Origin of the sequence: Amycolatopsis sp., from assembly GCF_035546795.1 — a bacterium.
GTDB lineage: Bacteria > Actinomycetota > Actinomycetes > Mycobacteriales > Pseudonocardiaceae > Amycolatopsis_E.
In genome coordinates this window covers 1-56380 of the sequence record NZ_DASZWC010000022.1, presented here as the reverse complement: position 1 = coordinate 56380, position 56380 = coordinate 1, and the positions used below count along the sequence as shown (strand labels likewise).

General features: G+C 68.6%; 53 protein-coding genes, 1 tRNA gene and 1 pseudogene (1 of these 55 cut by a window edge). 22 read left to right on the top strand and 33 right to left on the bottom strand.

Going from position 1 to position 56380, the window contains the following annotated elements:
• On the bottom strand, window positions 1–673 hold the 5' portion of the coding sequence (locus tag VHD82_RS15100) for an oxygenase MpaB family protein (RefSeq protein WP_325703052.1). The gene continues 242 nt to the left of window position 1, outside the view; only the first 673 of its 915 coding nucleotides appear in the window; the start codon lies at window positions 671–673; the stop codon falls past the left edge of the window.
• Between the two features lie 54 nt (window positions 674–727).
• Here VHD82_RS15100 and VHD82_RS15095 point away from each other — a divergent pair, with 54 nt between their 5' ends.
• Complete coding sequence (locus tag VHD82_RS15095) at window positions 728–1318, top strand: TetR/AcrR family transcriptional regulator (protein WP_325703049.1); 591 nt, start codon at window positions 728–730, stop codon at window positions 1316–1318.
• On the opposite strand, the gene dmpG is transcribed toward VHD82_RS15095, so the two are convergent.
• On the bottom strand, window positions 1315–2427 hold the full coding sequence (dmpG, locus tag VHD82_RS15090) for a 4-hydroxy-2-oxovalerate aldolase (RefSeq protein WP_414637514.1): 1113 nt from the start codon (window positions 2425–2427) through the stop codon (window positions 1315–1317). The genes VHD82_RS15095 and dmpG overlap by 4 nt on opposite strands.
• Window positions 2424–3329: an acetaldehyde dehydrogenase (acetylating) gene (locus VHD82_RS15085; protein WP_325703046.1), complete on the bottom strand. Its 906-nt coding sequence runs from the start codon at window positions 3327–3329 to the stop codon at window positions 2424–2426. The genes dmpG and VHD82_RS15085 overlap by 4 nt, the downstream gene beginning before the upstream one ends.
• Before the next feature lie 39 nt (window positions 3330–3368).
• On the opposite strand from VHD82_RS15085, the gene VHD82_RS15080 reads away from it, so the two are divergent.
• Together VHD82_RS15080 and VHD82_RS15075 are read left to right on the top strand one after the other, a co-directional pair.
• Window positions 3369–4118 carry an IclR family transcriptional regulator gene (locus tag VHD82_RS15080; protein WP_325703043.1) on the top strand — a complete coding sequence of 250 codons (750 nt, stop codon included), beginning with the start codon at window positions 3369–3371 and terminating at the stop codon, window positions 4116–4118.
• Between the two features lie 84 nt (window positions 4119–4202).
• Window positions 4203–4706 (top strand): hypothetical protein, encoded by a 504-nt coding sequence (locus VHD82_RS15075; protein WP_325703040.1) that lies wholly within the window; start codon window positions 4203–4205, stop codon window positions 4704–4706.
• 75 nt (window positions 4707–4781) lie between these two features.
• Here the strand turns inward: VHD82_RS15075 and folP are convergent, their stop codons facing one another.
• Window positions 4782–5594: a dihydropteroate synthase gene (folP, locus tag VHD82_RS15070; protein ID WP_325703327.1), complete on the bottom strand. Its 813-nt coding sequence runs from the start codon at window positions 5592–5594 to the stop codon at window positions 4782–4784.
• Window positions 5595–5744: 150 nt separating this feature from the next.
• Here folP and VHD82_RS15065 point away from each other — a divergent pair, with 150 nt between their 5' ends.
• Entirely contained in the window at window positions 5745–6389 is a 645-nt protein-coding gene (locus VHD82_RS15065) for a TetR/AcrR family transcriptional regulator (protein ID WP_325703037.1), read from the top strand.
• 59 nt (window positions 6390–6448) lie between these two features.
• Here the strand turns inward: VHD82_RS15065 and rpsA are convergent, their stop codons facing one another.
• The gene (gene rpsA, locus VHD82_RS15060; protein WP_325703034.1) at window positions 6449–7948 is read right to left on the bottom strand and encodes a 30S ribosomal protein S1; all 1500 of its coding nucleotides are present in this window, start codon (window positions 7946–7948) and stop codon (window positions 6449–6451) included.
• Window positions 7949–8160: 212 nt separating this feature from the next.
• Between rpsA and VHD82_RS15055 the strand changes: the two genes are divergently transcribed.
• The 5 genes from VHD82_RS15055 to VHD82_RS15035 all read left to right on the top strand — a co-directional run bounded on the left by VHD82_RS15055 (window position 8161) and on the right by VHD82_RS15035 (window position 13205).
• On the top strand, window positions 8161–9060 hold the full coding sequence (locus tag VHD82_RS15055; protein WP_325703031.1) for a class I SAM-dependent methyltransferase: 900 nt from the start codon (window positions 8161–8163) through the stop codon (window positions 9058–9060).
• Window positions 9060–9980 (top strand): GNAT family N-acetyltransferase, encoded by a 921-nt coding sequence (locus VHD82_RS15050; RefSeq protein ID WP_325703028.1) that lies wholly within the window; start codon window positions 9060–9062, stop codon window positions 9978–9980. Before VHD82_RS15055 ends, VHD82_RS15050 begins: the two co-directional genes overlap by 1 nt.
• 83 nt (window positions 9981–10063) lie before the next feature.
• A complete protein-coding gene (locus tag VHD82_RS15045) occupies window positions 10064–10681 on the top strand; it encodes an ABC transporter ATP-binding protein (RefSeq protein ID WP_325703026.1) in 618 nt (205 codons plus the stop codon).
• Complete coding sequence (locus tag VHD82_RS15040; protein WP_325703023.1) at window positions 10678–12558, top strand: YhgE/Pip domain-containing protein; 1881 nt, start codon at window positions 10678–10680, stop codon at window positions 12556–12558. The genes VHD82_RS15045 and VHD82_RS15040 overlap by 4 nt, the downstream gene beginning before the upstream one ends.
• On the top strand, window positions 12555–13205 hold the full coding sequence (locus VHD82_RS15035) for a TetR/AcrR family transcriptional regulator (RefSeq protein ID WP_325703020.1): 651 nt from the start codon (window positions 12555–12557) through the stop codon (window positions 13203–13205). Before VHD82_RS15040 ends, VHD82_RS15035 begins: the two co-directional genes overlap by 4 nt.
• Here the strand turns inward: VHD82_RS15035 and VHD82_RS15030 are convergent.
• Together VHD82_RS15030 and polA are read right to left on the bottom strand one after the other, a co-directional pair.
• Window positions 13111–13719, bottom strand: coding sequence for a hypothetical protein (locus tag VHD82_RS15030; RefSeq protein WP_325703017.1), 609 nt, complete (start codon window positions 13717–13719; stop codon window positions 13111–13113). The two genes, VHD82_RS15035 and VHD82_RS15030, sit on opposite strands and share 95 nt — an antisense overlap.
• A gap of 556 nt (window positions 13720–14275) precedes the next feature.
• The gene (gene polA / locus VHD82_RS15025) at window positions 14276–17011 is read right to left on the bottom strand and encodes a DNA polymerase I (RefSeq protein ID WP_325703014.1); all 2736 of its coding nucleotides are present in this window, start codon (window positions 17009–17011) and stop codon (window positions 14276–14278) included.
• Window positions 17012–17073: 62 nt separating this feature from the next.
• On the opposite strand from polA, the gene VHD82_RS15020 reads away from it, so the two are divergent.
• A complete protein-coding gene (locus VHD82_RS15020; RefSeq protein WP_325703012.1) occupies window positions 17074–17511 on the top strand; it encodes a hotdog fold thioesterase in 438 nt (145 codons plus the stop codon).
• Between the two features lie 53 nt (window positions 17512–17564).
• Here the strand turns inward: VHD82_RS15020 and VHD82_RS15015 are convergent, their stop codons facing one another.
• The 6 genes from VHD82_RS15015 to VHD82_RS14990 all read right to left on the bottom strand — a co-directional run bounded on the left by VHD82_RS15015 (window position 17565) and on the right by VHD82_RS14990 (window position 23394).
• Entirely contained in the window at window positions 17565–18278 is a 714-nt protein-coding gene (locus VHD82_RS15015) for an ABC transporter ATP-binding protein (RefSeq protein ID WP_325703010.1), read from the bottom strand.
• Window positions 18265–19182: an ABC transporter ATP-binding protein gene (locus VHD82_RS15010; RefSeq protein ID WP_325703007.1), complete on the bottom strand. Its 918-nt coding sequence runs from the start codon at window positions 19180–19182 to the stop codon at window positions 18265–18267. Before VHD82_RS15010 ends, VHD82_RS15015 begins: the two co-directional genes overlap by 14 nt.
• A complete protein-coding gene (locus VHD82_RS15005; RefSeq protein WP_325703004.1) occupies window positions 19182–20255 on the bottom strand; it encodes a branched-chain amino acid ABC transporter permease in 1074 nt (357 codons plus the stop codon). Before VHD82_RS15005 ends, VHD82_RS15010 begins: the two co-directional genes overlap by 1 nt.
• Window positions 20252–21256 (bottom strand): branched-chain amino acid ABC transporter permease, encoded by a 1005-nt coding sequence (locus VHD82_RS15000; RefSeq protein ID WP_325703001.1) that lies wholly within the window; start codon window positions 21254–21256, stop codon window positions 20252–20254. Before VHD82_RS15000 ends, VHD82_RS15005 begins: the two co-directional genes overlap by 4 nt.
• A gap of 79 nt (window positions 21257–21335) precedes the next feature.
• Entirely contained in the window at window positions 21336–22508 is a 1173-nt protein-coding gene (locus VHD82_RS14995) for a branched-chain amino acid ABC transporter substrate-binding protein (RefSeq protein ID WP_325703324.1), read from the bottom strand.
• Window positions 22509–22776: 268 nt separating this feature from the next.
• Window positions 22777–23394, bottom strand: a complete 618-nt coding sequence (locus tag VHD82_RS14990; protein WP_325702998.1) for an ANTAR domain-containing response regulator — start codon at window positions 23392–23394, stop codon at window positions 22777–22779.
• 195 nt (window positions 23395–23589) lie between these two features.
• On the opposite strand from VHD82_RS14990, the gene VHD82_RS14985 reads away from it, so the two are divergent.
• Window positions 23590–23663: transfer RNA gene (locus VHD82_RS14985), tRNA-Leu, on the top strand.
• Window positions 23664–23727: 64 nt separating this feature from the next.
• Here the strand turns inward: VHD82_RS14985 and VHD82_RS14980 are convergent.
• The 14 genes and pseudogenes from VHD82_RS14980 to VHD82_RS14915 form a co-directional block, all read right to left on the bottom strand.
• Entirely contained in the window at window positions 23728–25203 is a 1476-nt protein-coding gene (locus VHD82_RS14980) for a tyrosine-type recombinase/integrase (protein ID WP_325702995.1), read from the bottom strand.
• Entirely contained in the window at window positions 25203–25394 is a 192-nt protein-coding gene (locus VHD82_RS14975) for a helix-turn-helix domain-containing protein (RefSeq protein ID WP_325702992.1), read from the bottom strand. The genes VHD82_RS14980 and VHD82_RS14975 overlap by 1 nt, the downstream gene beginning before the upstream one ends.
• A gap of 216 nt (window positions 25395–25610) precedes the next feature.
• Window positions 25611–26771: a DUF3631 domain-containing protein gene (locus tag VHD82_RS14970; RefSeq protein WP_325702990.1), complete on the bottom strand. Its 1161-nt coding sequence runs from the start codon at window positions 26769–26771 to the stop codon at window positions 25611–25613.
• 155 nt (window positions 26772–26926) lie between these two features.
• Window positions 26927–27205 (bottom strand): annotated as a pseudogene (locus VHD82_RS14965) (WhiB family transcriptional regulator); the annotation flags it as partial.
• A gap of 32 nt (window positions 27206–27237) precedes the next feature.
• Window positions 27238–27774 (bottom strand): hypothetical protein, encoded by a 537-nt coding sequence (locus tag VHD82_RS14960; RefSeq protein ID WP_325702987.1) that lies wholly within the window; start codon window positions 27772–27774, stop codon window positions 27238–27240.
• A gap of 233 nt (window positions 27775–28007) precedes the next feature.
• The gene (locus VHD82_RS14955) at window positions 28008–30263 is read right to left on the bottom strand and encodes an FtsK/SpoIIIE domain-containing protein (RefSeq protein ID WP_325702984.1); all 2256 of its coding nucleotides are present in this window, start codon (window positions 30261–30263) and stop codon (window positions 28008–28010) included.
• Between the two features lie 53 nt (window positions 30264–30316).
• Window positions 30317–31234, bottom strand: coding sequence for a hypothetical protein (locus VHD82_RS14950; protein WP_325702981.1), 918 nt, complete (start codon window positions 31232–31234; stop codon window positions 30317–30319).
• Complete coding sequence (locus VHD82_RS14945; protein WP_325702978.1) at window positions 31231–31521, bottom strand: hypothetical protein; 291 nt, start codon at window positions 31519–31521, stop codon at window positions 31231–31233. The genes VHD82_RS14950 and VHD82_RS14945 overlap by 4 nt, the downstream gene beginning before the upstream one ends.
• Complete coding sequence (locus VHD82_RS14940) at window positions 31521–31835, bottom strand: hypothetical protein (RefSeq protein ID WP_325702974.1); 315 nt, start codon at window positions 31833–31835, stop codon at window positions 31521–31523. The genes VHD82_RS14945 and VHD82_RS14940 overlap by 1 nt, the downstream gene beginning before the upstream one ends.
• Window positions 31835–32077, bottom strand: coding sequence for a hypothetical protein (locus VHD82_RS14935; protein WP_325702972.1), 243 nt, complete (start codon window positions 32075–32077; stop codon window positions 31835–31837). Before VHD82_RS14935 ends, VHD82_RS14940 begins: the two co-directional genes overlap by 1 nt.
• The gene (locus VHD82_RS14930) at window positions 32074–32493 is read right to left on the bottom strand and encodes an SsgA family sporulation/cell division regulator (RefSeq protein WP_325702969.1); all 420 of its coding nucleotides are present in this window, start codon (window positions 32491–32493) and stop codon (window positions 32074–32076) included. The genes VHD82_RS14935 and VHD82_RS14930 overlap by 4 nt, the downstream gene beginning before the upstream one ends.
• A complete protein-coding gene (locus tag VHD82_RS14925; protein WP_325702966.1) occupies window positions 32493–32879 on the bottom strand; it encodes a hypothetical protein in 387 nt (128 codons plus the stop codon). The genes VHD82_RS14930 and VHD82_RS14925 overlap by 1 nt, the downstream gene beginning before the upstream one ends.
• A gap of 127 nt (window positions 32880–33006) precedes the next feature.
• The gene (locus tag VHD82_RS14920; protein ID WP_325702963.1) at window positions 33007–33471 is read right to left on the bottom strand and encodes a Pycsar system effector family protein; all 465 of its coding nucleotides are present in this window, start codon (window positions 33469–33471) and stop codon (window positions 33007–33009) included.
• On the bottom strand, window positions 33471–33737 hold the full coding sequence (locus VHD82_RS14915) for a hypothetical protein (protein ID WP_325702960.1): 267 nt from the start codon (window positions 33735–33737) through the stop codon (window positions 33471–33473). Before VHD82_RS14915 ends, VHD82_RS14920 begins: the two co-directional genes overlap by 1 nt.
• 173 nt (window positions 33738–33910) lie before the next feature.
• On the opposite strand from VHD82_RS14915, the gene VHD82_RS14910 reads away from it, so the two are divergent.
• Together VHD82_RS14910 and VHD82_RS14905 are read left to right on the top strand one after the other, a co-directional pair.
• On the top strand, window positions 33911–34258 hold the full coding sequence (locus VHD82_RS14910; protein WP_325702957.1) for a winged helix-turn-helix domain-containing protein: 348 nt from the start codon (window positions 33911–33913) through the stop codon (window positions 34256–34258).
• 122 nt (window positions 34259–34380) lie between these two features.
• Window positions 34381–35796 carry an XRE family transcriptional regulator gene (locus VHD82_RS14905; protein ID WP_325702954.1) on the top strand — a complete coding sequence of 472 codons (1416 nt, stop codon included), beginning with the start codon at window positions 34381–34383 and terminating at the stop codon, window positions 35794–35796.
• Here the strand turns inward: VHD82_RS14905 and VHD82_RS14900 are convergent.
• On the bottom strand, window positions 35756–36652 hold the full coding sequence (locus VHD82_RS14900; protein ID WP_325702951.1) for an aminoglycoside phosphotransferase family protein: 897 nt from the start codon (window positions 36650–36652) through the stop codon (window positions 35756–35758). The genes VHD82_RS14905 and VHD82_RS14900 overlap by 41 nt on opposite strands.
• 430 nt (window positions 36653–37082) lie before the next feature.
• On the opposite strand from VHD82_RS14900, the gene VHD82_RS14895 reads away from it, so the two are divergent.
• On the top strand, window positions 37083–38507 hold the full coding sequence (locus tag VHD82_RS14895; RefSeq protein WP_325702948.1) for a DUF6119 family protein: 1425 nt from the start codon (window positions 37083–37085) through the stop codon (window positions 38505–38507).
• Between the two features lie 1968 nt (window positions 38508–40475).
• On the opposite strand, the gene VHD82_RS14890 is transcribed toward VHD82_RS14895, so the two are convergent.
• The 3 genes from VHD82_RS14890 to VHD82_RS14880 are packed head-to-tail and all read right to left on the bottom strand — an operon-like array spanning window position 40476 to window position 44069.
• Entirely contained in the window at window positions 40476–42647 is a 2172-nt protein-coding gene (locus tag VHD82_RS14890) for a xanthine dehydrogenase family protein molybdopterin-binding subunit (RefSeq protein WP_325702945.1), read from the bottom strand.
• Complete coding sequence (locus VHD82_RS14885; RefSeq protein WP_325702942.1) at window positions 42647–43606, bottom strand: xanthine dehydrogenase family protein subunit M; 960 nt, start codon at window positions 43604–43606, stop codon at window positions 42647–42649. The genes VHD82_RS14890 and VHD82_RS14885 overlap by 1 nt, the downstream gene beginning before the upstream one ends.
• Window positions 43593–44069, bottom strand: coding sequence for a (2Fe-2S)-binding protein (locus VHD82_RS14880; RefSeq protein WP_325702939.1), 477 nt, complete (start codon window positions 44067–44069; stop codon window positions 43593–43595). The genes VHD82_RS14885 and VHD82_RS14880 overlap by 14 nt, the downstream gene beginning before the upstream one ends.
• Before the next feature lie 162 nt (window positions 44070–44231).
• On the opposite strand from VHD82_RS14880, the gene VHD82_RS14875 reads away from it, so the two are divergent.
• Window positions 44232–44801: a TetR/AcrR family transcriptional regulator gene (locus tag VHD82_RS14875; RefSeq protein WP_325702936.1), complete on the top strand. Its 570-nt coding sequence runs from the start codon at window positions 44232–44234 to the stop codon at window positions 44799–44801.
• Window positions 44802–44879: 78 nt separating this feature from the next.
• Here the strand turns inward: VHD82_RS14875 and VHD82_RS14870 are convergent, their stop codons facing one another.
• Window positions 44880–45524, bottom strand: coding sequence for a DUF7019 family protein (locus tag VHD82_RS14870; RefSeq protein ID WP_325702933.1), 645 nt, complete (start codon window positions 45522–45524; stop codon window positions 44880–44882).
• Window positions 45525–45527: 3 nt separating this feature from the next.
• Here VHD82_RS14870 and VHD82_RS14865 point away from each other — a divergent pair, with 3 nt between their 5' ends.
• Window positions 45528–49085, top strand: a complete 3558-nt coding sequence (locus VHD82_RS14865) for a protein kinase domain-containing protein (RefSeq protein ID WP_325702930.1) — start codon at window positions 45528–45530, stop codon at window positions 49083–49085.
• On the opposite strand, the gene VHD82_RS14860 is transcribed toward VHD82_RS14865, so the two are convergent.
• A complete protein-coding gene (locus VHD82_RS14860) occupies window positions 49082–49873 on the bottom strand; it encodes an alpha/beta hydrolase (RefSeq protein ID WP_325702927.1) in 792 nt (263 codons plus the stop codon). The two genes, VHD82_RS14865 and VHD82_RS14860, sit on opposite strands and share 4 nt — an antisense overlap.
• Before the next feature lie 104 nt (window positions 49874–49977).
• Between VHD82_RS14860 and VHD82_RS14855 the strand changes: the two genes are divergently transcribed.
• The 6 genes from VHD82_RS14855 to VHD82_RS14830 all read left to right on the top strand — a co-directional run bounded on the left by VHD82_RS14855 (window position 49978) and on the right by VHD82_RS14830 (window position 56306).
• Window positions 49978–50604 carry a DUF1345 domain-containing protein gene (locus tag VHD82_RS14855; protein ID WP_325702924.1) on the top strand — a complete coding sequence of 209 codons (627 nt, stop codon included), beginning with the start codon at window positions 49978–49980 and terminating at the stop codon, window positions 50602–50604.
• Between the two features lie 461 nt (window positions 50605–51065).
• Window positions 51066–51926, top strand: a complete 861-nt coding sequence (locus VHD82_RS14850) for a geranyl diphosphate 2-C-methyltransferase (protein ID WP_325702921.1) — start codon at window positions 51066–51068, stop codon at window positions 51924–51926.
• A 23-nt stretch (window positions 51927–51949) separates the two neighbouring features.
• Window positions 51950–53050: a family 2 encapsulin nanocompartment cargo protein terpene cyclase gene (locus VHD82_RS14845; RefSeq protein ID WP_325702918.1), complete on the top strand. Its 1101-nt coding sequence runs from the start codon at window positions 51950–51952 to the stop codon at window positions 53048–53050.
• A gap of 443 nt (window positions 53051–53493) precedes the next feature.
• Window positions 53494–54450 (top strand): AraC family transcriptional regulator, encoded by a 957-nt coding sequence (locus VHD82_RS14840; RefSeq protein WP_325702915.1) that lies wholly within the window; start codon window positions 53494–53496, stop codon window positions 54448–54450.
• An 84-nt stretch (window positions 54451–54534) separates the two neighbouring features.
• Window positions 54535–55320, top strand: a complete 786-nt coding sequence (locus tag VHD82_RS14835; protein ID WP_325702912.1) for an enoyl-CoA hydratase/isomerase family protein — start codon at window positions 54535–54537, stop codon at window positions 55318–55320.
• The gene (locus VHD82_RS14830) at window positions 55317–56306 is read left to right on the top strand and encodes a beta-ketoacyl-ACP synthase III (RefSeq protein ID WP_325702909.1); all 990 of its coding nucleotides are present in this window, start codon (window positions 55317–55319) and stop codon (window positions 56304–56306) included. Before VHD82_RS14835 ends, VHD82_RS14830 begins: the two co-directional genes overlap by 4 nt.
• Window positions 56307–56380: the final 74 nt, after the last annotated feature.

The window sequence follows — 56380 nt, the reverse complement described above, 5'->3', positions numbered from 1 at the left end:
GCACGGCCGGATGGTAGAGCCCGACCGTCCACCACACGAAGCTTCGCGCGATCACGGCCCGCGCGGGACGCCACAAGGGATCCGGCAGCCAGCCGATCAGCGGCGGCTTGTCGATGTCGTCCAGCTTCAGCACGTCGCGGGTGGCCTTGTTGTCCTCCAGGCCGGCGACGCACATGCGCTCCCAGTAGTCCTGGAACTCCTCCCACGACGCGGGCACCGGGCGCATGCTCATGCCGTAGAGCCGGTACCAGTCCACGTGTTCGGCGTAGAGGCGCTGCTTCTCGTCCGCGCTCAGCCCGCCGCACATCCGCTCGGCGGCGATCAGGGTGAGCATGAAGAACGTGGAATGCGCCCAGTAGAACGTGTCCGGGTCGAGCGCGTGGTAACGACGGCCCTGGTTGTCGACGCCCTTGATCGTGTCGTGGTAGCCGCGGACGGCGCGGGCGGTCTCCGCCGCTCGCGGGCCGTCGTAGACCACGCCGCCGATCGGGTACAGCGACCGGAACAGCCGCTGCCAGCGTTCGGTGAAGAACTCCGAATGCTCCTCCACCCCGGCGCCGAGTCCGGGATGCATGTTCTGCATCGAGCCGGCCCACAGGGCCATCAGGAGTGTCCGCCAGTCGCCGAAGTATTTCCAGGTGAGGGAATCCGGGCCAAGGGGCTGCGCTGCCATACCCGGCACGCTACGATTGACAACAGCCGTAGTCAACTTCTCCGGGACGGATCCATGAACCGCAGCTGGGCCGGCACCACGCTGACCGACCGCAAGGCGGCGCGCCGTGCGCAGCTGCTCGCCGCCGGGCTGCAGCTGCTGGGCACCTCGGGCAGCGCCGCGGTCAGCGTGCGCGCCGTATGCCGCCAGTCGAAGCTGACCGAACGGTATTTCTACGAGAACTTCGCCGACCGCGAGGAACTCGTCCTCGCCGTGTACGAGCACGTGGCGGACCAGGCGCGGCAGGCGCTGGTGGATGCGGTGCCCGAGAAGTCGGCCGCCCCGGCCGAACGCGCGAAGGCGGCGGTCACGGCGTTCGTCGAGCTGATGGTCGACGATCCGCGCAAGGGCCGCGTACTGCTGCTGGCCCCGATCACCGACCCCGCCTTGTCCGCGCGCGGGGTCGCCCTGCTGCCCGCGTTCGCCGCGCTGGTCCGGGAACAGCTGCCGGAGAAGCTGGACGAGGCCGAACGCGAACTCACCGCGATCGGCCTCGTCGGCGCGCTGACCAACCTGTTCACCGCTTACCTCGGCGGCACGCTCGAGGTGTCGCGGGTGCGGCTGGTCGAGCACTGCGTGCGCCTCCTGGCCCAAGCCGGGTCCTAGGCCCGCTCGGCCACGAGCTGCAGCGCGATGTCGATGATCATGTCCTCCTGACCGCCGACGTAGCGCTTTTCCCCCACCCGGTACAGGATTTCGTGCGCCGGCACGCCGTACCGCTCCGCCGCGCGCTCGGCGTGCAGCAGGAAGCTCGAGTACACCCCGGCGAAGCCCTGCACGATCGACGAACGGTCCATCACCGGCAGCCGCGTGATGTAGGGCTTGACGACGTCCTCCGCGGCGGCCATCAGGATGTCCTTGTCCACGCCCGTCCTGACGCCCAGCCGCTCGAACACCGCGGCCAGCACCTCGGTCGGCGAGTTGCCCGCGCCCGCGCCGAGCGCCACCAGCGAGCCGTCGATCTGCCGCGCGCCCGCGCGGTAGGCCAGCACCGAGTTCGCGACACCGAAGCTCAGGTTCTGGTGCCCGTGATAGCCGACCTGCGCCTGCCCGCCGAACTCCGAAACCAGTGCCTCGACCCGTTCCGCGGCGTCCTCCAGGATCAGCGCGCCCGCCGAGTCCACGACGTACACGCACTGACAGCCCGCATCGACCATGATCCGGCCCTGCTTCGCCAGCGCGTCCGGAGTGGACATATGCGAGAGCATCAGGAAACCGACGGTCTCCAGGCCGAGCTTGCGCGCCTCGGTGAAATGCTGGATCGACACGTCGGCCTCGGTGCAGTGCGTCGCGATCCGCACCGCGCCCGCGCCGAGATCGGCGGCGGCCTTCAGGTCGGTGACCGTGCCAAGGCCGGGCAGCAGCAGCACCGCGATCTTCGCCCGGCGCGCCTCCGCCACCGCGGTGGCGATGAGCTTTCGCTCGTCCACCAACGAAAATCCGTAGTTGAACGTGGACCCGCCGAGCCCGTCGCCGTGGGTCACCTCGATCAGCGAGATTCCGGCGTCATCGAGGGCGCGCACGGTGTCGCGCACGTTCTCCTCGGTGAACTGGTGGGCCATCGCGTGGCTGCCGTCGCGCAGGCTCGTGTCGACGATCCGGACCTCGCGCTCGACAGCGTCCAGGCGGGACACCCGCGCCCGGTCGGTCCTCCCCGCAGCCGCTCCCGCGTCGCGGTCTGCTGCGTGCGGTGCCTCTGCGTCCCAGCCGCTCATGCCGTCACCTTCCGCACCAGTCGCTCACCCAGCAGTTCGCCGACGCGGGCCGCGGCGGCGGTCATGATGTCCAGATTTCCGGCGTAGGGCGGCAGATAGTCGCCGTTGCCGGCCACTTCGAGGAACACCGCCACGCGCGCCTGACCGTTCCAGCCGGGGCGCGGCTCGTCGTACTGCGGGGCCGCCTTGAGGGTGTAGCCCGGCACGTACCGCCGCACGTCGGCGATCATCCGCTCGATCGATTCGGTGATGGCGTCCCGGTCCGCGTCCGGCGCGATCGCGCAGAACACCGTGTCCCGCATGATCATCGGCGGTTCGACGGGGTTGATGATGATGATCGCCTTGCCCTTGGCCGCGCCGCCGACGGCTTCGATCGCGTGCGCGGTGGTCTCGGTGAACTCGTCGATGTTCGCGCGCGTGCCCGGCCCGGCCGAGCGGGACGACACCGACGCCACGATCTCGGCGTAGGGCACCGTCGTCACGCGCGAAACGGCGTGCACAATGGGAATCGTGGCCTGGCCGCCGCAGGTGATCATGTTCAGGTTGGGCGCGTCGAGGAAGTCGGGCAGGTTCACCGCGGGGCAGGTGAACGGCCCGATCGCCGCCGGGGTCAGGTCGACGGCCTGGATCCCGGCTTCGGCGTAGCGCGGCGCGTTGGCCAGATGCGCCTTGGCCGAGGTGGCCTCGAAGACCAGTTCCGGCAGGGTTTCCCGGGACAGCAGCCAGTCCACGCCACCTGCCGAAGTCTCCAGCCCCGCCTTCGCGGCCCTCGCCAGGCCGTCGGAGGTGGGGTCGACCCCGACCATGTAGCGCACATCGACGAACTCGCTGCGTTGGAGTTTGGCGAGCAGGTCCGTGCCGATGTTGCCGGGCCCGACGATCGCCGCAGTGGCTTTCCGCATACCTCGTACCGTCCTCGCCGGAGTGGGTACCATCAACCCATGTGTGCCGCTCAGCGGGACGACGACGGGATGACCGCCGCTCGCATCTCCGCACTGCTGTCCGCTTTCCGGCCCGGCGACGACGCGCTCGGGGTGTCCGAACTGGCCCGCCGCACCGGAATCCCGAAGTCCTCGGCACACCGGCTGACCGGGCATCTCGCCGCGAGCGGGCTGCTCGAGCGCACCGATGGCGCCGTCCGGCTCGGGCTGCGGCTGTTCGAGATCGGGCAGCTCGCGATCGGGCAGCGCGGCCTGATCGACGCCGCCCGCCCGTACCTGGCCGATCTGCGCGAGGCCACCCGCAACACCGCGCACCTGGCGGTACTGGAAGGCACCGAGGTGGTCTACCTCGACATCGTGCGCGGGCCGGACGCGCCGAACCTGGCCTCACGGATCGGTGGGCGATTTCCCGCCCACGCGACGGCCGTGGGAAAAGCAATACTGGCGCACTCTCCCGGAGAAGTCCTGGAGACGGTAATCTCTGCGGGCCTGCCCCGGATCGGGCCGCGGACGCTCACCGCGCCCGGGCTGTTGCGCAGGCAGCTCGCGAAGGTGCACGAGGAGGGGGTCGCGTACGAGAGAGAGGAATCGGGGACCGGTGTCATCTGCGTCGCGAGCCCATTGCTGGACAGTTCCGGCCGCGCCCGCGCGGCCGTTTCGGTGTCGGGCTGGAGCACTCGCGTCCGGGCGGACCGGGTGGCTTCCGCGGTGCGGACCACAGCCCTTACTCTGTCCCGCACACTCCCTTAACACTCAGTGCACGCTTCGCGCGCGAAGATCGACATTACCGCAGCACTGTGCATGGGGCCCGCGCCAGGTGAAACGGAGGAGACCGTGATCGCCCAGACCACTCAGGTCGACGACATCCGGCTGGTCGCGCTGCCCAGTGCCGTCAACTGCGCCGAGATGTTCGTGCGGTTCACCCTCGCGGAATGGTCGCTGCGCCCGCTGGTCACCGAAGCCACGCGGATCACCCGGCACCTCGTACACGCCTCGGTCGTCGGCGCGCGCACTGCCGCACCAAGGTTTCTGACCGTCCGGCTCCGCCTGCACGGGGACGCGCTGGTGATCGAGCTGGACGACGACCTGCCCGGCGAGCCGCCCGAGCTGCCGGGCGCGCAGATCAACGCCGTGACCCTGCCCGGCGAGCGCCGCAACATCTGGTCGGAACTGCCGCTGCCCACCGGCATGTCGGCAGCGGCGGTGCCGCTGCCGCAGCGGCTGCCCGCCCGCACCCCGCAGCAGCAGCCGGAGTATCCGCCGGAGCAGACCAGGATGGACGCGGATTCGCAGATCCTGCAACGAGTTCTGTACGGCTTGAACCGCGGGGAACGCTGAGCCTCGACAAGGGGCCTCACGGAAAGCGCTTTCAACCCGCCGGGCGCAGCGGTGTGTCCACTCGGGACTGCCCGCTCAGGCCAAGCCGCGGATCGCCCGCGCGGGCGGCCGGTCGCCTTGGATGGCGGCCACCATTTCCAGCACCCGCCGCGTCTGGCGCACCTCGTGCACCCGGAACACCTGCGCCCCGTCCCGTGCCGCGAGCGCCGTCGCCGCGAGCGTGCCGTCCAGTCGCTCTTCCAGTTCCACACCGAGCGTCTCGCCCACGAAGTCCTTATTGGACAGTGCCATCAGCACCGGCCAGCCCGTGGCGGCGAGGACGTCCGCGTGACGGAGCAGAGTCAGGCTGTGCCAGGTGTTCTTGCCGAAGTCGTGCGTGGGATCGATCAGCACCCCGCCCCGCGGCACCCCGAGCGCGACCACCTTCTCGGCGCGGCGCGTGGTTTCCTCCACCACCTCGCGCACCAGATCCTCGTAGCGCACGCGAAAAGGCCGCGTCCGCGGGATGGCGCCACCAGTGTGCGAGCAGACGTAGCCCGCGCCGAACTCCGCGGCCACTTCGGCCAGTTGCTCGTCCGCGCCCGCCCAGGTGTCGTTCAGCAGGTCGGCACCGGCCTCACAGGCCAGCCGCCCGACCTCGTGCCGCCACGTGTCCACGCTGATCACCAGCTCCGGATGCCGGCGCCGGATCTCCGCGACGAACGGCACCACCCGGCGGATCTCCTCGGCCACGTCCACGTCGCTGCCCGGCCCCGCCTTCACACCGCCGACATCCACGATGTCCGCGCCCTCGGCGACGACCCTGTCCACGTTCTCCAGCGCGGGCGCGTCCTCGAAGGACGCGCCGTGGTCGTAGAAGGAATCGGGGGTGCGGTTGACGATGGCCATGACGAGGGCGCGGTCCCGCACGACCGGCCGGCCGCGGAAGGTGAGTTCTACTGGAGACACGCCTCCATCATGCCTGGCACGGCGAACCGCCATCACGAACGGCACCGTATAGCCTGAGTTCCTCTCAGGAGACCCGAAGGGGGTGCGCGGATGGCCACCCGACATGGTCGGACCGGAGCTGCCGAGCAGGACAGCCGCGAACGGTTCCTCCAGGCCGCGCTGACGGTGCTCGTCGAGCGGGGCGTCGCGGGCCTGACCGTGCGCGGGCTGGCGGAAGCCGCCGGCACGTCGACCATCGGGGTCTACACCCGCTTCGGCGGCCGCACGGGTGTGCTGGACGCCTTGTACGAGCGCACTTTCGAACTCCTGCAAGAGGAACTGGACCGGGTGCCGGAAGCCCGCGGGGATGTCGAGGCGGATGTGCTCGCCTTCGCCGACGCGTATCGCGGGTTCGCTCTGGAGAGCCCGGCCCGGTACGCGTTCATGTTCGAGCGCGCGGTGCCGGGTTACGACCCGGATCCGGATCTGCGGACGCTGGCCCAGCGCACGTGCTACGACCTGCTCGCCAAGCGCGTCCGCCCGGCCGCTCCCCCGGGCTGGGACCCGGACGTCGCCGGGTATCTCGTGTGGACGACCATGCACGGCCTCGTGAGCCTCGAACTCACGCACCGCACTCGCCACCCGCCGCCCGGCTGGTTCCTGCGGCCCTCGGACGACTCGTACTGCCAGGTGTACCGCCAGGGCCTGACCACGATGCTCGGCGGCCTGTCCGCCCGCGGCCCCGGTCTCGCCTGAGCCACAACGGAAAACGGCCCCCGGTTCACACGGAACCGGGGGCCGTTCTCAGTCAGCGATCACGCACCGCCGGAGAGCTTCTCCCGCAGCGCGGCCAGCTGCTCGTCACTGGCCAGGGTGCCCCCGGTGCTCTTCGAGCCCGAGTCCGCCGGAGAGGAGCTGTAGCTCTGCTCGCCACCGTCCACACCGGTCGCGGCGTCCGCCGCCGCGGCGGCGTCGGCCTCGGCGGCCTTGGTGACCTGGCGCATGTGGGCCTCGTAGCGCTCGTGGGCCTCGGCGTACTGCCGCTCCCACTCCTCGCGCTGCTTGTCGAAGCCTTCCTGCCACTCCTGGGTGTCGGGGTCGAAGCCCTCGGGGTAGATGTAGTTGCCGGCCTCGTCGTACTCGGCGGCCATGCCGTACTGCGTCGGGTCGAACTCGGTGTCCGGGCTGACGCCCTCGTTGGCCTGCTTGAGCGACAGCGAGATGCGACGGCGCTCGAGGTCGATGTCGATGACCTTGACCATGACCTCGCCGCCGACCTGGACGACCTGCTCCGGGATCTCCACGTGGCGCTCGGCCAGCTCGGAGATGTGCACCAGGCCCTCGATGCCCTCCTCGACGCGGACGAACGCGCCGAACGGGACGAGCTTGGTGACCTTGCCCGGCACGATCTGGCCGATCGCGTGGGTGCGGGCGAACTGGCGCCACGGGTCTTCCTGGGTGGCCTTCAGCGACAGGGACACGCGCTCGCGGTCCATGTCCACGTCGAGCACCTCGACGGTGACCTCCTGGCCGACCTCGACGACCTCGGACGGGTGGTCGATGTGCTTCCAGGACAGCTCGGAGACGTGCACCAGGCCGTCGACACCGCCGAGGTCCACGAAGGCACCGAAGTTGACGATGGACGACACGACGCCCTTGCGGACCTGGCCCTTGGCCAGCGCGTTGAGGAACTCGCTGCGCACCTCGGACTGGGTCTGCTCGAGGTAGGCCCGCCGCGACAGCACCACGTTGTTGCGGTTCTTGTCCAGCTCGATGATCTTGGCCTCGAGCTCGCGGCCCACGTAGGGCTGCAGGTCGCGCACGCGGCGCATCTCCACCAGCGAGGCGGGCAGGAAGCCGCGCAGGCCGATGTCGAGGATCAGGCCGCCCTTGACGACCTCGATGACGGTGCCCTTGACGGGCTCGTCCTTCTCCTTGAGCTCCTCGATCGTGCCCCAGGCGCGCTCGTACTGGGCGCGCTTCTTGGACAGGATCAGCCGGCCTTCCTTGTCCTCCTTCTGGAGGACGAGGGCCTCGACCTCGTCACCGACGCTGACGACCTCGCCGGGATCGACATCATGCTTGATGGACAGTTCACGCGAGGGGATGACGCCCTCGGTCTTGTACCCGATGTCGAGCAGCACCTCATCGCGATCGACCTTGACGATGGTGCCCTCAACGATGTCGCCGTCGTTGAAGTACTTGATCGTCTTGTCGATCGCGGCGAGGAAGTCTTCCTCCGACCCGATGTCGTTGATAGCGACCTGCTGGGCCTGAGCGCTGGCCGTCGGGACGGTGGTGGTGTCGGTGGTCATTAGGTGGGTTGCTCCGGTAACGGCTGGGAATCAGTGGGTTTGCAGTTTGCGTGCGCCGCGGGAAACGACGGCAGAACAGAGCAAACGTTCCTGCGAACGACCGCGAGCCTCCACCGCCGAGAAGTGCGCGACCCGGGACCCGGCACGATCCTCACCGGGTGCGAAGGTAGCGCGAACCCACTGCGCTGGAGATAGCGTACGCGGTCGCCCGTATGCGGCACAAACAGGGTCTCCTGTACCGAACCCGGCTCGGGGACGGGAACATTGCGACCGTGACACCGCAGGATCGCCACGCCAGCGCCGAGAACCGCCTCGGCACCGTCGGCGTCGCCCACCGTCAGGTGGGCCGGCGCGAAGCCACCGCGGCCAGTCTGGCCTGGTGGGACGCCGACGCCGACGACTACCAGGCCGAACACGGCGGTTTTCTGGGTGACGCGGACTTCGTCTGGTGCCCCGAAGGGCTGCGTGAAGCCGACGCCGCCTTGCTCGGCGGCGTGGCCGGCCTGCGCGTGGCCGAAATCGGCTGCGGTCAGGCCGCGTGCTCGCGCTGGCTGGCGAGCCAGGGCGCGAGCCCGTACGCGATCGACTTGTCCGGTGGAATGCTGCGGCATGCTGTCCGTGCCAACGCCGCCACCGGGATCGATATTCCGCTGATCCAGGCGAGCGCCGAAGAAATTCCGCTGGCCACCGCGAGCATGGACGCCGCGTGCTCCGCGTTCGGGGCGATCCCGTTCGTCGCGTCGGCCGAAGCCGTGTTCACCGAACTGCACCGGGTGCTGCGGCCGGGCGCGCCCTGGGTGTTCGCGGTGAACCACCCGATGCGGTGGATTTTCCCCGACGATCCCGGGCCGCACGGCCTCACCGCGACCCAGCCGTATTTCGACCGCACGCCGTACGTGGAGATCGACGCGGCAGGCCGCGCGACCTACGTCGAGTACCACCGCACTCTCGGCGACTACGTGCGCGCGCTGACCGGTACCGGATTCCGGCTGGAGAACCTGGTCGAACCGGAATGGCCGGCCGGGCACGAGCGGGTGTGGGGTCAGTGGAGTCCCTTGCGCGGCAAGCTTTTCCCGGGCACCGCGATCTTCGTGACGCGCCGGGAGTCCTGATGACCGGCGGCGCGCTGCTGATCACCCAGAAGGCACGGTTCGCGGCCGCCGACCCGCTGGTGCCCGCGCCCGCCGGCCTGCCCGACGGCGAACTGCTCACGGCCGCGACCGCCGACGGCACCCAGGTCTCCGCGGTGCTGCAGGCAGTGACCCACGCCGAGGATTCGCTCGACCTGTTGTGGTCGGCCCAGCGGGTGTGGCAGCTGTTCCCCTTCCCCGGGGAGACCGGCACCGAGGGCGTGGACGTGCTGCTGAAGGCGTGGCGCCATCGGATGGACGCCGAATCCCCCGGCCCGGATTCCGCGTGCACGGTCACCTGGCCCAGCCGCGACGCCCCGGCGATCCACGCCTTCCTGGCGCACGGACTGCTGCCGGCCTCGGTGCTCGCGGTCCGCACCGCGGAGCCGGAGGTCCCGGCGGCGCCACGCGATCTGACGATCCGCCGCGCCCGGCCCGAAGACTTCGAAGAGACGCTCGAGCTGATCGCGCTGACCTTCGACTACACCGCGCAGGTGACGTTGCGGGCCCGGCCGGACGCCAGGGAGCTGATCGCCCCGCAGCTGCGGCGCACGCTCGAAGCGGGGGCGCCGGTCTGGCTCGCCGAGAGCGAAGGCGTGGCCGTCGCGGTGGCGGACTGCGGCTGGGTCGAGGCCGCGCCGGGCACCTGGGCCGCCGAACTGCTGCCGGTGGGCCGCTGGGGTTACGTGAACAACGTGGCCACCCGGCCGGAGGCGCGCGGCGGCGGGGTCGGCCGGGCGCTGATGGCCGCTGTGCACCGGGATTTCCGGCGCGGCGGGGCCATCGGGACCTATCTGTATTTCAACCCGACCAACCCGCTCGCCGCACAGTTCTGGCCCCGGCAGGGGTACCGTCCACTGTGGACGTACTGGGAGGTCCAGCCCGCTTCGGCGTTGCGCTGACCACATCCGGACCACTCCGAGTTGCGGGGTGCGCCCGCCGGCCGTAGCTTTTGTACTGACCAGTCAGTTCAAAAGGAGCGCTCGTGCAGGTGCACGCAGACCGGGTGTCGATCGAGGGGCCGCACGGCACCCTCCTGCCCCCGACCTCATTGACCGTCGCCGACGGCGAGCTCGCGTTCGTGCACGGTGTGCCCGGCGCCGGGGTGACCGCCTTCGGCCTCGCGCTCACCGGGCGGATGCGGCCCGGCACCGGCGTCGTCACCATCGACGGCAAGACCGACCCCGCCCGGCTGCGGCGGCTCACCGCCGTTGTGGATGCGCCGGGCGTCAGCGAACCGGACGGCGCGCTGTCGCTGCGGGTCGTCGCCGGGGAAGAGCTCGCCCTCGGCGGGCGGCCCGCCGGCAAGGAGGACGTCGCCCGCTGGCTGTCGGAGCACGACGCGGCGGGTCTGGCGAACGTGCGCTTCGAGAACCTCGAACCGGCGGTGCGCACCCGCCTGCTGACCGCGCTCGCCGCGAACCGGCGCGGGGTGCGGATGCTCGTGCTCGACACCCCTGACCGGCACACCAGCGAGGTCTCCGACTGGGCGGACCTCGCCAGGAAACACGCCGAGGCCGGGCTGGCCGTCGTCGTGCTGACCGCCACCACCCCGCCCGGCGCCCTGCCCGCCACCCCGGCCCGGATCGGAGAGCAACCGTGACCAGCTTCCGGATCGCCGTCAACGAGCTGCGCCGGCTCACCGCGGGCACACTGCCGAAGCTCGCGATCGTGGCGCTCGTGCTGGTGCCACTGCTGTACGCGTCCTTCTACCTGTACGCGAACTACGACCCCTACGCCCGGCTGAGCAAGCTGCCCGCCGCGATCGTCAACGCCGACACCGGCTCCGGCGACCGGAACGTCGGGCACGAGGTGACCGGCGAGGTGGTCAAGTCCGGCACCTTCGGCTGGCACGAAACCTCCGCCGACGAAGCACAGCAGGGCGTCGAGAACGGCAAGTACTCCTTCGCGATCACCATCCCGAAGGACTTCTCCGCGGCGTTGCTGTCGTCCGGGAACTTCGCCCCGGAGCAGGCGACCATCCGGCTGACCACCAACGACGCCAATAACTATCTCTCGCACACGATCGCCAACCAGGTCGCCGAACAGATCCGCGGCACGATCGCGGAGAAGGTCGGCGCCGAGGCCGCGAACCGGTTCCTCATCGGCTTTTCCACGATCTACGGCAAAACCCAGGAAGCGGCCGACGGCGCCGCCAAACTCGCCGGCGGGGCGGCACAGTTGCAGAGCGGGCAGCAACAACTCGCCGACGGGGCGGCGCGGCTCGCGGCCGGGAGCAGTTCCCTCGCCAGCGGGCTGAACACGTTGAAGACGAGTACGTCCTCGTTGCCCGCGGACACGAAGAAGCTCGCCGACGGCGCCGCTCAGGTGTCCGCGGGCAACGCGCAGGTCGCGGCCGTCGGCGCCACGCTCGCCAACGGCTCGACGGACCTGCAGAACACGCTGAACAACGTCAACGACCAGCTGGCCCAACGACTTCGCGACAGCGGCCTGCCCGAAGCCCAGGTGCAGCAGGTGCTTTCCGTGCTGAAGGATCTCCGCTCCCCTGTCGACCAGGCCAACGCCCGCGTGCAGAGCGCCTCCGCGCAGCTGAACCAGCTCGCGAGCGGTGCCAGTCAGGTCGCCACCGGCGCCGCCACCCTCGCCGCGTCCGCCCCGCAGCTGACCAACGGCATCGCCCAAGCCTCCGACGGCGCGAACTCGTTGTCCACCGGCGCGGCGAAGCTCGACGACGGGCAGAAGACCGCCCTGACCGGCAGCACCGATCTGGCCAACGGCGCCAGCCAGTTGCGCGACGGGCTGCGGGAGGGCCTGAACCAGATCCCCAACCCGAACGACCCGACCCGGACCGCGACCGCCGACACGATCGCCGACCCGGTGACCGTGGACAACGCCGGGGTGGCCTCGGCGGGCACCTACGGCGCCGGGCTCGCGCCGTTCTTCATCGCGCTGGCCACGTGGATCGGTGCGTTCGTGCTGTTCCTGTTGCTGCGCCCGCTTTCCACGCGGGCGATCGCGGCGGGGATCTCGCCGCTGCGGGTCGCGATCGGCGGCTGGCTCGCGGCGGCGGCGCTCGGAGTGGCGCAGGTGCTCGTGCTGTTCGGGGCGGTGACCTGGCTCGTCGGCATCCACGTCGCGCATCCGTGGGGCGCCATCGGGTTCGCGGTGCTGGCGTCGTTCACGTTCACCGCGATCGTGCACGCGCTCAACGCGATGTTCGGCGCCGTCGGCAAGTTCCTCGGCCTGGTTCTCCTGGTGCTGCAGCTGGTGAGCGCCGGCGGCACGTTCCCGTGGCAGACGCTGCCCGACGCGCTGTATCCGCTGCACGTCGTGCTACCCATGAGCTATGTCGTGGACGGCTTCCGGCATCTGTTCTACACCGGTGCTTCGCTGCGAAGCCTTGCCGACATCGGCGTACTGTGCGCCTACCTCGTCGCCGCCATCGCGGTCTCGGCGCTGGCGGCGCGCAAACAGCGAGTGTGGACCGTGTCGAAGCTGCAACCGGAGCTGAACCTGTGACGGCGACGAAGCAGCGCCTGTTCGAGGCCACCTTGAAACTCGCCGGCAGCCGGGGCCTGGTCGGGCTCACGGTCGACGACATCGCGGCCGAGGCCGGGGTCGCCAAGGGCACCGTCTACTACAACTTCGGCAGCAAGGACGGGCTGATCGACGCGCTGCTTCGCTACGGCGTCGGGCAGCTCGCCGACCGGCTGCGCGAGCACGAGGCCGAGCCGGACCCGGTGACCGGGCTGGAGTCCCTTGTGGACACCGGGCTGCAGTTCATCGCCGAATACCGGGGTTTCTCGCAGATTCTGGTGAGCGAGATGTGGCGCACCCCCGGCCAGTGGCACGAAACCCTCACGTTGATGCGCGAAGAAGTCGTCTCGATCGTCAAGGCGCAGCTGCAGCGGGTGGCCGACGCCGGGCGGCTGCCGCCGGAGGTGGACGTGTCCACGGCCGCGGCCGGGTTGTTCGGCACGCTGCTGGTGGTCGCGCTGGACTGGCAGGTGTTCCAGACCCAGCGCAGCCGGGCCGAAGTCCGCGATTCGGTGCTGATGTTGTTACGCGGATTCACCACACGAGCGGACGCGACTGACCCACCTGATGCAGTGACGCGGGGCGCCCGGCGGCGGCCCGGCTCACCGCGTCCAGCACCGCGTCACTGATTTCGGCGTGCCCGAGCGGGCGGTTGCCGCCCAGCTCGGAGATGGCGCCGACGAGCACGAGCTGGGTGGGGTGCGCCGCCAGCACCGGTTCGGCCTCGGTCTGCGGGCCGCCCGCGCCGCGGACCTCGACCACCGGCGCGCCCGGGGCGAGCAGCCGTTCGCACGCGCCGAGCACCGAACGCCGGTACTGCTCGTGCACCCACGCGACCAGCAGATCGGCCGGTCCGCCGAGGACGCCTTCGGCTTTCGCGGCCAGTTCGCGCGGACGGTCCCAGTGCGCCTGGACCCAGATCGCGCGGGGCCGGCGTTTACCGTTCGCCTTGCCCCCGGTGGGCCGGTGCCCACGGGGGCGGAGCTTCGCGAGCGCGGCGATACCCGGTTTCGTGCCCGGCACGGCTATCGGGCTGTACCGGCGGCTCGGCAGCACCACGTGCCAGCCGTCGCCGACCAGCGCTTCGACCACCTCCGGCAGCATTCCGGTGCCTGCCAGGATGAGTGCCCGTCCGCCTGCCATGGCCCGACGCTACCTGCGCGCCCACCTCGTCGCAGGACGCCATCCGGGGCTTTTTCTTGTTGGAAACACGCTGTTCACAGCTTTCAGCCCCAGTCCTTGGACGGATCGAGGCGGCTGTACCGCTCGGTGGCTCCCGCATGACCTTCCCGGTTTCCGGGCCGTGCTGCGGCGGATCAGCCGGAACCCGGGCTGGTCCGGCCGCATGAGGATCAGCCGGCACCCGGGCTGGTCCGGCGGCCCGGCCGTGCGCCGGCGGAAATCCCCGATGCGCATGTCGCCGTCCCCCGTCAGCCCGGTGAAGCGACGCCTCCCCGCACGCGGCGGCGAATGCGCGGATACTGCGCCCATCGTGGCCGATCCGACCGACAGCCACGGCTATCCGCCCCGGGCAGGCGGCCGCCGGGCGGGCACGGCGGGCCTGCTTTTCGGTCGGACTGGCACGGGGTACCGCGACCAGCAGCGACCCGCGCCACGTCGATCGGCATGGTGCGCGTCCATCCAGTCCCTCGCGCGGCGCAGGTGCTCCACAGCCGGGCGGGCCGCCGCCGTGGTCACGTCAGTGCGCCGCGTCGTTCCAGGAACGACCAGAGCCGACGGAGACCTCCAGCGGCACGGCGAGGTCGTAGGCGCTGCCCATTTCCTTGCGCACCAAGGCTTCCACCTGCTCGTGCTCGCCGTCGACGATCTCCAGCACCAATTCGTCGTGCACCTGCAGCAGCAGCCTGCTCGACAGTTCGGAGGACTTCAGCGCGCGCTGCACGTTCAGCATCGCGACCTTGATGATGTCCGCCGCGCTGCCCTGGATGGGCGCGTTGAGCGCCATCCGCTCGGCCATCTCCCGGCGCTGCCGGTTGTCGCTGTTGAGGTCGGGCAGGTACCGGCGGCGGCCGAAGATCGTCTCGGTGTAGCCGCTCTTGGCCGCGACCGCGACGACGCTCTGCAGGTAGTCGCGCACGCCGCCGAACCGGTCGAAGTAGTCGTCCATCAGCGTTTTGGCCTCCTCGGTGGAGATCCGCAGCTGGTTGGACAACCCGTACGCGGACAGGCCGTAGGCCAGCCCGTAGTTCATCGCCTTGATCTTGGCCCGCTGCGCGCCCGTGACCGCCTCGGGCTCGACGCCGAACACCTTCGCCGCGGTGGCCGCGTGGAAGTCGAACCCGGACTGGAACGCCTCGATCAGCGCCGCGTCCTCGGACAGATGCGCCATGATCCGCATCTCGATCTGGCTGTAGTCCGCGGTCATCAGCTCGGCGTACCCGGGGCCGACGACGAACGCGTCGCGGATGCGGCGGCCTTCGTCGGTGCGGATCGGGATGTTCTGCAGGTTCGGGTCCACCGAGGACAGCCGCCCGGTGGCCGCGATCGTCTGGTGCAGGGTGGTGTGGATCCGGCCGTCGTCCGCTATCGCCTTGATCAGACCCTCCACAGTGGACCGCAGCCTGGTGGCGTCACGGTGCTCCAGCAGGTGCTGCAGGAACGGGTGCTCGGTCTTCTCGTACAGCGTCTGCAGCGCGTCCGCGTCGGTGGTGTACCCGGTCTTGGTGCGCTTGGTCTTGGGCATCTGCAGCTCGTCGAACAGCACCACCTGCAGCTGCTTCGGCGAGCCGAGGTTGATCTGCTTGCCGATCACGGCGAACGCGTCCGCCTCGGCCTGGCGCACCCGGGACGCGTAGTGCGACTCCAGATCCGTCAGCTGCTCGACGTCGACCGCCACCCCGGCGGCCTCCACCTCGGTGATCACCCCCAGCAGCGGCAGCTCGATCTCGGCCAGCAGCTTGCTGCCGCCCAGCTTGTCCAGCTCCTCGGCGAGCGCCCCGGCCAGCTCGGCCACCGCGCGCGCCCGCACCAGTTCGCCGCTGACCAGCTTCTGCTCGCCCTGGTCCTCGTCGAGCAGCGAAAGCTGGCCGTCACCCTCGCCGTCGTCGGAGCGCAGCTCGCGGTGCAGGTAGCGCAGGGCCAGGTCGTCCAGCTCGAAGGTGCGCTGGCCCGGCCGGGCCAGGTACGCGGCCAGCGCGGTGTCCATCCGCAGGCCCGCGAGCGCCCAGCCGCGGGCCAGCAGCCCGTGCAGCGCCACCTTCAGCGAATGGCCGACCTTGCCGATGGCCGGGTCGGCGAGCCACGTGGCGAGCGCCTTCTCGTCCGCTGCGTCCATTGTGGACAGATCGACGTAAGCGCCCTGCCCGTCCAGTGCGGCGAAGGCGATCGACTGTACATCCGAGGTGACCGAGGAACCGGTGGTGCGGAAAGACAATCCGGCCGGCTTGCCCTCGCCGGTGTGCTCGGCCAGCCACGCGGTGAGCGCGCCCGCCGGCAGCGCGGCACCACTGACTTCGAAACCCTGGTCGGCCTCGGGCTCGGCGCTCTGCAGGGTGGCGAACAGCCTGTCCCGCAGCACGCGGAACTCCAGCTCGTCGAACAGCCGGTGCACCGCCTCGCGATCCCACGGGCGCAGCGCCAGCTCGTCCGGCGTGGCCTCCAGCTGCACGTCCCGCACCAGCTCGGTGAGCTGCCGGTTGAGCAGCACCGCATCCAGGTGGGCGCGCAGCGCGTCGCCGACCTTGCCCTTGACCTCGTCCACACGGTCGATCAGGTCGTTGAGCGAGCCGAACTGCTGGATCCACTTGGTGGCCGTCTTCTCCCCCACCCCGGGAATGCCGGGCAGGTTGTCCGACGGGTCGCCGCGCAGGGCCGCGAAATCCGGGTACTGGGCCGGGGTGAGGCCGTACTTGCCGGTGACCGCCGCCGGGTCGTAGCGGACCAGGTCGGACACGCCCTTGCGCGGGTAGAGCACCGTCACCGCGTCACCGACCAGCTGCAGCGCGTCCCTGTCGCCGGTACAGATCAGGACCTCGTAGCCCTCGCCGACGGCCTGCGTGGTGAGCGTGGCGATGATGTCGTCGGCCTCGTAGCCCTCCTTGGCCAGCACCGGGATGCCGAGCACCGCGAGCACGTCCTTGACCAGGTCGACCTGGCCCTTGAAATCGTCCGGGGTGGCGGAGCGGCCGGCCTTGTACTCGGCGTAGCGCTCCGAGCGGAAGGTCTGCCGGGAAACGTCGAACGCCACCGCCAGGTGCGTGGGCTGCTCGTCGCGCAGCAGGTTGATCAGCATCGAGGTGAACCCGAACACCGCGTTGGTGACCTGCCCGGTCGACGTGCGGAAATTGTCCGCCGGGATGGCGAAAAAGGCACGGTAGGCCATCGAATGGCCGTCGATCAGCAACAGGCGCGGCCGCTCCGCGGTGGCCGTTGTCGCTGTGGCGTTCGCTACTGACTGCTTCTGGCTGGGGCTCACGGGAGCGAGTCTAGGGTGAGGGTCTGACAGCTTTGCCTGTCGTATCGATTTAGGAGCGTTGCGTGACCGAACACCTCTCGGAAGACTTCCGCGAACAGCTGGCCGGCATCAACCCGGCCGTCGCCGACCAGCAGCTCAACGACAAGATCGGGCTGGAACTGGTCGAGGTGACCGCGGAACGGGTCGTCGGCACGATGCCCGTCGCCGGCAACCTGCAGCCCTACGGTCTGTTGCACGGCGGGGCCAACGCGGTACTGGCCGAGGCGCTCGGTTCGACGGTCGCGGCGCTCAACGCCGGCGCGGACAAGATCACGCTCGGTTTCGAGCTGTCCTGCACCCACCACCGCGGCGTGCGCGGCGGTGTGGTCACCGGCACGGCGGTCCCGGTGCACGTCGGGCGCGGCACGATCACCACGGAGATCGTGCTGACCGACGAGCAGGGCAGGCGCACCTGCACCGCGCGGCTGAGCTGCATCGTGCGGGACCGGCCGAAAGCCTGACGCACCAACGAAAACGGGTCCCCGCCGCGGCGGGGGCCCGTCTCGCGCGTGGCTCAGGCGACGCCGAGGTACGCCTCCTTGATGGAGGGGTCGGCGAGCAGGTCCTTACCGGCACCCGTCTTGGTGATCTCACCGGTCTCCAGCACATACGCGCGGTGGGCGCGGGAGAGCGCCTGCTGCGCGTTCTGCTCCACCAGCAGCACCGTGGTGCCCTGCTGGTTGATCTCGGTGATGATCTTGAAGATCTGGGCGATGAACTGCGGCGCCAGGCCCATCGACGGCTCGTCCAGCAGCAGCAGTTTCGGCTTGGCCATCAGGGCCCGGCCGATCGCCAGCATCTGCTGTTCCCCACCCGAAAGCGTGCCGCCGGCCTGGTTCCGCCGTTCCTGCAGGCGCGGGAACAGCTCGAACACCCGGTCCAGATCGGCCCGGAGACTCTTGCGGTCCTTGCGCGCGTACGCGCCCATGTCGAGGTTCTCGGCCACCGTCATGCCGGGGAACACGCCCCGGCCCTCGGGCACCTGCGAGATCCCCCGCACCACCCGCAGGTCGGCGCGCAGCTTGGTGATGTCCTCCCCGGCGAAGGTGATCCGGCCCGTGGACAGCGGCCGGATCCCGGAGATGGCCCGCATGGTGGTGGACTTGCCCGCACCGTTGGCCCCGATGAGGGCGACGATCTCGCCCTCGTCGACCGTGATCGACAGGCCGGTCACGGCCTGGATCCGGCCGTAGTGCACCGAAACCCCGTCCAGCTCAAGCAGCGTCATCTTCACTCACCCCCAGGTACGCGGCGATCACCGCCGGGTTCTCCCGGATCTCGGCCGGGACTCCTTCGGCGATCTTCTTGCCGAACTCCAGCACGACGATCCGGTCGGTCACACCCATGACCAGCCGCATGTCGTGCTCGATCAGCAGCACCGTGTACCCGTCGGAGCGGATCTTGCGGATCAGCTCCATGAGTTCTTCCTTCTCGGCCGGGTTGAACCCGGCCGCCGGCTCGTCCAGGCACAGCAGCTTCGGCTCGGTGGCCAGTGCCCGTGCGATCTCCAGCCGCCGCTGGTAGCCGTAGGGCAGGTTCTTCGCCTTGTCCGCGGCGCGGTCGGCGATGCCGACGAACTCCAGCAGCGCCATGGCCCGTTCGACAGCCGTCTTCTCTTCGTGGTGATGGCGCGGCAGCCGCAGCAGCGCGCCGATCACGCTGGTCTTGTGCCTGGCGTCCGCGCCGACCACCACGTTCTCCAGCGCGGTCATCTCGCCGAAGAGCCGGATGTTCTGGAACGTGCGGGCGATCCCGCGTTGCGTGATCTGGTGCCGGGACGCCTTCCCGATGGCCTTGTCCTCCAGCAGCACCTTGCCGGAGGTGGGCCGGTAGACCCCGGTCATCGCGTTGAAGCAGGTGGTCTTGCCGGCGCCGTTGGGCCCGATGAGGCCGAGGATCTCGCCCCGGCGGATCCCGAACGACACCGAGTCCAGCGCGGTCAGGCCGCCGAACTTCAGCGTGACTTCCTTGAGCTCCAACAGGGTTTCGCCGATTTCGACCTGGATCTCGCGGTCCGGGGCGACGGCTTCGGCGACCTCGGCCTCGTGTTCCGCGCGCTCTTCCGCGGACATGTGGGCGACCTCGGCGACGATGCCGCCTTCGAGGGGCGCCGGTTCTTCCGGGTTCGTCATCAGTTGCCCCCTCGCGGCTCGCTCGCCAGCGCGCTGTCGCCGCTGAGCTGCTCCCCACGGCCGATCAGCCGCTGGTAGGCCTGCCTGCCGCGGGCGAGCAGCCGTTGCCGCGCGCCCAGCAGACCCTGCGGACGGAAGATCATCAGCACGATCAGCGCGATCCCGAAGATGAGGAAGTTGTACTGCGCGATCTGCACGAACCGCAACGGCAGGTACGCCACCACGACCGCGCCCAGCAGCACGCCCACCTTGTTGCCCGCGCCGCCGAGCACCACCGCGGCCAGGAACAGCATCGAGGTCACCACGTCGAAGGACTGGTTGTTCACGAAGCCGACCTTGCCCGCGTAGAGCGCGCCCGACAGGCCGCCGATCGCGGCCCCGATGACGAAGGCCCAGATCTTGAACTTGTAGGTGGCCACACCCATGATCTCGGCGACGTCCTCGTCCTCGCGGATGGCCACCCACGCCCGGCCGACCCGCGACCGTTCCAGGTTCCCGACCAGCAGCAGCACCGCGACGATGATGGTGAGCGTCAGCCAGTACCACTGGGTGGCGTTCGCGAAGAACGGGTGGCCCTGCGCGTCGGTGGCGACGCCCTGGAAACCGGACTGGCCGCGCAACGGGGTCACGTTGTCGGCCAGCAGCCGGATGATCTCGCCGAACCCGAGCGTCACGATCGCCAGGTAATCGCCGCGCAGCCGCAGCGTCGGGGTACCCAGGATGACCCCGAAGATCATCGTGACCACCATCGCGACCGGCAGCGTCCACAGGTACGGCAGCTTGTGCAGCGTCGAGTTCGGGCTGGTGAACAGTGCCGCGACATACGCGCCGACGGCGAAGAACCCGACGTAGCCCAGGTCCAGCAGCCCGGCCTGGCCGACCACCACGTTCAGCCCGATGGCGACCAGCGCGTAGCGGGCCACGTCGAACATCGCGGTCGGGAAGTCGGTGCCGGTGGTGGCGATGATCGGCGGGTTGAGCAGCGGCAGGAAGTAGATGAGCACGACCAGCGGGACGAGAATGCCCCACTGGGCGGGCCGGGACAGCGCGTTCCAGCGCTCGCTGATTTTCATACTCGCGCCTTCCCCAGTGACTCGCCGAGGATCCCGGTCGGCCGGAACATCAGCACGATGATCAGCACGACGAACGCGACCACGTCCTTCCACTCGCCGCCGAACAGCGACTGGCCGTAGTTCTCCACCAGGCCCAGCAGGAACCCACCGACGATCGCGCCGCGCAGGTTCCCGATGCCACCGAGCACGGCGGCCGCGAAAGCCTTGATGCCCAGCAGGAATCCGCCGTTGTAGATGGCGCCCTGCGGGATGCGCATCATGTAGAACAGCGCGGCCGCGCCGGCCAGCAGGCCGCCGACGAGAAACGTCACCACGATGACGCGTTCCTTGTTCACGCCCATCAGGGTGGCGGTGTCGGGATCCTGTGCCACGGCACGGATCCCGCGGCCCATCCGGGTGCGGTTGACGAAGTAGTCGGCCACGAACCACAGCACGATCGCGGCGACGAAGAGGATGATCTGCACGTTCGTCACCACGGCGCCGAAGATCTTGAACAGCGGCTGCGGCTGCAGCAGCCGGATCTGGGGCTGCTGGTTGAGGCCGAAGATCAGTTTCAGCGTCTGCTGGATCGCGAACGACGCGCCGATCGCGGTGATCAGGAAGACCAGCCGTGGCGCGTTTCTGTTGCGCAGCGGGCGATACGCGATCCGCTCGAGCGCCACCGCGGTCGCGCCGGACACCACCATCGCGGCGATGCCCGCGATCGCCAGGAAGCCGATGACCTCGAAGACCGACAGGTCCGGGGTGTCACCGGAGCGGAAACCCAGCAGGTAGAAGGTGATCCAGGTGGCGAAGGCTCCCACCACGAACACCTCGGAGTGGGCGAAGTTGATGAGCTTGAGCACGCCGTAGACGAGCGTGTAGCCCAGTGCGATGAGGGCGTAGATACCGCCGAGGGAGAGGCCGTCGACGGTGTTGTTCCAGAACTGGTCGGCCAGGCCGTGGACATCGAACTGTATCCAGCTGTCGGCGTGGACCAAAGGCAGGGTCGCGGGGTTCAAGGATTCACTCTATTCCCGGGTACGGAGCGGGCATGCACGCGGCGGTCGGCCGCGTGCATGCCCGTGTCTCGGTCGTTTTTCAGCTGATCTGGCCGTTGTTGACGATCTTGCCGTTCTCCACCCGGTAGCTCCACACCGGCGTGTCGGACAGCTCGCCCTTCGCGTCCCACTTGAAGTGCTTCGTCAGGCCCTGGCCGTCGTAGTTCTTGACGTAGTTCAGCAGCCCGGCCCGGTCCTTGATGCCCGAGTCGATGCCCTTGAGCATGATCGTCGTGACGTCGTAGCCTTCCGGCGAGTACGTGCCGGGGTCGGCACCCTCGACCTGCTTGAAGGCGGCGGTGAAGTCCTTGAAGTTGTCCTCAGGGACACAGGGGCAGGTGAAGTAGGCATTGTTCGCGCCCGCGCCCGCGCCCTTGACGAACTCGGGGTCCTTCACACCGTCCGGGCCGACGAACTTCGCGGTCACGCCCTTGTCGTTGAGCTGCTGGGCGAACGGGCCGGCCTCGGGGTAGTAGCCGGCGTAGAAGATCGCGTCCGGGGATTCGGTCGAGATCTTGTTCACCACGGCGGAGAAGTCGGTCTGCCCGGTCTTCACCTTGTCCGAGCAGGTGGCCTTGGCACCCAGCGCCTGGGTGACCTGGGCGGCGAGCCCGGTGCCGTATTCGGAGTCGTCCTCGATGACGCAGACCTTGCTGGCCTTGAGCGTGTCGGTGAGGAACTTCGCCGCGGCCGGACCCTGCACCGCGTCGTTGCCCATGCCGCGGAAGAAGGTCTTCCAGCCGTTGTTGGCCAGCCCCGGGTTGGTCGCCGACGGCGAGATCGTCACCAGGCCGGCCTGGTTGAACAGGTTGCCCGCGGCCTTGGATTCGCCCGAGAACGGCAGGCCGACGACGCCGATGATGTCGGCCTCGCTGATCACCTGGGTCACGATGCCGGGCGCCTGGTCGGGCTTGCCCTGGGTGTCGAACTGCTTCAGGGTCACCTGGCAGCCCGGGTTGGCCTGGTTGTGCTGCTTCACGGCCAGGTCGGCACCCCGCAGGATGTTCTGGCCCAGTGCGGCACTCGAGCCGTTGATCGTGCCCGCGTATGCCAGCGAAACACCCGAGCAGACGGCCTTGCCGTCACCCGCGGGGTTCGCCGCGTTCGCGGCCTGCGAAGGCGCGGCGGCGGATCCGGTGTTGCTGTTCGACGAGCTTCCCTGATCACGCGCGGAGCACGCGCCCAAGGCGAGCGCTGCCGCGGCCGCCAGCACGATGACTCCGGTGAGCCGTGCTTTTGCCACTCGTTCCTCCCATTGCCCTAAGCCGCTTGGTCAGCGGCCGTGCCCCGTTGTCGTCGGGACCTGACTGGGAGCGAAACGTAGCCGTCTTTATCTCCGTTGCACAGAGTTACGGCCAGTGTTGTATCCACATCGTGACGGTCGTCACCAAGATTTATCGACGTTTAACACCCGGTTGTCCGAACGCAACAACCGGGTGTTAAACAGCCAGTAATGACCGCTCATCCGAGCGGGTTAATCTTTAGCGCTGGCCGATGCTTTCGACCACTGCCTCCGCGACCGCCTTCATGGTGGTGCGCCGGTCCATCGCGGTGCGCTGGATCCAGCGGAAGGCGTCCGGCTCGGACAGTCCCTGCTGGCTCATCAGCAGCCCCTTGGCCCGGTCGATGATCTTGCGGGTCTCCAGCCGGTCGGTCAGCCCGGCGACCTCGGCCTCCAGCGCCTGCAGCTCGCTGAAGCGGCTGATCGCCAGCTCGATGGCCGGCACCAGGTCGCGCTTGTTGAACGGCTTGACGAGGTAGGCCATCGTGCCCGCGTCCCGGGCGCGTTCGACCAGGTCGCGCTGGCTGAAGGCGGTCAGGATGACCACGGGGGCGAGCCGGTCGCCGGTGATCCTGGAGGCCGCCTCGATGCCGTCCAGCTTGGGCATCTTGACGTCCAGAATCACCAGGTCCGGCTTGAGCTCGGCAGCGAGCTTGATGGCTTCTTCGCCGTCGCCTGCCTCGCCAACCACCTGATAGCCCTCTTCGCGCAACATTTCGACGAGGTCAAGGCGGATGAGTGCTTCGTCTTCGGCGACGAGCACCCTACGCTGCGGCTCGGTGGCGACACCGCTTGCCTCGGCAGCCTGTTCGGTCACCGGGGTCCTCCTGCGTGCTCGACGGATTGGGTACAACGCGGCGTGCCGCGAAACCCGAGCCTACCGGGAACGATCCAGTTCGTGAGATGGTGTTCACCACGTGGTGTAAACAGTCCATACGGTGTAAGCAACCGTCACGCAGGGCTACCCCGCTGCTCCCCGAGCCGGACGGTACGCGTAAAGTCTCCCCGCGTCGCCCCCGTAGCCCAACTGGCAGAGGCAACGGATTCAAAACCCGTCCAGTGTGAGTTCGAATCTCACCGGGGGCACGTTCTCTGACCTCCTTGATTCGGCCCCTCACCTGCGAGAACGCGGTGAGGGGCCGATCTTGTTTCATCCGGCCATGTCCGGCTCTGTCCGGCCGTCATCGGGTGTCTGTGGACGCCCCGTGGACGTGGCGTGGCCGCCGGACTGGCCCAGAGCACGCTCGATCCGCTCCCGAGCGCTCGCTTCCTGCCCGGCCAGGATCTTGGCGTAGATCCGGTGTAGGACGTCCACGGAGTGGCCTGCCCACTCGGCTACCTGAGTCGAGGGAACGCCCGCGGCCAACCACGTGGAAACGCACGCGTGCCGCAAGTCATAGGGACGCTTCGCCAACACCGACTTGTATTCCGTTTCAGTCAGAGCCGACTTTCGCGCTCGGTCCCAGACGCGCGAGACCGTCGATTCCGCCAAATCAGCGCCCGTCAGGCTCCGGAACAACCGACCGTCCGCAGCAGTCCCGTACCTCTCCAGGTGCTCATGGAGAAGCGCGGTTAACGGCGGCGGGCACGGCACCGGCCGCACCTCCCCTATCCCCCGTTGCTTGAGCTGCCGCCGGTCGCGCCGAGCGCCGTTGTCGGTCCACGCCGCTCCTGCAATTGGCGCCGCTTGCGACAGAAGCAATTCGCCCCAACCTTCCTCCGGCAAAATGAGGTCGCCGCGCACGAGCATGGCCGCCTCTTCGGGCCGGAGCGCGGCGTAGTACTGCACTGCGAAATACGCCTTGAGGCGCGGGCCCATCGATCGGCGTAGTTGCCCTTCCACTTGCTGTGCCTCGACAGCAAGCAACAAGGTGGACGCCTGCTCCGGGTTGATCACGATCCGCCTGTCGATGGCGAAGTTCTTTTTCGGCGCGGTCCACTTGATGTCGGCAACCCGGTTCTTTTCGAGCAACTTCCGCTCCACAGCGAGCTCCAACGCGTTGTACAGCACCGCACGCTTTCGGGATACCGTCTTGGCCGCGGCCGGTTTCCCGTCCATTTTGAGCGCGAGCTGGTCGAGAACGGCCCGAACCATAGACAGGTCGTCGAGCCGGGAAACCGGGATGGTGTTCTGCTCTAGCCATTTCAGTGCTCGCTGAATCTCGGCGGGCTTGGCAGAGTCGCGACGGCTCTTGTTGAAAGCCCATCCCGTGAGCGCTTTCCGCAAGACCTTGTCGCACGGCTTGCCGCGGTCGGTCGCGAGCATGGCCAGCGTTGCCGTCGCAAGTGCGTCGGCGTTGCCAGACCGCGACTTGGCCGCCGCACGAGTCCACTTGAGATCCACGTAGCTCTGGGCGAACAAGAACCAGTCCTCTTCCCTGACTTCGCGCCCCATTGACACGGGCAGGCCGTCAGATTGGCGGAACGCCTCACCATTCCGCAGAGCAGACAGAAGCTGAGACCGGAACGACTCGGCGAGCCCTTTGGTCGGATAGGTCCGCGACCAGGATTTCCGGCCAACCCGCCACCTGACGTTGTAGGACTTCTTGGCCGACCGGCCGCCTTTCGCTGACTTCGTGATCCTCTCACGCAGGTCCCAGATTCGCACTTCGAAAGTGTTGTCCATCAGGCAGCCTCCTCTTCGCACGAATCGAGCCAGGAATCGAGGTCAGAGCGGCGAATACGGATCTCCCCATTCGGCAATTTGATGCAGCGAGGCGCGCGACCCTTTGCGCGCCATTCGTAGAACGTGGAACGGGCTACTTCGAACTCTTCGCAGAATGCGGCGATGGTGAGGTGTCGACGTGGCGTCGCCATTTGGCGGTGGTCCTTCCGGCGCGGTGGTTCGTGGTGTGTGCGCACGGGTGCATGACGTCTCCTTCGCGGGCGTGGGCGGCTATGTCGCGTAACTTGCGTAACCGGCGTAACTGGCCTGGTCAGGCGGTTACGGATGGTCGGGCGGTTACGGATGTATCCGTAACCGGGGGTTTTGCCGTAACCGGCTGACCTGCGGGGTTACGCCGGTTACGCCCGTTACGCGGTAGAGCCGCCGGGCTCGGTGGGCAGGTAGCGTTTCCAGGCGTCGGCGAGCCCGGTCTCCCCGGTCGCGAGGTAGCCGCGGGTCGTTTTCCCGTCGGCCTTGTAGACGGTCGGCTTGACGCCGTAGCGGTCCAGTTCTTTGGCCAGGCGGCGCGCGTCGAGGGGCTTGCCGAACAGGTCACCCCACGGGGCTTCTTCGTTGGCGTACAAGGCTTCGAGGATGGCGGCGGTGGGCAGGCGGTCGGCGCCGCGGTGGGTGTAGATGGTGTGGAGGTCGGCGAGCAGCCGGATTCCGAGGCTGCCTTTGTGTGGGTCGGCGTGGGCGACGAAGTGCGCGCACGCCGCACGCGCGGTGTCGGGCCAGTGCCCGCCCGCGGCGTCAGCGATCGCGATGAGCGGTTCCCAGATTTCCGCGGACCGGTCGGTCACACCCTCGGGCATCTCGGGTTCGGCGTCGTCGAGCCCGTCGGCGATGCTGCCCACCCACGCGGAAAGCTTGTCGCGCAAGGGTTCTGCGGCGGCTTCCACGTGGCGGGTTTTGAACGGCTCCACCTTCTCGTCCGGCGCACGGCGTCGCATGTGGATAGTGATAGCGCGGGTGGTGATGGTGTCAGGCATGTGCCCCGCGATGCCCGCCAGCGCGACGGGTGCGTAGACGGCGAAGCGCTGCACGTTCATGGCTTTGGCGTCGCCGACGCAGCGGGCGATGGTCGCGGAGCGCTTGTATCCGGCGTTGAGCATGGCGCGGAGATCTTCGTAGTTGCCGCCGTTCTTCGGGTTGAAGATGGCGTCCACTTCGTCGAACAGGATCGTGATCGGGGTGGCGTTGATCATCCGGAACAGTGCCGCTGTCGAGGTGGAGAACGTCATCTCCGGGGAGTGCACGAGGTACTGGGCCACCTCCAGTACCCGCGTCTTCCCGGAGCCGGGTTCGGCGCTGGAGAGGATGAGGCGCGGGGTGACGTAGAAGTGTTCGGCGGCGTGGGTGTGGGCGTACCAGAGCGCGAGTGTCGGCACGCAGTGCTGATCGGGGAAGGCGTTGAAGCGGGACACGAACGCTCCGATCTCGTCGAGGACTTCGGCGCCGTGGGCGGGTGCTGGTCCGGGTGGGTGTGGGCCGGGCACCACCCGCAACGGGCGGGCGGGCTGTGTCATCAGGCGGCCTCCTCGGCATCGCGGACTCGGGCACGGACGCGGACGACGGTGCGCGGGGTGATCTGCAGGGCGCAGGCGATCTCCTGCGCGGTTTTGCCGGCATTGGTGAGCCGGGTGATCTCGACATCGCGCGGGTTGCTGTGCCCGCGCCCGGTTTTGGCCAGGCGGCGCCGTTCGGGGGCGGTGAGCCCACCCCAGATGCCTTCCGGTTCGGCGTGCGCGAGTGCGTAGCCGAGACACTGGGCCCGGACCGGGCAGCGGGCGCACACGCGTTTCGCGGCGGCGTTGTCTTCCCCGATGCCGGGGCCGGGTTCGGGGAAGAAGCTGTCCGGGTCGGTGCCGACGCAGGCGGCGTCCTCGTGCCAGGCGAGATCGGCTTCGGTGAGCCCGAAGTCACCCCACGACGGGCCAGCCGAGCGGCCGCGGGCGAACACGGAAGCGGCGGTGATCTGGCGGCGGCGAACCATCAGGCAGCCACCCCCAGCCCCGGCACGGTGTCCTCAGTGGACAACGCGGCCCGGTAGCGGCGCCACACGTTCTCCGCGGCGGTCATCCCGTCGTCGGCCAGCTCCCGCAGCACGTGCGGGTCGGTGCTGTCGAGGGCCTGCCCGATGCGCACCGTGTGCGCGTAGAGGGCTCGCCGCCACGCGGCTTCGAGCACCACGGTCTTGAGATGCCCGGCCAGGGCGGCGGGTGGGGCGTCGCGGTAGGCGTCGATCAGCCACCCGGACAGCCATTCCCGCCGCTGCTCCCCCGGCGCGCGGCCGGTGCTGACCGCGTGGGCGTAGACGGCGACCGGAGCCGGAGCCACGTCGTCGGCCACGAGTTCGATGACCAGTTGCAGCACCGGGGCGGCGACCGGCCCGGCCAGGTCATCGGCGCGCATCCCGGTCAGCACCGGGCGCGCGGCCGTCGCGGGAAGCTGCATCAGGCAGCCGAGCAGGCCGCGTTCGGGGTCGGTGAGGGTGTCGGTCGGTGTGGTCAGGGCGGTGGCGGTAGCCATCAGCAGAACTCCCAGTGTTCACAGTGCGTGACTGTTTTTGGGTGTAGTCGGGCCTAGCGACGTCCCGGCGGGGGTGTCGCAGCCACGGGTTTTCGGGGGTTTCCAGCGTGTTTGTGCTGGTGGACGCTAGAAGCTAGTTTCCTGATCAGGACCGGTGCGGGACGCTAGCGTGGACGCTAGGTCTAGCGTCGCCGGACGCTAGAGGCGCGCGAGACGCTAGCGCCCCACCCCGGTTACTGTCCGTTGATTGCGGCGAGGACCGCGGCGCGTTCGATGCCGCGCCGGTTCGCCGCCTTGCCCCCATCGGTGCGGCCGTGCACCTGGATCGTCTCGACCCGGAACGGCTTGAGCGCGGAGGCGAGCTGGTTGCCCTTCGCCCGACCGTCCAACGTGGCCCACTCGCCGTACACGTCGGGCCGGAGTTCGGCGAGCCGGTCCACCACGGTCTCGGACCAGATCTTGGCTTCGTCGACACGGATCACGGCGGCAACGTCCTTGATCAGCGAGTACGACGGGCGCCCACCCTCGTCCACAACGGACTGACCGACCGCGTGCCCGGTCAGCGTCCCGTACCCGTCCCGCAACGCGTGGGCCCGGTCCACGATCTTCTCCGCGGCGGGGCCGTCGATGTAGTAGGAGCGCACGATTTGCGGGTCGTCCGTGGCACCTACGAGGTAGCCGATGCCCTTGTCCTTCGCCCCGAACGTGGTGGCACGTATGCCGTTCTTGTAGCTGGACGTGCCGAGCACCATGTCGTTTTCGGTCTGCCCCATCACCCGCAGGCAGAACCGCAGACCGGCGTTCGCACTGACGCCGGGTGGGAGGCTGGCGGCGTCGGGGCGCTGGGTGGCGAGTACGAGGATGATGCCCATGGCCGGGCCCCGCTTGATGATCCCCTCCGCCAGCTTCTTGGCCTCGTCCTTGTACTCGTCGTGGGAAAACAGTTCCTGGCACTCGTCCATCGCGGCGAAGATCGGGTGCAACCCGAGCTTGCGGTTGCGCGAGAGTTGCGGGGTGACCTTGTTTTCCGGGCACAGGGCCCGGTTTTCCTTGGCGATGCGGGTGATGGTCTTCGAGCGGCGTTCCAGTTCCTTGTACAGGCGCCGCAACGAGTTCATGGCGCCTTCCAGGGTGTCGTCGTCGGCGCCGGAGCCGTACTCGTGCGCCACCTTCTCGAACATCCCCAGATCCCCGGTGCCCTTGAGTTCCCACAACACCAGCTCCACCCACGGATCCAGCGCCGCGGCCAGCACGAGGACGCGCAGGGAGAACGTCTTGCCCATACGGGGCATGGCGCCGATGACCATGTTCGCGAACATCAGGTCAATCCCGATCGGGCGGCCGCGCTGGTCGGTCCCGAACGGCACCGCCGCGAACAAGTCGGCCTCGCCTTTCTTGGCCAGCGGCCACACCGCGGGCTTGGCCTTGGACAGGTCGGTGTCCCCGACCCACACCACCAACCGGCCGGAGTGCTCCTCCGACACCGGTTCGGGCCACACACAGCCCAGCGGACGCCGGAGCCCGGAGGCGAGCTTGTCGCGGCGCTCCATCACGTCCGTGGCGGTGACGCCGTGCGGGAGGTCCACCTCGGCGCGCCAGCCGGGCCCGTCGCGGGTGATCGGCGCCGGGAACGTGATCCCCGGCCCCTTCGCGACCGCCTGGTTGATCTGCGAGATCCCCAGCGCCCCCAGGGCCCGCACCACGACATCACTGGTCAGCTTCGGGGCCTTCGAGGTGACCACGGCGCGCCCGAGCATGGGCTTGTCCGCCGGGGTGCCGATCTTGCCCAGCACGCCGACACTGGCGGCGGCGAGCAGCCACAGCAGGGCGGTGCTGTAGCTGGCCAGCACGAACACCCCCGCCGCGGCGACCAGGAGGGCGAGGAAGGCGACCAGGCCGCGCTTGCGGATGCGCTCGGCGCGGACTTCGGCGAGCTTGAAGTACTTGTCGTACTCGTTCGCCGTCACTGCCGCGGCACGCAACGGCTTGCCCTCCGCGTCGTAGATCCAGCGGTGCGTCGCGACGACGACCCGCCACAGGCCGCGCGGGGAACGCAGCAGCAAAATGCCGGCGTACTGCGGGGAACGGATGGCGTGGAAGGCGGTGGTGTGCCCGGCGTAGAACGCCACCCACCGCACCCGGTCCCGAAATTCCGCGCGAGTGCGGGCCCATTCGGGCACCAGCGGCCGGATCTTCGCGTCCTTCGTCGCCTCCCACCACGACTGCTTCGGCGGCGCGGGCGGGTCCACCGGGACGGCGTGGCGGATCTCCTCGGCGTCGTCGGTGTCTTCGTCGTCGACGATCTCGCCGTCGATCACCTCACCGCGGGCGGCGGCGCGCTGTTCCTGAACGGGGATCTCGTCCGGCGTCGAGGCGGAGTCCGGGCGGAGCGTGAACGGGACCACCGTGCCGTTCACCGCCTCGGTTTCCTGGGTGTTCACGGTGTCGGTCTCGTCAGTGTTCATCGGGTTGTGTTCGGGGGTGTTCATGGACTCCTCAAACTCGGGCTGGTCGTCACGGTCGTGATTGGTGGGTGCGGACATCAGGCGGCGGCCTCCTCACGCCGCGCGTCGGCGGCCTCGCGATCAGGGACGGCGGAAACGGACGGTGCCGGGGTGGTTTCCGCGGTCAGGTCGTCGGCCACGTTCTTGCTGGTGCCGCGCGAGATTCCCGGGCAGACCTCCCGCACCCATGCCGGGGTGATCTCGATCCCCGGTGCCCACGCGGTGCGGGCTTCGGCCAGGTAGTCCGCCCGCAACTTCCGCGCGGGCTTCGCCGCGGTCTTCGGCTTGCGCGGCGCCCGGCGCACCGGCTTCGGCGCGGGCTCCGGCACCGAGTCGTGAACGGGTTCCGGGGCCGGTTCGTGAACGGGTGCGTCCGGGGTGTCGGCGCGGACTCCGGTGAACGCCGGGGCCGCGGCGCGGGTGACCGCTTCGGTGAGCCGGTCCCGCAGCACCGGGGCGGTCTCGGCGGCGAGGAACACCAGCACCGGCGGAACCGAGTGCAGCACGATCCCCGCCACGTCCAGGTGCGTCCACGAACGCCACGTGTTCATCACGTAGGTGGCCAGGAACGCGAACCACTTCGTGCGGTGCGGCCACACCCCGGTCTGAACCTGGTACCGGGCGGTGATCTGCTCGGCCCGCAGCACCGCTACGAGCACCAGCGAGACCATCGGGTCCAGCAGCCACGCGGCCAGCCACGGCAGCGACCACAGAGCGGCTCCGGAGGCCGCGAAGGTCTGGACGTTGACCATCGTGAACGCCAACCCCAGGAAGATCCCCACCCACACCAGCGTGTCCACAAAGGACCGCACCTTCTCCACCCGCAGCGCGATCACGTCAGGGTGGTTGGACAGGGCCCGCACGGCCGCGGCCTGCTCGGCGTCCTGACGCAGTTTCTCGGCGGTGGACAGCGGCACGTGCCGCGCATCCTGTGCCATGGCAGGGGTTTCGGTCATCGGGGTTCGCCTCCCTCGGCGTGGATGGTGGCGGCCAGCAGCGCGGCCGCCACGGCGCGGGCGGTGAGCGGGGACAGGAACAGGGCGGCTTCCCCGTACGGGTCGCTGTCCTCCCGGGTGTTCAGCGCCACGGCCGCACTGGTGTAGCGGGTGCGGGTGTTCGAGACCGCGACCAGGCCGGTGATGCGGATCCGGTCACCGAACACCGCGCGGTAAGTCCACTCCGGACCACCAGCCGCGATCCGGTGCGGCACCGGCAGCACCACAGTTTCCACAGGCTGGTTCATCAGTGGTGCCCCCTCGTGGTGGTGACGATCTCGGTAACCGCCAGCAGCCGCGCCACCGCAGCCCCCGCGAACAGGGCGGGCACGATCAGGGCGATAGCCAAGGCTGTTGTGCTGTGCCACCAGGCAATGACGGCCCACTGCACACCGACGATCAGCCCCGCGGTGAGCAGGGTTCGGATGGCATTGCCGGTCATGCGGGTGACCTCACGGACCCCGTGACGGGCCTTGAGAGCCGATTTGCGGCCCGAACGCCACACGGAGAACATGCCGACCAGGGCAAGCCCGGCGAGGACGTAGAGGACGGTGGGAGACATCAGGCCACCTCCCTTCCGTTGTGCCCGTGGGTAAACAGATCGATCTGTTCGGCGGGCTGCCACCCGCCGTCACGCCACACCGCATCGAGCGCGATGCCTTCTTCCTTACGCAGCACCGGTTCCGTCTCCCGCAACCACGTCTGCTGGGCCGTGCGGGTGGCGTCGCGCCACCGTGTCCCGGTCGCGGCCTCGTAGCGGCGGATAGCAAGGGTCTTCAGGTGCGCCGGGGTGGTGGTTTTCACGCGGCACCCCCAAGCAAGGCGAGCTCGCGGTTCCAGTCGATCAGCCCCGATTCGCTGCCCTGCGGCACCAAGCGGCGGGTTTCTGCCAGCACCGCAACGAGTTCCGGCCGGACGAAGGCCAGGTGCGCGGTGCCGGTCGGCGCGGTCAGCACCACCCACACCCGGTCAGCCAGCTCCGAATCCGGGGCCACATAGACATCCCCGTCCCCAACGCCGTACTCCAGGCCCTCAATGAGCAGGTCACGCGACAGGTGCCAGGTCACCAGCCCGGCCGCGGTGGTGAAGTCCAGCACCACCGCGAACGGATCAGTCACGTCGTAGCGCAGGAACACCCGCACCGGCACCAGCACCAGGTCCCCGGCGCGGTCCTGCTCGATCTGCGCTGACACCAGGCGGTTCACGCTGCGGCGCCGCATCACCGCTCACCCCCGGCGCTCTCGTCAAAGGTCAGCGGCTCGTAATCCGGGTAGCGCGGGCGCTGACCGGCCAGGTCCGCAGCAGTGCCGATCATGCGGACCGCGACCGCGCCAAACTCCGCGGCGACGTGGCAGCCCTCCTGCTCATTCCGCACCGTGACCGTGGCGCCATGGGCGCGGGCAGCAGCATGGAACGCTTGCAGCCGGGCCCGCAGGTCCCCGTCAGTGTCGATCAGCGGGGCGATCATGCCGCCCAGCGCGAAGCGCAAGCACTGCGACAGGTGCGGGTTCTGCTCGATCATCGCGGCCAGCGCCCGCAAACCCGCGGCCTGCCGCTCGGCGAGGGTGTCACCGGACTCGTCCGGCGAGGTGTTCGTGCCTACCATGGGGGTCCTTCCCGAGTGGTTTTCTGGCTGGTTGGGGAGTCCCGGCGCGGTGGGCACGTTCTTGGCGGGACAGGCCGCCGTGCCGGGGTCAGTGATCACATATCGGGTCATGTTTCTTCCTCCGTTCTCACCCGAGGACGGACAGGACCAGGGCCACCGCCAGCACGGTGCCGCCGACGATGAGCAGGTTCACCGCGTGCTTTACGCGGGTGTGCTTGGCGACCGCGAGATGCCCGAGAAGGCACACGTCATTCGCCGCCACCTCCGCGGCGTAACTCCCCGCCTCCAGTAACACGCCAGGGCCGTGCAGCGTGGCGTCCAGCCACGACCCCGGCGTCGGGAACTGCGAAAGCTTCGGCCGGATCGTCGCCAACAGCACCAGCACCGCCCCGAAAATCGGCAGAGCCGCCAGCCACAGCGCGGCCAATGCCGGCGCGGGCATCCCGGCCTTGCCCAGCGCGATCACACCGGCCAGAGCCACCCCGACCACCGACAGCAGCGTCGTGGCCTTCGTGTCCGCCCGCCGCAACTCGTCCCGCACCTGCTCGTGCGCCCGCAACACCACCGGCGGCGCGTCCACGAACCCGCCCATCACGCGGCCTCCCCATCCACCAGGTCAGCCACGTCCAGGCGCACCGGCAGCGACCGCAGCACCGCCCGGTCCGACCGGCGACGCGAACGCCCCGCCCGCCCCGGATCCGTGAACCGCGGCACCCGCACCAACGCCAACTGGTCCGCGGCCTCCAACTCCGCATCCAGCCCGTCCAGCAGCGCGTGCACCTCCGCCAGCTCCGCGGCGTCCACAGTTGCCGCCACATGCGCCTGAACAGCAAAAACGTCCTCGTAATCAGCGTCCATGCCATCGAACCGAGCTTCGGCCTGGCGGCGGCTGATGTGTGCGTACCTCATTGGGAAGCCTTTCTCGATTGTTCGCGTGACCAAGATTGACCATAGTCAGCTTTGGTCAGACTGTCGTTAGTCCATCCGCGTGAAGCTTGGTCGGGTTTGGTCAGGTGACTATGCTCAACGGCATGGGAAGCGAGACCACGGGCTTGGCGCCCTACGAACGCGTTGCCTCCGCTATCCGCTCCGCCGTCTTGAGCGGCGAGCTAGCGCCGGGCGCGAAGCTGCCAAGCAACCGGGATCTCGCCCAGCAGCAAGACGTTTCGCTCCCGACGCTTCAGCGCGCCGTCGCTCTCCTCCAGGAAGAGGGTTGGCTCGTGTCGCGCCCTTCGGTGGGCGTGTTCGTCTCGGCCGATCCGCCGAAGGACGCTCCTCCGGTGTCCATTGGGGACCTCCGGCGCGGTCTGGTCGATCTCCGCGCGGCGGTCTCCGCGATCGAAGAACGGCTTGACCGCCTGGAGGCCGCCGATCAGTGAGCCGGTGGTCTGGTCGTCTGTGGTGTTCCGTGCCATGCCTCTATGAAAGCGTCCACTGAGCAGCACAAACAGGGCACACTTGGGGGCACAGTCGAACACTGGGGGCACACTTTGGGGGTGACATGGAGGGCAACGAGCAGCTCGCTGCCCTGATGACCGAGGCCGGATTCCTGCGGGAAGACGGCTCGGTTGGCCTGAAGGTCTTCGCTCGTGCCGTTGGTCGGCAAGCAGGCCGGACTTACACGCACACCTACGTACGGCGCTGGCTGGACGGCACGATCCCGCGCGACGAACCAACTCGTAAGGCGATCACAGCCGCCCTTGCCGACCGGCTTGGACGGACCGTCGAACAGCACGAGGTTGGTTTTGGCGGGCCCCGCAAGGTCTCCCCCGACCTCGGACTTGCCTACCCCGAAGAGCTTTCGGTCGGCGTCACCGTCACAACCGGACTATGGCAAGCGGACCTCGACAGCGTGTCGGCGCTCTTGACCGCGCCGGTCAACGTGGCCGCGTGGAACGAGGCTTCCCTGTCCTGGCTGGTCTCGAACCGTCACGACATGCTGAGCTACGCGGGCAAGCGCACGGTCGGCCCGGCTGACATCGCAGGCATCCGGACCACCACGGAGCTTTTCGACCGACTGGACGGGCAGCATGGCGGCGGACACGCACGGCGCGCGCTTGTCGAGTTCCTGCGGACGGACCTTTCCGTGCTGCTCAACGGCATGTACGCGGAGGACGTGGGGCGTGAGCTGTTCCGCGCTGCCGCTGAGGCCGCCCTACTCGGGGCGTGGATGACCTACGACGCGGGCCTGCATGGGCTTGCACAGCGGTACTTCGTCCAAGCTCTTCGGCTCGCGCAGTCCACAGGGGACCGCCTGTTGGGTGCCAGCATCTTGGACGCCATGAGCCACCAGGCAACGTTCCTGGGCAAGTACCGGGAAGCCGCCAACCTGGCGCGCGCAGCACGGATGGGCACGGAAACCGCAGGCTCGGCCATCGCGTTGGCGCACTACAGCGCGATGGAAGCACGCGCCCTGGCGCGGCTCGGCGACGTTGCGGGGTGCGACCGCGCGATGGCGGCCGCGGTCCGCGACTTCGAACGGGCGAACCTGGAGAGCGATCCGGCCCAGTGGTTCGGTTACTTCAACGAGTCGGAACTTGCCGCCGAGCTTGGCCACTGCAACCGCGACCTTGGGCGGGCGGTGGACGCCAGCACCTACGCCGAGCAGTCCCTCGGGCCGACGCCGAGCGGCTACGTGCGCAGCGACTTCTTCGCCACGATGGTGCTTGCCGACGCGCACTTGGCGCACGGGAACGTTGAGCAGGCGTGCCATGTAGCGCTGAGCGCCCTTCAGATCGGCGAACAGCTCAAGTCGGCCCGGTGCGGCACCTACGTCGCCGAGTTCCAGCAGCGGCTTTCTGGGGTGGGCAAGAGCCCGGTCGTTGCCGACTTCGTCGAGCAGGCCCGGGCCACCACCCTGTGGAAGCCGGAGGACGCTAGAAAGGCGCCCAGTCGCGGCGGTCTCCCCCGTTCTTGATCGCAGCCACCCGCTTGCGCACCTCGGCGGCCGCCCCCTCGTCCGTCCCGGCCTTACGGCTGAGCCAGAGGGTCATGGAGATCTCGCGGTAGTCGGCGAGCACCTTGTAGCCGGGCCAGGTCATGATGTCCCAGCCGTAGACGCGCACGAAGTCGCGATACTCGTCCTCGGTGTGCCACCCGAACCGCTCGTAGAACAGCGCGGTCTGAACCAGGTCCCACTCCCGCGGGCCCACCGCGAAGCTGTCCAGGTCGATCAGCAGCGGGTTTCCGTCGCGGTCGAGGATGACGTTGCCGACGTTCGCGTCCCCGTGAATGGCGCCGGGCTTGAGCACGAACTCCAGCGTGTCGTACCTGGCGCGGAGGTCGTCGATCCGCTCACGCAGGAAGTCCGCGTCGGCCTGGTCCAGGTTGTCGAGGTTGCCGAGCTGGGCGTCCAGCTTGCCGAACGGGTCGTATTCCGGCAGGTCAAGCGATGCCGGCGCGTCGAGCTCGTGTAGGCGTTTGATCAGCTCGGCGACCTGAGCGACTGGCGCGTACTCCTCCCGCTCAGAGGCGGACTCCCACAGCGTCGCTACGTAGCCCTCTGCGACAATCGGCTGCTCCAAGTCCAGCGCACGGGTCGCCGGGTAGTTCTCGCCAGCGAGCCAACGGGCAACCGCTACCTGTTCGCTGGCGTTACCCGCGGCGTCACGCTCTGAGCTGATACGTACGATCACTGGCTTTACTAGGCGGTATACGGCGTTTGAACCGATCCGAACTAGTTCAGCAGCCGCCGGATCGAGTCCGGCACGTTCGCAGATCGCTACCAGGACGCGGTGCGCCATCTCTTCTGTCAAGGCCGACGCCTTGCCCAATTGCTACTCCTTAGACGTGTCCAGGTGGTAGGACGGCGACACTTGCCTGTCCAGCACCCCTTCCGGATCAGCGACGTCCTCGCAAGTCTCCCACGTTCGCCCAACCTTTGAGCAGGCCGCGCCAGGTAGCCGTCGGCTGCGGGAGTCGAGATCACAGACGTCGCCCGGCACGGCTTCGAACTGGCTCGCGGATGACAGTTCAGCAACAGGCAACGCCTTCTCGACGCCGTCGCGTAACAGCGTTCAACGCGCTGCCGACCACCGGAAGTGATCAAAACTGGCTGCCCGTCTACATGTGAACTGGTCCAACCTTATCGCCTTAAAGTAACGAGGCTCCCACTGGAAAGCACGGTCAAAAATGAAGCTTAACATATTCTCGATAATTCCAGAAGAATACCAGGCGCTTCGCCTGAAGTTGAATGCAAGTCGCATGGACATCATCAAGACGGTGGATCAAGACGACTGGCGTGGAGAATTTTTCTACTCTAAAGATCCAACGCCAGGGAACGTTTCCTGGGCCGATGACTATAAGAGCTACTTTCAAGAAGTGGGGATGCCAGCCTCGCTTCATTATTATGCAACGTTTCTTTTTAAACGCGAATCGACCTGCTTTGCATTGAGCTACGGCAAGTCTCATTTTTATTTGCGACGATACTGCGACTTCGACTTCGGAATTGAACTCGCCAAGAGAATCGCGGATGAGAATGACATAAAGCAAACCGCAGCGAAGCGGTTCCAGGGAAAGAAAAAGAAGGACATCAAGAGCTTTGCAACAAACACTCGATTAGATATCGAGAGCGGTGAGTCTGTAGATTACCTGCAAGCGGCAATTATCGAGGATTACAAGAAGACATTCGGAGGCGCTGGCAAGTTTGGATCTTCAGCCCTGCTGTCGCCAGATATATCACCAGCAAACATAGGACCCCTCCTCACCAAACTTGAAAAAATAATGAACCAAGATGCTCGTTTCAAACTTCCGCGCACCACAATCCTGACCGACGAAACGGAGGTCGCGCATTACGACGACATACTCGTACGCGAGCTACAGACACCATTAGGCACGTCCGACTTTGCACACAACAGCTACGACCTGTACGGCGTTGACTTTGTCTTCTCAAACGAGGGATCGTTCGTACTCAAATGCTGGGGGCACCCCGAGCTGGCGCTGGACAACCTGTCGATCAAGGATCTTAAAGACTACATCAAATCCAACAAGATCCACAAAAAAGACATCCTTCGAATCAAGGTTCTACATGAGCAGGATGGACGACCACGTTTCACCGAAGACGTGAAAAATACGTTGGACTACATAGCCGACGAAGAGAGAGTTCTGCTAAGCAATGGCCGTTGGATGCGGTTTAACCAGGACTATCTAGAGTTTCTCAACGAGTACATTTCCGGAATAACAGTCGAAGACACCGAAGAGCAGTTTGTATATATTAATTCGACGGAACCTAACTTCAATAGTTCAGATGCTGTCAAGAATGCAGGTTACGAGGTCGCGGATAAAAACTTCTCAATTCTGAAGACGACTGCGAAAACACCGATCGAAGCGTGGGATCTCCGAAAAGAGAACTGCGTTTACGCCGTCAAGTTCGGAACCGCTCAAAAACTTGGGCCGATATGCGATCAAGCTATCAACGTTCTCGAACTACTCCGAAACCGAGCAGGCGTGCAACAGATACCAAAGTTTGACCGCTACTGCCTTTGGCTTGGGTACAAAGGAAAGAAGCCGCTCGAAAGTATCGCCGACAGTGGCTCAATCATCTTGAAACAGAAGATCGAGACATGGGCCCGGAAGGCCCGAGAACTGGGAATTGAACCGGTCCTCAAGATCAGCTGCAAGAAAGCCTAGCGATGCGGTATGACCTCGCAGTTCACAGCAGGGCGGCTCCCACGCTCCCCTGGAACCCAGACCTCGCGGCCTCCCTGTGGCCCGGCGTACGCCACACGACTCGTCGGCGCAGGTCACTGGACAGATTCCGGAACCGTTCAAAACCCGTCCAGTGTGAGTTCGAATCTCACCGGGGGCACAGCGGTTGACCTCCAGAATCGGCCCCTCACCAGGCGAAACCTGGTTGGGGGCCGTTCTTGCGTAGTCCGGTGGTGTCCGGCCCTCACTGGCGATCTACGGCTGTCTGCGGTCTATTCGTGGTCCCGCTCCCCCGCATCCAGGGCACGCTCGATCCGCGCGCGGGCACTTGCCTCCTGCCCACTCGGCTATCTGAGTCGAGGGCACGCCCGCGGCCAGCCAGGTGGAAAACGCACGCGTGCCGCAAGTCATAAGGACGCTTCGCCAATACCGATTCGTATTCCGTCTTGGTCAGAGCCGTCGTCCGTGCGGGATCCCAGACGCGAGACCGTCGATTCCGCCAAATCAGCACCCGTAAGGCTCCGGAACAACCGGCCATCCGCCGCAGTCCCATACTTCTCCAGGCGTTCGTGGAGGATCGCCGGCAACGGCGGCGGACACAGGACCGGCCGCACCTCCCCTGTCCCCCGTTGCTTGAGCTGCCTCCGGTCGGGTCGGGCGCCATTGTCGGTCCACGCCGCTCCTGCGATCGGTGCGCTTGCGACAGAAGCAATTCGCCCCAACCCTCCTTCGGCAGAACGAGATCACCGCGCCCGAGCATCGCCGCCTCTTCCGGCCGGAGTGCGGCGTAGTGCTGCACCGCGAAATACGCCTTGAGACGCTTTCGGGAAGCTCATCCCGTGAGGGCCTTCCGGAAGCGTAGCCGTCGCAAGTGCGTCGGCGTTGCCAGACCGCGACTTGCCCGCCGCCCGAGTCCACTTGGGATCCACATAGTTCTGGGCGAACAAGAACCAGTCCTCTTCCCTCACTTCGCGCGCCACCGGCACGGGCAGTCCGTCCGCTCCGCGAAACGCCTCACCATTCCGCACGGCGGACAGAAGCCGGCCGACCGTCCGCCTTTCGCCGACTTCGTGACCCGCCCGCGGAGGCCCCAGATTCTGTAAGCGCGGCAAATACGAATCTCTCCATTCGGCGATTCGATACACCGAGGCGCGCGGGGCGGTAACGAGTTCGGTGTTTTCGGTTAGTCCTTCTCGGCGCTCGGCCAGCGGTCACCGAAGGTGTTCGCGAACGCGTTCAAAGCGGGTTCCCACCGCATCGTCCACCGTGCCTGCCCCTTGCCGGGGCCGATTCCGGTAGCGGTCCGACGGGGAGTTTTGGGCCGCGGTGCGGTCGGGCATGGTGGTCGCGGCGGCGTCGGTCCGAGTGTCGATCACGGTCTGCTGGCGATGGTTCCGGCATGTTGGCCGCGTGATGCCCGAACCTTATCCCGCTGGTATGCCCCTGCCGGGCGCGCGGCGTTTGTCGTTGCGGGAGAGGGAGGAGATCAGAAGCCGGGAACTCGGCAACGCTCAGTCCCATTCCCCTTCGGCACACACCTGCCGCACTTCTCGGACGATGCGGTGGCGCTCGAGAACGGCCTGCACAAAATGTTCGCCGAACGTCGTCAAGGGTTCTTCTTCAGCACGCCACCGGAAATCCGCGAGACCCCTGGCGGGGAAACTCGGGAACATCCTCGAGCTCACCGACGCACCGGAGGCCGCACGATATTTCCAGAGCCGATCCGCGTGGCCAGAGCAGCACCAGGGATGATTCGGTCCGACTCGCAACTTGCCGCGAGGAGTTCGCGGCGTTCAACTGCTTTCGCCGTCCCACAGCGACGCGCGGCAGGTGGGCCGCGGTCCGCTCAGGGACCGGCGCCGATCGCCCACCGCAGCCTGGTCAGTCCCCAGCGATCGTCCGGGAACGCTCTGCCTTCCGGTACGCCGGGCGGATCCGAGCACCCAGCCGTCAGTCCAGCAGGTCCTCGATCCTGATCGGGATGTGGCGGACGCGGATGCCGGTGGCGTTGTGGATCGCGTTCGCGATCGCGGCTGCCACGCCTACCGTGCCGATTTCGCCGAGGCCCCGGGCGCCGATGGCGTTGTGCAGCGTGTCCGGGTACTCGACGAAATGCACGTCGATGTCCGGGATATCGGCGTTGACCGGGAGCAGGTAACCCGCGAGATCGGCGTTCGCGAGGCGGCCGCTGGGCTCTACCTCGAAGCCCTCATGCAGTGCGGCCGACACGCCCCAGATCATGCCGCCCGTGAGCTGGCCGCGCGCGGCCTGGTCGTTGATCACCCGGCCGCCGTCGAAGACGCCGAGCATCCGCGACACCCGCGCCTCCCGCGTCAGGCGGTGCACCCGGACCTCGACGAACTGCGCGCCGAACGAGCTGAACGAGTGCTTCGTCAACTCCTCGCCGGGAGCCGACGACCCGACGGCCGTGAGGCTCGGCCTGCCCACCGCGCGCAGCACCTCGCCGAAGGTCATCGTCCGGCCGTCGCCGTGCACGCGGCCGTCCGCGTACGTGACTTCCTCGCCGGCGAACGGGGCACCGGGGGCCGAAGCCACGGCGAGTAGTTCGTCGATCACCTGCGCCGCACCGGCGAGGATCGCCGTGCCCGTGCTGGCCGTCGCGGTCGAACCCCCGGACATGCCGCCCGGCGGCAGCGCCGAGTCGCCGAGGCGTGGCGTGATCCGCTCGGGGGCGATGTCCAGCGATTCGGCCCCCACCAAGGAAAGCACGGTCAGCAGCCCCGTCCCGGGGTCCGCGCCACTGGTCTGGACATCGGCGGTGTCGTCCGCGTTCAGGGTGATCCCCACCGACGCGGGGAACCGCAGCGCGGGGAACATCGCCACGGCCATACCGGTGCCGACGAGCCAGTCGCCGTCGGTGCGTCCCTTCGGCGCGCGCCCGGCCCACCCGAAACGGTCCGCGCCGATGCGGAAACACTCGTCCAGGTGCTTGCTCGACCATTGCAGGTCCTTGCCCGGCGGTGCGAGCGAGTTGTTGCGCCGCCGCAGCTCGATCGGGTCCATACCCAGCGCTTCGGCCAGTTCGTCCATCGCGCTCTCCAGCGCGAACGAACCCGGCGCCTCCCCCGGCGCCCGCATGAACGTCGTCGGCGGGAGGTTCAGCGGCACGATCTTCTGACTGATCGCCAGGTTCGGCGTGGCATACCACTCGCGGGAGGTGCCGTGCGAAGTCGGCTCGATGAACGAGCGCCCGATGTCCGTGCTGCACCACGAATCGTGCCGCAGCGCAACGAGCGTGCCGTCCCGTTCCGCGCCCAGCGAGATCCGCTGCACCGTCGCCGCCCGGCCCGCCGTCGCCGTGAACACCTGCTCCCGGGTCAGCGACGCCTTCACCGGCCTGCCCAGCGCGCGCGACGCGGCGGCCGCCAGGAAAGCGGGTGCCGAAGTCCGGCCCTTGCCGCCGAACGCACCGCCGACGAACGGGTTCACCGCGTGCACCGCCGCCGGGTCCACCTCCATCGCCATGGCCAGTTCCAAGGCTTGCAGGTTCGAGCCCTGGTTTCCACTGTAGACAGTCAGTTCCCCGGACTCCCACACCGCGACGGCCGAATGCGGCTCCATCGGGGTGTGGTTCTGCGACGCCGTGCTGTAGGTCGCGTCGACGACCACGCGACTGGCCGCGAACGCGTCGTCGATGGACTCGACGCCGTCGGCGAGCACCGTGATCTCCGCCGGCGTGTCCATGTGCGCGGGCGCCGCGGCCTCGGCCGTGGCCAGGCCATCGGCCAGCGACGTCACCGCGGGGAGCCGGCGGTAGCCGACCTCGATCAGCATGGCGGCGTCCCGCGCCTGCTCGAAGGTCTCCGCCACGACGAACCCGATGGGCTGGCCGACATAGGTGACTTCCTTGTCACGCAAGGGAAGCCACGACTCGCCGAACATCGGCGTGGTCACCGTGCCCAGCGCCAGCGGGTCGAACGGCGAGTACACCCCGAGCACGCCCGGCGCGCTTTTCGCCGCGGTGACGTCCATGCTCTCGATCTCACCGTGCGCGATGGTGCTGACCACGACATAGCCGTAGACCATGTCCGGGAAGTTGTTGTCCACCCCGTATTTCGCGCTGCCGGTGACCTTCAGCGGCGCGTCCAGCCGTGCGGGCATCAGCGGCTCTCCTCGGTGACTTCGAGCAGGGCGCGGACGACCGTCCGCGGTAGCAGGGACAGCTTGAAACCGTTCTCCGCCAACGGTTTCGCGCCTTCGACGGCGATCGACGCCGCCTCGGCGAAGGACTCCTCCGTCGCGGGCTTGCCGCGCAGCGCCGCCTCGACGGCCGGCAGCCGCCAGGGCACGGTGGCCACGCCGCCGACCGCCACGCGGGCGTCGGCGACGAGCCCGTCGCGCACGTCGACGGCGACCGCGGCCGAGCAGAGCGCGAACTCGTACGACTGACGGTCGCGCACCTTCACATACGTCGAGCGCCCGGCCCAGTCCAGGCGCGGCACGACGACCTCCGTGATCAGTTCGCCGAGGCGCAGATCGTGCTCGGCCTCGGGGGTGCCGCCGGGAGTGCGGTAGAAATCGGTCAGCTTGACGGTGCGTTCACCGTCGGGCCCGGCGAGCCGGATCTCGGCGCCGAGCGCGACGAGGGCGACGGCCACGTCGCTCGGGTGCGTGGCGACGCACGAATCGCTCGTGCCGAGTACCGCGTGCATCCGGTTCGCGCCCGAGATCGCGGGACAGCCGCTGCCCGGATCGCGCCGGTTGCACGGCGTTGTCACGTCACGGAAGTACGTGCAGCGCGTGCGCTGCATCAGGTTGCCGCCGATGCTGGCCATCGTGCGCAGCTGCTGGGAAGCGCTGAGCAGCAGGGCGCGCGAGATCGCCGGGTACACGCCGGGATGCGCGGCGATGTCGGCCATCCGCTCCAGCGCGCCGATCCGCAGCCCGTCGGCGGTGTCGATCCCGTGCAGCGGCAGGCCGTTGATGTCGAGTACGTGCCGCGGCGTCAGCACGTTGAGCTTCATGAGGTCCACCAGTGTCGTGCCGCCGGCCAGGAAGGTACCGGCCGAGCCCAGCGCGTCGCCGACGGTCGCCGGTGCGGTCAGCTCAAACGGACGCATCGGCGCTCCTTGTTCTTCCGGAAGCCCGCACTGCTGCCTGTTTCACGGCCTTGACGATGTTCGGGTACGCCGAGCAGCGGCAGATGTTGCCGGACATGAACTCGCGGATGTCCTCGACGTCCTGCTCGACCGCGGCCACCGCCGACATGATCTGCCCCGGCGTGCAGAACCCGCACTGCAGGGCGTCCTGGTCGGCGAAGGCCTGCTGCACCGGGTGCAGACCATCCTTTGTAGACAATCCTTCCACGGTGGTGACCGGTTTGGTCACGGTGGCGGCGAGCGTGAGGCACGACAGCACGGGCTTGCCGCCGACGTGCACCGTGCACGCGCCGCACTGGCCGCGGTCGCAGCCCTTCTTGGGCCCGGTGATCCCGAGCCGCTCGCGCAACGCGTCCAGCAGCGTGACCCCGGGTTCGACGCTCAGGTTTTCGGTGGCGCCGTTCACTTCGAGTGAGATGTCCACTGATCTCTTCCCTGACAGCATGGGTGTGACGGGAGACCGAAGCGGATATTAATCCGCTCGAAATCGAAAGATATCGGATTACAATCCGCTTCGCAACGAACGCTACCCCCGGAGCGACTCCAGGTGGTTCAGCGCGGCAAGCCGCAACGGCGAGGAGGGACGATGACGACGGGTTCGGTCAGCTCACGGCGTGCCGACACCCGGCGCAACCACGAACGCATCCTCGCCGTGGCGGCGGAGCACCTCGCCGCGTCGGCCGAGGTGTCCTTCAATGCGATCGCGAAACGGGCCGGGGTCGGCGTCGGCACCGTGTACCGGCACTTCCCCACCCCGGCGGACCTCATCCTGGCCGTCTACGAGCGCGAAGTGCGGCACCTCGTCGACGTCGTGCCGGAACTGCTGGAGCGGCACGGCCCGGCCGGTGCCTTCCAGGCCTGGGCGACCGCTCATCTGGCGCCCTACATGATGACCAAAAGCGGCCTGGCGAAAGCACTTGCCGCGGCAACGGCACAGCGAGGGACGCTGCCGGCCGGCGCGGTGCAGTCCATCCGCGACGCGATGGACGCGCTGCTGCGCGCCAACACCGAAGCGGGCCTGGTGCGCCCCGGGGTGGACGCCGAGACGGTGATGCGCAGCCTGCTGGGCCTGCTTTACCTCGACCCGGACAGCGACTGGCAACGCCAGGCCACCGAACTGGCCGACCTCGTCTGGCGCGGCATTCGCGCCGGCTGAGCGCCCTGGGGACTGTTGGGGAAGTGGTTTGCGGGCGGTGCCGGTTGCTTGCCCACAGCAAGCGGTTCCGCCGCCTACCTAGTCGACGAGCGCGATGTAGACGGGCGAGCCGAGCAGCACGCGCTCATCCCGGAAATCGCCATGCAGCAAACGTTTCGCGACGAATTCGAGGTTCTGCGCCGGGCCCGTCAGCCGGTCCACGGCGCGGCTTACGGTGGCCGCCGCCGTCGCGTCCGCGAGGTCGAGGGGGTTGCCGGCCGCCGCGTCGACGACGATCTCGTCCTCCAGATCGGAGGCGAGTCCTTCCAGCATCGGCGGCAGGTTCGACCACGCCTGGCGCGGCTGCTCCGCGCCGGGCGGGGTGTCGAGGAGGTGCCGCCCGGACCCGCCCAGGCCCACGACGGTGTCGCCGGACCGGCCGCCGGCGAAGACGAGGGACTCCGCGTCCGGGAAACGGCCCCACTGCATCGGGAGCATCCCCCAGAAGAACTGTCCCGGCTCCTCGACGGACCCGAGGTCACCGTGGTCGTGCAGATGACGCACCACGCGCTCCAGCCGGGCCGTGCGATCGTGCACCGCGTGGTCCGCGGTCTCCTTGAAGGACAGCACCGGCAGTTTGAGGCCGAGCTCCGAGCGGCGTTTGCCGTCGAAACCCGGATCGATCTGCGGAAGCAGCATGTCGAGCTTGCTGTCGCTGATGTACAAGTAATACCGGAACGACACCACGTGATCGTAGGCGAGGGCAGGGTGGCAATGGGGGCGGCCTGGCGGATCGGCGACGAGGTCGAAGGGCTGTACCGGGTGAGCGCGGTGCATTCGCAGGGCGGCATGGGCGTGGTGTACCGGGTGCGGCACCTGGGCTGGGACGTCGATCTGGCGGTCAAAAGCCCGCGATCGGTGCTGTTCCGGCATCCGGCCGGGCGCGAGCAGTTCGTCGCGGAGGCGCAGACCTGGATCTCCCTCGGCCTGCATCCGCACCTGTGCAGCTGTTTCTACGTGCGCACGATCGACGGGGTGCCGCGGATCTTCGCGGAGTACGCCACGGGCGGCAGCCTCCGCGATCTGCTCGACGGCGGCGAGTTCTCCGGGCACTCGCTCGGTCCCCGGCTGGACCTGGCGATCCAGATGGCGTGGGGGCTCGAGCACGCGCATCAGCGCGGGGTCGTGCACCAGGACGTCAAACCGGCCAACGTCCTCCTCGGCGCGGACGGCACGGCGAAGATCACCGACTTCGGGTTGTCGAGGTCGCGCGCGATCCTGGCGGCCGGAGGCGCCGGCGACGCCAGCGTGGTGGTCACGGCGGGCGGGTTCACGCCGGCGTACGCGTCCCCGGAGCAGGTGTCCGGCCGCCCGCTCGGCCGCCGCACCGACGTGTGGAGTCACGCGGTCACGATCCTCGAAACGTTCACCGGCAAGGTCACCTGGGACCACGGCCCACAGGCACCCGCCGCGCTCGCCGGATTGCGGGGCGTGGTGCCGGATCAGCTCGCCGGGTTGCTGGGCAGGTGTTTACGGCACGATCCGTCGCGGCGCCCGGGCAGCATGGCCGAGATCGCCGACGAGCTCCGCGAGATCCACGAACGGGAAGTCGGTGCGTATCCCCGCACGATGCCGACCGAAGCGACGCTGCGGGCCGACGAACTCAACAACCGCGCGCTGTCCCAGCTCGACCTCGGCGACACCGCGCAGGCCGACTCCCTGTTCGCGGAGGCGCTGGCGATCGACCCGAACCACGTCGAGGCGACGTTCAACTCGATGACCCTTCGCTGGCGCCGTGCGGACGTCAGCGACGAATGGGCCGTCACGACCCTCGCCGTTGCGCGCGCCGGGGCGCCGGATCGCTGGGAGGGTGCGTACTTGCTCGGCCAGATGCATCTGGAACGGGGCGATCTCGACGCCGCCCTGCCGTTGCTGCGCGAAGCGGCCACCGCTGCCGACGATCCCGAAGCGGCGGCGTTGTTGCGCCTGGCCGAAGCCGGTGACGTCGCTACGGGAGAGGAAGAACGGCATCTGGACCCCGAGGGCGCGCTGGTTCCCGAGACCCGCTTGGACGGGCGCATGGCGGCGGCCGGCATCAGTGCGGACGGCCGTGTCGCGGCGGGCGCCCGGGTGGTGCGCCATCAGGTCCCGGAAACCGTCCGGACCTATCTGTTCGGGTACGAACGCCCGCCCGACGAGTATCTGCTGCATGTGTTCACCACGGCGCCGGAGGCGATGAAAACCCTTGTCCTGGAAGGAAACCCGGGGCAGGTCGACGTCAGCCCGGACGGCCGCTGGGTCGCCTCCGGGCAAAGCGGCTCCGTCGTGCTGTGGGACGTGGCAAGCGGGCAGCGCGTGCGAACCCTGCCCACGTACGCCGAGTATCTCCGGGCACTGCGGTTCAGCCCGGACGGACAAGCGCTGGCCGCCGCCCTCGACGACGGCGGGATCCTGGTGTGGGACACCGGTTCCGGCCGGAGCCGGGCACGACTGCCCGCGCCGCGCTACAGCGTCAGCTCCCTTGCTTTCTCCGCGGATCACTCGCTGCTCGCCTCCGCCGGCGGGGACGGCCGCGGTCTCCGGATCTGGGATCTGCGCACCGGCCTCTGTGGACAGACGATCGAGGGCCCGGACCGGGTGCGCACGGTCGAGCTCAGCGGTGACGGCCGGTTCGCCGTGGTGGCCGCCGATGACGGGGTGCGCGGCTGGGACCTGACCACCGGCGAGCCCCGGTTCTCGCTCGGCGAACGCGGGGTGAGCGCCCTCGCGCTGCATGACGACCTGGTGCTCACCGGTGACGACCGGGGCGACATCCGGCTGTGGCGGGCGTCGGACGGCCGTTGCCTGCGCACGTTCACCGGATTCCGCGACGAGGCTGCCCGGCTGCTGTTCCGGAACGAAACCCTCCGGACACCGTTGCGGATCGAGGCGAGCGGCCGGCGCGCGCATTCGATCAGCAACCGGTACATCGCCAGGTCCTGGGGCCTGCCGACCGGATACCAGGCTCCGCTCCGGCTGTGCCGCCCGCGTCCGCACGGCCGCGTGCAGGAACTCGCGGAGCGAGTGCGCGAACTGGTCGTCGCGGGCACGGCCGCCATCACCGAAGGCAGGCTCGGCCAGGCGCTGGCGAGTCTGTCCGAGGCCCGCACGGTGGCCGGCCACGAACGCGATTCCACCGTGGTCGACGCCTGGCGCCGGCTTTCCCTGCTCACGGAACGCACCGGCTTCCGCGCGGCGTGGCTGGGCCGGGTCGTCCAACTGCAGTCGCGGTCCGTGGCCATCACCGGTGACGGGCGGCACGCGCTGACCGGCTCCCCCGACCCCGGGATGATCCTCTGGGATCTCGATTCCGGCGAAATCGTCCAGCGGTACACCCAATCCGTGTATCCGGCCGCCGCCGACTCGGTCGACGTGAGCGCCGACGGGGCCCGCGCGCTGATGGCCGACGACCAGCGGAGGGTCCAGCTCTGGGATCTCCCCGGCGGCCAGTGTCTCGATGATCTCGGCGAACCCGTCTCCAGCCACATGTCGATCGCCATCGACCGGGCCGGCCGCAGGGCAGTGCTCGAAAGAGGCGACGGCGTGCTGCGCCTGTGGGATCTGGAGCGGCGCCGCCAGCTGCGGACCTTCCGCGGTCCGGTACGCATCGCCCACTTCGCCGAGGGACTGCCGCGCCCGGAATACGAACAGGTCAACGGGGTCGCGATGAGCCTGGACGGCCGGGTGGTCGTGGCGGCGCTGCAGTACTCCGGGGTGATCTACTGGCGCCACAGGCGAAAACGCAAGCTGGACGGCCACGACGGCCGCGTCGACGTCGCACGGGTGAGCGCCGACGGCAGGTCGATCCTGACCGGTGGCTGGGACGCGACCGTGCGGTACTGGGACGTCGCCACCGGGAAATGCCGGCACGTCCTGACCGGCCATACCCACCCCGTGATCGGCCTCGACCTCACCGCCGACGGCCGGTTCGCCTTCTCCGCCGGCATGGACGACACCGTGCGGATCTGGGACCTGGCCGGGGGGCGGTGCGTGCAGACGCTGGAAGGGATCACCGGGGTGGCGGCGGTGCGCGTCGCCGAAGACGGGAGCCGCGCGGTTTCCGTTGGCACAGACGGTTTCCTGCGGGTCTGGGAACTCGACTGGGAACTGACCGTCCGCGAACCCGCCGACTGGGACGAACGCGCCCGGCCGTACCTGGACCAGTTGCGCCGAGACGACAGCACGGACGAGCTGGTGGTGCGGCTCCAGCGCGCGGGCCTCGGCTGGATTCGCCCGGAATCCCTTCAGCGGCGACGTAAACGCTAGCCCGCGAGGTGTCGTCCGAACCACGTGGTGAGCCCGGCGTCCACCTCCCGGGCCAGTGGCAGCTGTGGCGCGGGATCGAGGCCGGGCTCGTCGGCGAGGGGGTGTGCCAGGCCGGGGATGGACAGGAGCCCGGCCCGCTCTCCCAAAGCATCGGCGAGCTCGAGCGCGTCGGCACGCAAGGACGCGTGATCCAGCTCGCCACTGACGACCAGCAACGGCGCGCGCCCGGCGATCGCGCCTGCCTTGGCCAGGAAGTCCAGGCTGTCGACGGCTTTCCCGGATTCGGCGTCATACGGGTAGTCGCCGGGGAACAGGCCGACGACCGACCGCATCCGGATCGCGGCGTTGACGATGGCGCCGGCGAAGACCGGAATCGTGGTGTCGGCCAGGATCCGCAGCGCGACGGCCCCGCCGAGCGACCCGCCGAGTACGCCGATCGGGCCGTCGCCGACCGGCAGTTGCGCCCGGACCGACGCCAGCGCGGCGGGGAACTCGTCCGCCGCCTGCTGGACGAACGGGTACAGATAGGACATCAGGACGTCCTTGCGCATCAACCGCTCGGCCGCGTCCATGCGCCCGTCGACCATGCGCGCCCCGCACATCGGCATCCCGAGATGCACCCGCCACGCGGGCAGGCCGTCCATCGGCAGCGCGGCGGCGAACGCGGCGTCCGATCTGGGCGCGTCCAGCATGTGCCAGGTGACGATCAGCGGTGCCGGACCGTCGCCGGGTGGTGGCAGGGCGGTGAAGGGCACGCCCGCGGCCGTGCCCCTGATCGGTGGGTACATGGGGCCACCGTAGGTCCGCGGCCGTGCGCCGGGAATCGGTTACGCCACCAGCGGAATCAGCGCGGCCGCGCCGGGCGCGGCGGGGCCGGTTACTGTGTGCGTCGATGAAGAAGTGGTTGACCTCGTCCGCGGTCACGCGGCTTTCCGTGGCGACGCTGGCCGGCGCCGTGGTCGGCGTGCTCACCGGCCTGTGCACCGACGTGCCGCTCGGCATCCTCGCCGGCATCGGCGCCAGCGAAACGTTTTTCGTGGTGACGGGGTGGGCGACGCTGTGGCCGATGGACGCGGCCGGCACGAGGAAGAACGGGCGCCGCGAGGATTTCCGGCCCGTCACCGAGGAAATCGCCGTGGTTTCGGTCGCGCTGTGCGGGCTGATCGGCATCGTGGTGCTGCTCCTGCTCGGCGAATCCGAGGCCGCGGCGGCGGTCGCGCTGGCCGGCGTCTCGATGGCCTGGGCCGCGCTGCACCTGGTGTACGCCGCGCGGTACGCGCACATCTACTACCTCGACGACGCCGGCGGGATCGACTTCAACTCCGACGAACCGCCGAGCTACCGGGACTTCCTGTACTTCAGCTACAACCTCGGCATGACCTACCAGGTCTCCGACACCGGCGTCTCGAGCTCGAAGATCCGCGCCGTGGTGCTCCGGCACACGCTGCTGTCCTATGTGTTCGGCACCGGCATCCTCGCCACCACCATCAATTTGGTGGCCGGCGCCGTGAGCCGCTGACCACTGCGAAAAACACCTGGGACACACCCGGCCCGCGCCCGGTTGCCCGGACCGGAGCAATTCGGGGTCACTCCGGAGGGCGCTTTACTGCCCCGTTGTGCGGCGCGGCCGAGGTCAACAGCCGGTAATTCGGGCGCAATACCATTTGCGGAAGAGCGGCCGGACGCGGTCCCATTTCGCCCGGTCGGCGCAGCGGAGCGTACCCGCCCCATCCCTCAGGCCGGCTCCGCATTGCCGCGACAGGCAAGATCGCTGCTCCGATCGGGTTGCCCGGCCTGACAAGGGGTCACTCCGGAACGCGCGGCTGGAATTGCGGCATCCGAGTGACACCGCCGATGACTCGAAAGAGTCCTTGTGCGCCCATTCCCAGTTGATATGTTTGTGCCGACGGCGCCGGAACGAACATCGAATTCGCGTTGTTTTCGCATTCTCCGAAAACGCACCAGGAAAGGAACACACCCGTGACGATCGCCCGTCCCGCCCCCGCCGAGGTTCTGCGCACCGAATACCAGAAGTCCGTGGCGTCGTACTGGAACAAGGAAGAAGACCCGGTGAACCTGCGCCTCGGCGAGGTGGACGGGCTCTTCCACCACCACTACGGGATCGGCGAGGTCGACCAGTCGGTGCTGGAAGGGCCGAAGGCCACCAGGGACGAGCGGATCATCGCGGAAATGCACCGGCTGGAGACCGCGCAGGCCGAGGTACTGCTCGACCATCTCGGTGACGTCTCCCCTGGCGACCGGCTGCTGGACGCGGGCTGCGGCCGGGGTGGCACCAGCATCATGGCCAACCAGCGGTTCGGCTGCCGGGTCGACGGGGTGTCGATCTCGCAGAAGCAGGTCGACTTCGCCAATGGCGAGGCGGCTTCGCGCGGGGTCGCCGGAAAGGTGCGCTACCACTTCCGCAACATGCTCGGCACCGGCTTCGAAACCGCGGCGTTCCGGGGCATCTGGAACAACGAGAGCACGATGTACGTGGACCTGTTCGACCTGTTCGCCGAGCACTCCCGGCAGCTGGAGTTCGGCGGCCGCTACGCCACCATCACCGGCTGCTACAACGACGTGACCGGCGGGCGGTCCAAGGCGGTCGCCCAGATCGACCAGCACTACACCTGCAACATCCACCCGCGCAGCGCCTACTTCAAGGCGATGACGGCGAACAGCCTGGTGCCCATCTCGGTCCTCGACCTGACCGCCCAGACCATCCCGTACTGGGAGCTGCGCGCCAAGTCCCCGGTGGCCACCGGCATCGAAGGTCCCTTCCTCGACGCCTACCGCGAGGGCAGCTTCCACTACCTGCTCATCGCCGCCGACCGCGTCTGACCTGTACCGCCTGGAGTGAAGCGATGACGGACCCACAAACTGCGCTGGCTCTGCTGGCGGGCCCGACCGGGCTCGGCACCTCCGCGGCACGGCTCGGCGCCAGGCTCGCCCAGTCCGAAGTGGACGATCCCGATCCGGCCTACGCGCAGCGGCCGTGGGGCGACGGCACCGCGCCGCCGTTGTACTGCCCGGTCACGGAACGGATCAACGAACCGCTCGCCGAGGACGTCGACCGGCGGCTGATCGTGTGGGCGGGCGAGTGCGGTTTCGACGACCAGGAGTCCGAGCAGCTGGGCAAGGCCGGGTTCGGGCGGCTGGTCATGCTCGCGCACCCGGACTGCGAGGACCCCGACCGGCTGCTGACCTCGGCGAAGCTCAACGCGGCGTGGTGGGCCGCCGACGACCTCTACTCCGACGACACCGCACTCGGCGCCGTCCCGGAGCAGCTGCCGCAGCGGCTGACGCTGGCGATGGCGGCGATGGACCCGGTGCCGCCCGCGGGCGAGTTCAGCCGCGAACTCGACGAGACGCTGCGCGGCGACCGGGTCCTCGTCGCGCTGCGCTCGGGCGTCGAGCATCTGCGGCGCTACGGCAGTCCCGCCCAGGTCCAGCGCGTGAACTACTCGACGTTCTCGATGTTCGTGTCCTGGACCGCCTACGCGGCCTGGCAGCACAACGACGAATCCCCGCCCGCGTGGGAATACCTCGCGGCCCGTCAGCACGACAGCTTCTACACCTCGATGACCCTCATCGACGTGCTCGGCGGTTACGAGCTGGCGGCCAACCTGTTCTACGAGCCACGCGTACGCCAGGCCGCCATTCAGGCCGGGACGGCGTCGGTGCTCGTGAACGACCTGCATTCGGTCGCGAAGGACCTGGCCGACGAGAACACGCCGGCCAACATGGTGCTGCAGGTCGCCGCCGACCGTAAGTGCTCGATCGAGGAAGCCACCGAGATCACCGTCGAACTGCACAACCAGCTGGTGCACGACTTCCAGGACGCCCACCGTAGCCTGCAATCCGTCGCCTCGCCCGAGCTCCAACGGTTCCTGCGCGGGTTGCGCGCGTGGATGGGCGGTGGTTTCGAATGGCATGCCACCAGCCCGCGCTACCGGAGTTCTTGAGTCAGGCCGCGATGCGAAGTTCGGGGCCGGCAGGGCACGCGGATCGATCTCGGCCCGCGCCTCCTGCCCGGCCAGGAAGGCTTCTTCTTCGTCGAGCATCGGCTGCACGATGCTGCGGAGAAGTTCCTCGTGTGAGGAGAAGATGGGTGCGCTCCCCCGCATCGAGGAACGGGCCACCAGCACGACCCGGCTGACTCCCTACCCGGAGGGCGCCCCGCCGGGCAAGACCGCGCCGCCGAACGGCGCGGCGGTTTCGTGACGCCCGGAATGACGTCCGGAAATCGATCTCCCGGCATTCCGTCGCGAGTCGGAATGCGGTTACCTCCCTCCGGACGATAACGCCGGCAAACATTCGTTGCTACGCTCGGATCGTCAATCGCCGTTTTCGTGCGAGGGTCATGGGCGACCTCTGATCAGCCAGTCCAGCACCGGTTGGGGGTCGCGTGGCTCTCGAGGCGTACGAACTCTTCCACGGCGGAGAAGCCGAACACGCGCGCGCGGTCGTCGGCCGTGTGCTGGGGCCGCACCGGGTCCGGCACACGACGCGGCTCGACGTCCGCGTGCGGTCGCGGCGGATGCGTGACGTCTCGGTCACCCAGCTCGGCTACGGCGGCGACGTCACTGTCGACTTCGGACAGTTGCGGTCGTTCTTCCTTGTCCAGGTACCGGTTTCCGGCCGGGCCCAGGTCCGCGCCGGCGAGCTGTCGGTGCGCTCGGAACCCGGGCTCGCCACGGTGCTTTCGCCGGACGTGCCCGGTAGCGTGCGCTGGTCGGCGGACTGTGTGCAGCTGATGGTCCGCATCGAGCGGACGGCGCTGCGGGCCCGGCTCGCCGGGATGATCGGCACCGCGCTGCACCGCGAACTCCGGTTCGAGCCGGCGATGGACGTCGGCTCCGGGTACGGGCACGGCTGGCTGCTCGCCCTGCACGCCATCGTGCACCAGCTGGACCGGCCCGGATCGCTGATCGAAAACGCGGCGATGGCCGAGGCTTTCGAGCAGGTGCTGATGAGCGCGCTGCTGACGGCGCAGCCCAGCAACTACAGCCACATCCTGCGCGGCGAAGCGCGGGCCGCGCCCTCGAAGGCGGTGGGCATCGCGCTGGACTGGATCGAGAGCCACCCCAAGGCCGGGCACACGACGGCCAGCCTCGCCCGCGCGGCCGGGGTCACCGAACGCGCGCTGCAACTCGGTTTCCGGAAACACCTGGACATGCGCCCGATGGAGTACCTGCGCGAAATCCGGCTGCAGCGGGTGCACGAGCAGCTCAAGACCGAGACCGCGGACGGCCGGACTGTGACGGAAATCGCGCTGGAATGGGGATTCGCGCACCAAGGTCATTTCGCGACGCGCTATCAGCGGCGTTTCGGGGAAAAGCCGTCGGAAACCTTGCGGCGCTGACCGCCGCGGGATGAAGCGCTTCGTTTCCGGGATTGTCCACGGGGCCAGTTCCCGGCGAGCCTGGAATGGACGAAGGGGCGGCGGATGAACGGAAAACGAGCCGGGGAAGTTCTGCTCCGGGCAACGGAAAACGTGGTCGGCGCGACGATCGACCGGCCGGCGGCGCGGAACGCGATCGACGGCGGTGTGATCGAAGGACTTGCCGCCGCGGTGGATCTCGCCGAGGAGACCGGGGCGAGGGTGCTCACCATCCGCGGCGCGGGCGGCACGTTCTGCGCCGGCGCGGATCTCGGCTGCCTGGAACGGATGCGGAGCGATCCGGCGCGGGTCGAGAAGTTCATGGCCGCGCTCGGCGAGGTGCTCGACCGCATCGAGGCCGCCCCGTTCGGCACCGTCGCCGTCGTCGAAGGCTTCGCGGTCGCGGGCGGCTGCGAACTCCTGCTCGCGTGCGACGTCGTCGTCGCCGCGACCACCGCGCGGATCGGTGACCGGCACGCCGAACTCGGCCTCGCCCCGGCGGCGGGCGGGTCGGTGCGGCTGGCGCGGCTGCCCAAGGCGCGGGCGAATTACCTGTTGCTCTCCGGCGAACTGCTCTCCGGCGAAGAAGCCGAGCACTGGGGGCTGGTGACGATGGCCGTCGCCCCGCAGGACGTCGAACTCGTCGCGGACGAAGTGGTCACGCGGCTCGCCGGGCGCAGCGGGCAGGCGTTGGCGGTGACCAAACGCATGCTCGCCGGCGCCAAGGCCGAAGCACTGCTACAGGAACGTGAACTGTTCGTCCGGCACGTGGGTTCGGCGGATGTCGGCGAGGGTCTCGCCGCGTTCCGCGAACGACGGCTGCCGGTCTTCGACGGAAAGGTCCGACCATGACCACAGCCATTCTCGGGACCGGTTCCTATCTCCCGGAGTCGGTGCTGACCAGCGCCGAACTGGGGACCCGGCTCGGTGTCGGAGAACAGTGGATCCTCGACAAGACCAGGATCGCCGAACGCCGGGTGGCGGCGCCCGGCGAAGCGACCTCCGACATGGCCGCGCACGCGGCCCGGCGGGCGCTGGAAGGCGCCGGGCTGGAGGCCGACGAGATCGATCTGCTGATCGTCGCCACCTCGACCCCGGACCAGCCGATGCCCGCGACCGCGTGCACGGTGCAGCGCAAGATCGGGGCCACCAGGGCGGCGGCGTTCGACGTGGACGCCGTCTGCTCGGGTTTCCTGTACGCGCTGGTGACCGCGCACGGGGTGCTGACGGCCGATCCCGAGGCCCGCAACGCGCTCGTCATCGGCGCGGACACCTACTCCAGCGTGCTGGACTACACCGACCGCCGGACGGCCGTGCTGTTCGGCGACGGTGCCGGCGCGGTCGTGCTCAGCAAGACCGACGGGCACGGGATCATGGCCACCACGCTCGGCTCCGACGGGACCCTGGACCACCTCGTCCGCATCCCCGGTGGCGGCAGCCGGCGGCCGGCGAGCGCGGAAACCCTTGCGGCGGGCGAACATTACTTCGCCATGCGCGGGCGGGAGGTGCGTGATCTCGCCGCCCGCGTGCTGCCCGACGTGATCGCCCGCGTGCTCAAGTCCACCGGACTGGAGCCCGCCGGCGTCGACCTGATCGTGCCGCACCAGGCCAACGGCGTGATGCTGCAGGAACTCGCCGACACGCTGGCGCTGCGGCCGGGGCAGCTGCACCTGACCGTCTCCCGGTACGGCAACACCGGCGCCGCCTCGGTGCCGGTCACCCTGGACGACGCCGTCCGAAGTGGACGGATCAGCCGGGACGACATCGTGGTGCTGGTGGCGTTCGGCGGCGGGATGACCTGGGGCGGGGCCGCGCTGCGCTGGACGGGCCGCGCATGAGCGAGCTCGCGAGCGAATCATCCGACACCATGCCGACCGACGTAGCGACACAGCCGCGGCTTGCCGCGTCCGAA

What these genes read in the sequence shown, in the direction of transcription:
- VHD82_RS15095 (WP_325703049.1), top strand. Translation starts at nt 728, where the DNA reads ATGAACCGCAGCTGGGCCGGCACCACGCTGACCGACCGCAAGGCGGCG.
- dmpG (WP_414637514.1), bottom strand. Translation starts at nt 2,427, where the DNA reads ATGAGCGGCTGGGACGCAGAGGCACCGCACGCAGCAGACCGCGACGCG.
- VHD82_RS15085 (WP_325703046.1), bottom strand. Translation starts at nt 3,329, where the DNA reads ATGCGGAAAGCCACTGCGGCGATCGTCGGGCCCGGCAACATCGGCACG.
- VHD82_RS15080 (WP_325703043.1), top strand. Translation starts at nt 3,369, where the DNA reads ATGTGTGCCGCTCAGCGGGACGACGACGGGATGACCGCCGCTCGCATC.
- folP (WP_325703327.1), bottom strand. Translation starts at nt 5,594, where the DNA reads ATGGCCATCGTCAACCGCACCCCCGATTCCTTCTACGACCACGGCGCG.
- VHD82_RS15065 (WP_325703037.1), top strand. Translation starts at nt 5,745, where the DNA reads ATGGCCACCCGACATGGTCGGACCGGAGCTGCCGAGCAGGACAGCCGC.
- rpsA (WP_325703034.1), bottom strand. Translation starts at nt 7,948, where the DNA reads ATGACCACCGACACCACCACCGTCCCGACGGCCAGCGCTCAGGCCCAG.
- VHD82_RS15055 (WP_325703031.1), top strand. Translation starts at nt 8,161, where the DNA reads ATGCGGCACAAACAGGGTCTCCTGTACCGAACCCGGCTCGGGGACGGG.
- VHD82_RS15050 (WP_325703028.1), top strand. Translation starts at nt 9,060, where the DNA reads ATGACCGGCGGCGCGCTGCTGATCACCCAGAAGGCACGGTTCGCGGCC.
- VHD82_RS15030 (WP_325703017.1), bottom strand. Translation starts at nt 13,719, where the DNA reads ATGGCAGGCGGACGGGCACTCATCCTGGCAGGCACCGGAATGCTGCCG.
- VHD82_RS15015 (WP_325703010.1), bottom strand. Translation starts at nt 18,278, where the DNA reads ATGACGCTGCTTGAGCTGGACGGGGTTTCGGTGCACTACGGCCGGATC.
- VHD82_RS15010 (WP_325703007.1), bottom strand. Translation starts at nt 19,182, where the DNA reads ATGACGAACCCGGAAGAACCGGCGCCCCTCGAAGGCGGCATCGTCGCC.
- VHD82_RS15005 (WP_325703004.1), bottom strand. Translation starts at nt 20,255, where the DNA reads ATGAAAATCAGCGAGCGCTGGAACGCGCTGTCCCGGCCCGCCCAGTGG.
- VHD82_RS14980 (WP_325702995.1), bottom strand. Translation starts at nt 25,203, where the DNA reads ATGGACAACACTTTCGAAGTGCGAATCTGGGACCTGCGTGAGAGGATC.
- VHD82_RS14975 (WP_325702992.1), bottom strand. Translation starts at nt 25,394, where the DNA reads ATGGCGACGCCACGTCGACACCTCACCATCGCCGCATTCTGCGAAGAG.
- VHD82_RS14970 (WP_325702990.1), bottom strand. Translation starts at nt 26,771, where the DNA reads ATGACACAGCCCGCCCGCCCGTTGCGGGTGGTGCCCGGCCCACACCCA.
- VHD82_RS14960 (WP_325702987.1), bottom strand. Translation starts at nt 27,774, where the DNA reads ATGGCTACCGCCACCGCCCTGACCACACCGACCGACACCCTCACCGAC.
- VHD82_RS14955 (WP_325702984.1), bottom strand. Translation starts at nt 30,263, where the DNA reads ATGAACACCCCCGAACACAACCCGATGAACACTGACGAGACCGACACC.
- VHD82_RS14950 (WP_325702981.1), bottom strand. Translation starts at nt 31,234, where the DNA reads ATGACCGAAACCCCTGCCATGGCACAGGATGCGCGGCACGTGCCGCTG.
- VHD82_RS14945 (WP_325702978.1), bottom strand. Translation starts at nt 31,521, where the DNA reads ATGAACCAGCCTGTGGAAACTGTGGTGCTGCCGGTGCCGCACCGGATC.
- VHD82_RS14940 (WP_325702974.1), bottom strand. Translation starts at nt 31,835, where the DNA reads ATGTCTCCCACCGTCCTCTACGTCCTCGCCGGGCTTGCCCTGGTCGGC.
- VHD82_RS14930 (WP_325702969.1), bottom strand. Translation starts at nt 32,493, where the DNA reads ATGCGGCGCCGCAGCGTGAACCGCCTGGTGTCAGCGCAGATCGAGCAG.
- VHD82_RS14925 (WP_325702966.1), bottom strand. Translation starts at nt 32,879, where the DNA reads ATGGTAGGCACGAACACCTCGCCGGACGAGTCCGGTGACACCCTCGCC.
- VHD82_RS14920 (WP_325702963.1), bottom strand. Translation starts at nt 33,471, where the DNA reads ATGGGCGGGTTCGTGGACGCGCCGCCGGTGGTGTTGCGGGCGCACGAG.
- VHD82_RS14915 (WP_325702960.1), bottom strand. Translation starts at nt 33,737, where the DNA reads ATGGACGCTGATTACGAGGACGTTTTTGCTGTTCAGGCGCATGTGGCG.
- VHD82_RS14910 (WP_325702957.1), top strand. Translation starts at nt 33,911, where the DNA reads ATGGGAAGCGAGACCACGGGCTTGGCGCCCTACGAACGCGTTGCCTCC.
- VHD82_RS14905 (WP_325702954.1), top strand. Translation starts at nt 34,381, where the DNA reads ATGGAGGGCAACGAGCAGCTCGCTGCCCTGATGACCGAGGCCGGATTC.
- VHD82_RS14895 (WP_325702948.1), top strand. Translation starts at nt 37,083, where the DNA reads ATGGACATCATCAAGACGGTGGATCAAGACGACTGGCGTGGAGAATTT.
- VHD82_RS14890 (WP_325702945.1), bottom strand. Translation starts at nt 42,647, where the DNA reads ATGCCCGCACGGCTGGACGCGCCGCTGAAGGTCACCGGCAGCGCGAAA.
- VHD82_RS14885 (WP_325702942.1), bottom strand. Translation starts at nt 43,606, where the DNA reads ATGCGTCCGTTTGAGCTGACCGCACCGGCGACCGTCGGCGACGCGCTG.
- VHD82_RS14875 (WP_325702936.1), top strand. Translation starts at nt 44,232, where the DNA reads ATGACGACGGGTTCGGTCAGCTCACGGCGTGCCGACACCCGGCGCAAC.
- VHD82_RS14860 (WP_325702927.1), bottom strand. Translation starts at nt 49,873, where the DNA reads ATGTACCCACCGATCAGGGGCACGGCCGCGGGCGTGCCCTTCACCGCC.
- VHD82_RS14855 (WP_325702924.1), top strand. Translation starts at nt 49,978, where the DNA reads ATGAAGAAGTGGTTGACCTCGTCCGCGGTCACGCGGCTTTCCGTGGCG.
- VHD82_RS14845 (WP_325702918.1), top strand. Translation starts at nt 51,950, where the DNA reads ATGACGGACCCACAAACTGCGCTGGCTCTGCTGGCGGGCCCGACCGGG.
- VHD82_RS14835 (WP_325702912.1), top strand. Translation starts at nt 54,535, where the DNA reads ATGAACGGAAAACGAGCCGGGGAAGTTCTGCTCCGGGCAACGGAAAAC.
- VHD82_RS14830 (WP_325702909.1), top strand. Translation starts at nt 55,317, where the DNA reads ATGACCACAGCCATTCTCGGGACCGGTTCCTATCTCCCGGAGTCGGTG.